At 60.8% G+C, this 41,036-nt stretch carries 43 protein-coding genes and 3 pseudogenes (1 of these 46 running past the window's edge); 28 read left to right on the top strand and 18 right to left on the bottom strand.

Going from position 1 to position 41,036, the window contains the following annotated elements; genetic code table 11:
- Positions 1-389 precede the first annotated feature (389 nt).
- Both YUA_RS51230 and YUA_RS0128415 read left to right on the top strand, forming a co-directional pair.
- Positions 390-650 (top strand): hypothetical protein, encoded by a 261-nt coding sequence (locus YUA_RS51230; RefSeq protein ID WP_198029522.1) that lies wholly within the window; start codon positions 390-392, stop codon positions 648-650.
- A gap of 360 nt (positions 651-1,010) precedes the next feature.
- Positions 1,011-1,289: a hypothetical protein gene (locus tag YUA_RS0128415; RefSeq protein WP_027533749.1), complete on the top strand. Its 279-nt coding sequence runs from the start codon at positions 1,011-1,013 to the stop codon at positions 1,287-1,289.
- Positions 1,290-1,317: 28 nt separating this feature from the next.
- On the opposite strand, the pseudogene YUA_RS48815 reads toward YUA_RS0128415, so the two are convergent.
- Positions 1,318-1,500 (bottom strand): annotated as a pseudogene (locus YUA_RS48815) (DUF3606 domain-containing protein); the annotation flags it as partial.
- Positions 1,501-1,743: 243 nt separating this feature from the next.
- Between YUA_RS48815 and ligD the strand changes: the two are divergent.
- On the top strand, positions 1,744-2,691 hold the full coding sequence (ligD, locus tag YUA_RS0128410) for a non-homologous end-joining DNA ligase (RefSeq protein ID WP_027533748.1): 948 nt from the start codon (positions 1,744-1,746) through the stop codon (positions 2,689-2,691).
- An 82-nt stretch (positions 2,692-2,773) separates the two neighbouring features.
- Here ligD and YUA_RS0128405 read toward each other — a convergent pair whose 3' ends face one another.
- The 3 genes from YUA_RS0128405 to YUA_RS0128390 form a co-directional block, all read right to left on the bottom strand.
- Entirely contained in the window at positions 2,774-3,238 is a 465-nt protein-coding gene (locus tag YUA_RS0128405) for a metallophosphoesterase family protein (protein ID WP_027533747.1), read from the bottom strand.
- Entirely contained in the window at positions 3,235-3,738 is a 504-nt protein-coding gene (locus tag YUA_RS0128400; protein ID WP_027533746.1) for an NUDIX domain-containing protein, read from the bottom strand. The genes YUA_RS0128405 and YUA_RS0128400 overlap by 4 nt, the downstream gene beginning before the upstream one ends.
- 286 nt (positions 3,739-4,024) lie before the next feature.
- A complete protein-coding gene (locus YUA_RS0128390; RefSeq protein WP_027533745.1) occupies positions 4,025-4,954 on the bottom strand; it encodes a Ku protein in 930 nt (309 codons plus the stop codon).
- A 146-nt stretch (positions 4,955-5,100) separates the two neighbouring features.
- Here YUA_RS0128390 and YUA_RS0128385 point away from each other — a divergent pair, with 146 nt between their 5' ends.
- The 3 genes and pseudogenes from YUA_RS0128385 to YUA_RS45275 form a co-directional block, all read left to right on the top strand.
- Positions 5,101-5,496: a hypothetical protein gene (locus tag YUA_RS0128385; RefSeq protein WP_027533744.1), complete on the top strand. Its 396-nt coding sequence runs from the start codon at positions 5,101-5,103 to the stop codon at positions 5,494-5,496.
- A 47-nt stretch (positions 5,497-5,543) separates the two neighbouring features.
- A pseudogene (locus YUA_RS51920) lies at positions 5,544-5,802 on the top strand (hypothetical protein); the annotation flags it as partial.
- Position 5,803: 1 nt separating this feature from the next.
- A pseudogene (locus YUA_RS45275) lies at positions 5,804-7,684 on the top strand (hypothetical protein); the annotation flags it as partial.
- Positions 7,685-7,835: 151 nt separating this feature from the next.
- Here the strand turns inward: YUA_RS45275 and YUA_RS0128375 are convergent.
- Positions 7,836-8,975 carry a hypothetical protein gene (locus YUA_RS0128375; RefSeq protein WP_198029521.1) on the bottom strand — a complete coding sequence of 380 codons (1,140 nt, stop codon included), beginning with the start codon at positions 8,973-8,975 and terminating at the stop codon, positions 7,836-7,838.
- Positions 8,976-9,487: 512 nt separating this feature from the next.
- Here YUA_RS0128375 and YUA_RS0128370 point away from each other — a divergent pair.
- From YUA_RS0128370 to YUA_RS45265, 3 genes are all read left to right on the top strand, one after another.
- Positions 9,488-9,763, top strand: a complete 276-nt coding sequence (locus YUA_RS0128370) for a hypothetical protein (protein WP_027533742.1) — start codon at positions 9,488-9,490, stop codon at positions 9,761-9,763.
- Between the two features lie 22 nt (positions 9,764-9,785).
- The gene (locus YUA_RS0128365; RefSeq protein WP_198029520.1) at positions 9,786-10,448 is read left to right on the top strand and encodes a TauD/TfdA family dioxygenase; all 663 of its coding nucleotides are present in this window, start codon (positions 9,786-9,788) and stop codon (positions 10,446-10,448) included.
- A gap of 113 nt (positions 10,449-10,561) precedes the next feature.
- The gene (locus tag YUA_RS45265; RefSeq protein WP_051383421.1) at positions 10,562-11,404 is read left to right on the top strand and encodes a hypothetical protein; all 843 of its coding nucleotides are present in this window, start codon (positions 10,562-10,564) and stop codon (positions 11,402-11,404) included.
- Positions 11,405-11,489: 85 nt separating this feature from the next.
- Here YUA_RS45265 and YUA_RS0128355 read toward each other — a convergent pair whose 3' ends face one another.
- From YUA_RS0128355 to YUA_RS0128340, 4 genes are all read right to left on the bottom strand, one after another.
- A complete protein-coding gene (locus YUA_RS0128355; RefSeq protein WP_027533740.1) occupies positions 11,490-11,816 on the bottom strand; it encodes a hypothetical protein in 327 nt (108 codons plus the stop codon).
- 94 nt (positions 11,817-11,910) lie between these two features.
- Positions 11,911-12,360, bottom strand: a complete 450-nt coding sequence (locus YUA_RS0128350) for a hypothetical protein (protein ID WP_027533739.1) — start codon at positions 12,358-12,360, stop codon at positions 11,911-11,913.
- 48 nt (positions 12,361-12,408) lie between these two features.
- Positions 12,409-13,311, bottom strand: coding sequence for an ImmA/IrrE family metallo-endopeptidase (locus YUA_RS0128345; protein WP_027533738.1), 903 nt, complete (start codon positions 13,309-13,311; stop codon positions 12,409-12,411).
- On the bottom strand, positions 13,308-13,634 hold the full coding sequence (locus YUA_RS0128340; RefSeq protein ID WP_035972073.1) for a helix-turn-helix domain-containing protein: 327 nt from the start codon (positions 13,632-13,634) through the stop codon (positions 13,308-13,310). Before YUA_RS0128340 ends, YUA_RS0128345 begins: the two co-directional genes overlap by 4 nt.
- Positions 13,635-13,766: 132 nt before the next feature.
- Here YUA_RS0128340 and YUA_RS0128335 point away from each other — a divergent pair, with 132 nt between their 5' ends.
- The 8 genes from YUA_RS0128335 (at position 13,767) to YUA_RS50295 (ending at position 19,677) form a co-directional block, all read left to right on the top strand.
- Positions 13,767-14,006 carry a DUF2188 domain-containing protein gene (locus YUA_RS0128335; protein ID WP_027533736.1) on the top strand — a complete coding sequence of 80 codons (240 nt, stop codon included), beginning with the start codon at positions 13,767-13,769 and terminating at the stop codon, positions 14,004-14,006.
- Between the two features lie 80 nt (positions 14,007-14,086).
- A complete protein-coding gene (locus tag YUA_RS0128330; RefSeq protein ID WP_027533735.1) occupies positions 14,087-15,001 on the top strand; it encodes an AAA family ATPase in 915 nt (304 codons plus the stop codon).
- Positions 14,998-15,468 (top strand): hypothetical protein, encoded by a 471-nt coding sequence (locus YUA_RS0128325; RefSeq protein ID WP_027533734.1) that lies wholly within the window; start codon positions 14,998-15,000, stop codon positions 15,466-15,468. Before YUA_RS0128330 ends, YUA_RS0128325 begins: the two co-directional genes overlap by 4 nt.
- Positions 15,465-15,965, top strand: a complete 501-nt coding sequence (locus YUA_RS0128320) for a hypothetical protein (RefSeq protein ID WP_027533733.1) — start codon at positions 15,465-15,467, stop codon at positions 15,963-15,965. Before YUA_RS0128325 ends, YUA_RS0128320 begins: the two co-directional genes overlap by 4 nt.
- Entirely contained in the window at positions 15,962-16,861 is a 900-nt protein-coding gene (locus YUA_RS0128315) for a CBASS oligonucleotide cyclase (RefSeq protein ID WP_027533732.1), read from the top strand. Before YUA_RS0128320 ends, YUA_RS0128315 begins: the two co-directional genes overlap by 4 nt.
- 33 nt (positions 16,862-16,894) lie before the next feature.
- Positions 16,895-17,620, top strand: coding sequence for a DUF6602 domain-containing protein (locus tag YUA_RS0128310; protein ID WP_027533731.1), 726 nt, complete (start codon positions 16,895-16,897; stop codon positions 17,618-17,620).
- Positions 17,621-17,971: 351 nt separating this feature from the next.
- A complete protein-coding gene (locus YUA_RS0128305; RefSeq protein ID WP_027533730.1) occupies positions 17,972-19,330 on the top strand; it encodes a hypothetical protein in 1,359 nt (452 codons plus the stop codon).
- A gap of 119 nt (positions 19,331-19,449) precedes the next feature.
- Positions 19,450-19,677 carry a hypothetical protein gene (locus tag YUA_RS50295; RefSeq protein WP_156947286.1) on the top strand — a complete coding sequence of 76 codons (228 nt, stop codon included), beginning with the start codon at positions 19,450-19,452 and terminating at the stop codon, positions 19,675-19,677.
- Positions 19,678-19,916: 239 nt separating this feature from the next.
- Here the strand turns inward: YUA_RS50295 and YUA_RS0128295 are convergent, their stop codons facing one another.
- Both YUA_RS0128295 and YUA_RS0128290 read right to left on the bottom strand, forming a co-directional pair.
- Positions 19,917-20,114 (bottom strand): hypothetical protein, encoded by a 198-nt coding sequence (locus tag YUA_RS0128295; protein ID WP_027533728.1) that lies wholly within the window; start codon positions 20,112-20,114, stop codon positions 19,917-19,919.
- Positions 20,115-20,878: 764 nt separating this feature from the next.
- Positions 20,879-22,210, bottom strand: a complete 1,332-nt coding sequence (locus YUA_RS0128290) for an integrase arm-type DNA-binding domain-containing protein (protein ID WP_027533727.1) — start codon at positions 22,208-22,210, stop codon at positions 20,879-20,881.
- Between the two features lie 578 nt (positions 22,211-22,788).
- On the opposite strand from YUA_RS0128290, the gene YUA_RS0128285 reads away from it, so the two are divergent.
- Together YUA_RS0128285 and YUA_RS0128280 are read left to right on the top strand one after the other, a co-directional pair.
- Positions 22,789-23,805, top strand: coding sequence for a DUF3592 domain-containing protein (locus YUA_RS0128285; protein ID WP_156947284.1), 1,017 nt, complete (start codon positions 22,789-22,791; stop codon positions 23,803-23,805).
- Positions 23,806-23,931: 126 nt separating this feature from the next.
- Entirely contained in the window at positions 23,932-24,321 is a 390-nt protein-coding gene (locus YUA_RS0128280) for a GNAT family N-acetyltransferase (protein WP_051383425.1), read from the top strand.
- 696 nt (positions 24,322-25,017) lie between these two features.
- On the opposite strand, the gene YUA_RS0128270 is transcribed toward YUA_RS0128280, so the two are convergent.
- The 4 genes from YUA_RS0128270 to YUA_RS0128255 form a co-directional block, all read right to left on the bottom strand.
- Entirely contained in the window at positions 25,018-25,782 is a 765-nt protein-coding gene (locus tag YUA_RS0128270; protein WP_027533723.1) for a class I SAM-dependent methyltransferase, read from the bottom strand.
- A 230-nt stretch (positions 25,783-26,012) separates the two neighbouring features.
- On the bottom strand, positions 26,013-26,495 hold the full coding sequence (greA, locus tag YUA_RS0128265) for a transcription elongation factor GreA (protein WP_027533722.1): 483 nt from the start codon (positions 26,493-26,495) through the stop codon (positions 26,013-26,015).
- A 155-nt stretch (positions 26,496-26,650) separates the two neighbouring features.
- Complete coding sequence (locus tag YUA_RS0128260; RefSeq protein ID WP_027533721.1) at positions 26,651-27,130, bottom strand: hypothetical protein; 480 nt, start codon at positions 27,128-27,130, stop codon at positions 26,651-26,653.
- 162 nt (positions 27,131-27,292) lie between these two features.
- Positions 27,293-27,649 carry a hypothetical protein gene (locus tag YUA_RS0128255; RefSeq protein ID WP_027533720.1) on the bottom strand — a complete coding sequence of 119 codons (357 nt, stop codon included), beginning with the start codon at positions 27,647-27,649 and terminating at the stop codon, positions 27,293-27,295.
- Between the two features lie 458 nt (positions 27,650-28,107).
- Between YUA_RS0128255 and YUA_RS0128245 the strand changes: the two genes are divergently transcribed.
- Positions 28,108-29,652, top strand: a complete 1,545-nt coding sequence (locus YUA_RS0128245) for a heme peroxidase family protein (protein ID WP_027533719.1) — start codon at positions 28,108-28,110, stop codon at positions 29,650-29,652.
- A 492-nt stretch (positions 29,653-30,144) separates the two neighbouring features.
- On the opposite strand, the gene YUA_RS0128240 is transcribed toward YUA_RS0128245, so the two are convergent.
- Positions 30,145-30,675, bottom strand: coding sequence for a hypothetical protein (locus YUA_RS0128240; RefSeq protein WP_027533718.1), 531 nt, complete (start codon positions 30,673-30,675; stop codon positions 30,145-30,147).
- Positions 30,676-30,913: 238 nt separating this feature from the next.
- Positions 30,914-32,461 carry an acetolactate synthase large subunit gene (locus tag YUA_RS0128235; RefSeq protein WP_027533717.1) on the bottom strand — a complete coding sequence of 516 codons (1,548 nt, stop codon included), beginning with the start codon at positions 32,459-32,461 and terminating at the stop codon, positions 30,914-30,916.
- 270 nt (positions 32,462-32,731) lie between these two features.
- On the opposite strand from YUA_RS0128235, the gene YUA_RS0128230 reads away from it, so the two are divergent.
- From YUA_RS0128230 to YUA_RS0128220, 3 genes are all read left to right on the top strand, one after another.
- A complete protein-coding gene (locus YUA_RS0128230) occupies positions 32,732-33,307 on the top strand; it encodes a L,D-transpeptidase (protein WP_027533716.1) in 576 nt (191 codons plus the stop codon).
- A gap of 198 nt (positions 33,308-33,505) precedes the next feature.
- Entirely contained in the window at positions 33,506-34,321 is an 816-nt protein-coding gene (locus tag YUA_RS0128225) for a DUF2927 domain-containing protein (protein ID WP_027533715.1), read from the top strand.
- A gap of 163 nt (positions 34,322-34,484) precedes the next feature.
- The gene (locus YUA_RS0128220) at positions 34,485-35,144 is read left to right on the top strand and encodes a peroxiredoxin (protein ID WP_027533714.1); all 660 of its coding nucleotides are present in this window, start codon (positions 34,485-34,487) and stop codon (positions 35,142-35,144) included.
- A gap of 46 nt (positions 35,145-35,190) precedes the next feature.
- Here the strand turns inward: YUA_RS0128220 and YUA_RS0128215 are convergent, their stop codons facing one another.
- Positions 35,191-36,318: a threonine synthase gene (locus YUA_RS0128215; protein ID WP_027533713.1), complete on the bottom strand. Its 1,128-nt coding sequence runs from the start codon at positions 36,316-36,318 to the stop codon at positions 35,191-35,193.
- 233 nt (positions 36,319-36,551) lie between these two features.
- Here YUA_RS0128215 and YUA_RS45260 point away from each other — a divergent pair, with 233 nt between their 5' ends.
- From YUA_RS45260 to YUA_RS0128190, 5 genes are all read left to right on the top strand, one after another.
- On the top strand, positions 36,552-36,998 hold the full coding sequence (locus YUA_RS45260; RefSeq protein WP_051383420.1) for a hypothetical protein: 447 nt from the start codon (positions 36,552-36,554) through the stop codon (positions 36,996-36,998).
- 260 nt (positions 36,999-37,258) lie between these two features.
- Positions 37,259-38,515, top strand: coding sequence for a GTP cyclohydrolase II (locus tag YUA_RS0128205; protein WP_027533712.1), 1,257 nt, complete (start codon positions 37,259-37,261; stop codon positions 38,513-38,515).
- A 7-nt stretch (positions 38,516-38,522) separates the two neighbouring features.
- Positions 38,523-39,761, top strand: coding sequence for a URC4/urg3 family protein (locus YUA_RS0128200; protein WP_027533711.1), 1,239 nt, complete (start codon positions 38,523-38,525; stop codon positions 39,759-39,761).
- 57 nt (positions 39,762-39,818) lie between these two features.
- Positions 39,819-40,448 carry a uracil phosphoribosyltransferase gene (upp, locus tag YUA_RS0128195; protein ID WP_027533710.1) on the top strand — a complete coding sequence of 210 codons (630 nt, stop codon included), beginning with the start codon at positions 39,819-39,821 and terminating at the stop codon, positions 40,446-40,448.
- 242 nt (positions 40,449-40,690) lie between these two features.
- Positions 40,691-41,036 carry the 5' end (the start) of an adenylate/guanylate cyclase domain-containing protein gene (locus YUA_RS0128190; protein WP_027533709.1) on the top strand. The gene runs 1,424 nt beyond the window's last position, so 346 of the gene's 1,770 nt are visible here — the first part of the coding sequence; it begins with the start codon at positions 40,691-40,693; its stop codon lies off the right edge, out of view.

The following is a 41,036-nucleotide window of genomic DNA, read 5'->3' as shown; positions in this document are numbered from 1 at the left end:
GCTCGGTTCACGAGAGCCCGGTGCGGCCCTGGCCGCACGCGCCAAGACCTGAGCGAACGTGATGCAGGCAATGAGACGAGAACCGCCCGGCATTTTCACAGGAGCCTCACAACTATGGAAGAGAGGCCTGTGGGCGGAGGGAAAGAAGACCACTCGCGGACGCGGCGAAAGAGGCACCCGCAGGAGGGTCAGCATAGCGCCGACGCGTAGCGGCGGGACTTGGCACCGAGTGCAGTCGCGAGACCGGTGAAGAAGGCGCACCCGACCCGAAGGGCAGTGATAGCGACGCCGGCATGCAATGACGGCGGGCCCGAGGGCTCCGGCGAGCGACTCAATGCGGATTTACGCCTCCTTGGTATCAATTTTGCTTTTGTGATATCGTCTCACTGATGCGCATGTCGATGCACGGCGTGGGCATTTTCAGTGAGTCAATTCTTTACAGAGGACGACATGGCCAAGAAAGCCAAGAAGGCAAAGAAGACCGCGAAGGCAGCCACCAAGAAGGTGGCAAAGAAGACTTCAAAGAAAAAGAAGTAGTCGTAGCGGCTACTGATCTATTGCCGCCTCCGGGTCGCAATCCGGATGAAAAGCGAGACCTTCCAAAGGATATGAAGCGTCCTTTGCAGCCGTTCGGTATCGCGGCACGCTAAGATAAGGCCGGACCTTTGTGCAGGTGGCTGCTGCATAAAGGCCCGGTTTTTCGTTTCTGCCCCGCGAGGGGCATGGTCTGCTCGTGCGCGAGGGATCGAAGCCGCATGGCCGAGACGCTCCGCGGCTCGGTTCACGAGAGCCCGGTGCGGCGACAGCCGCACGCGCAAAACGGATAAGGCGTCTGAAGTATCGGAAAACGGTTTCTTCGGTTCGTTCCTGCCCGCCTGGCACCTGGCCGGGCGAAAAATTTTGCCTTCGAAAAACCACGAGATCCCACGATCCGGAATCCCAGTCGTGTGTTAGCAACGGGGAACGTCTGCGGGACTAAACGATTCGTCTCAGCGTGGGAGAGCCTTTCAATGCTGATGACCAAGCAGAGACGACCGGCGATCCGCACCCTGCGCGGTTGGGCGATCAACGTGCTGAACGAAGCCGGCGCCATCCGCGAGTGCGAGGAGCACGGCTGGATGCAAGACCGCGCCGATCCACATGCCCGAGAGCGGGCCTTCGATATCGCCCGTCGAGACCTGCCGGAAGGCGTATCCCGTCAAACAGCGGATGCCGCGGTTCGCGACGTGCTGGACTCGATTGGTGATGCCTGCCCAGAATGTCCCCCTGACGAGGAGGACCGGCGCTAGGCCCGACGCCGACCAGTCTCCGAGTCAGGCCTAGCCGTTTCTCCACGCGCTTGCGCGCGTTGCCGACCTTCTTGACGGCCTTTTTCACCGCTGGCGCCGACTTTCCAATCTTCTTCGCCTCGTACTGCACTTCGTAGTCCTGCCCGCCAGCCACCCGCGCCCGGTCCTGTTTTCGTCCGCGCGCCGTCTTGCTCTTCTTCGCTACCGCCATCGGTGCCTCCTGTTGGACATCGAAGCAACGCGACAGGGATTCGCAGGTTCCGGAACGATTCGAACTGTGCCAATTTGAATCGGCTGTAGCGTGGAGTTCTTCAGTGGTACTTCAGCGTAAAAGGCCGGCGGCTATCGGTGTCAAGTCGCGTTTCCCCGGCTTCATCGAGCCGGCCCTAGCCGCCTCGAGCGATAAGGTGCCGTCCCTGCATTAGGCAACACGCACTGAAGGATTGGCCCTTGAATGAGCCGGACGTCGACCCTGCCCAAGCGCCTACAGCCGATGCTCGCTACGCTCACCGACGCGCCGTTCGACGACCGCGGCTGGGTTTTCGAGGATAAGTACGATGGCTTCCGGATGATCGCGGAAATCCGGCGGGGCAAAGTTTCGCTCTACAGCCGCAACGGCAAGATCATCAGCCGCAGCTATATCGAGGTCGCCAAAGCGCTGGAGGGCGTGAAGGGCGACGCCGTGATCGACGGCGAGCTCGTCGCGATCGGAAAGGACGGCGTCTCGCATTTCCAGCTGCTGCAAAACGCGCTGCGCCATGAAGCAAAGCTCCTGTATTGCGCCTTCGATCTCATTTTTCAGAACGCAGTTGACTTGCGCAAACAGCCTCTGCTCGAGCGCAAGGAGCGGCTGAAAGCGATCCTGCCGAGCCACCGCCTGATCGCCTTCAGCCGTCACCGCAAAGCGAACGGCACGAAATTTTTCGCCGAGGCCGAGCTGAACAGTCTGGAAGGCATCATGGCGAAGCGCGCCGACAGCACGTATGCCTCCGGAAGCCGGACGGCGGATTGGCTGAAGATCAAGACAGCAAAGCGGCAGGAAGTGGTGATCGCGGGCTTCACAGCGCCCAAGCGCACCAGGACATTCTTCGGCGCCCTGGTCCTCGCCGTACCGGAAGACGACACATGGCGCTACATCGGACATGTCGGCACTGGCTTCAGCCACAAGGTCCTGGAAGACCTCCATGCCAAGCTCGTGAAGTTGACGACCCCTAAATCACCCTTTCCTGCCAAAGTGAAAGACGAGGCCGCCACGACCTGGGTCAGGCCCTCGTTGGTTGCCGAGGTCAAATTTGCGGAGTGGACGAGCAAGGGCGAACTGCGCCAGCCCGTCTACCTTGGGCTCAGGTCCGACAAGCGGGCGAAGGAGGTCGTGCGCGAGCGAGAACGTCCGCGCAAATAGCGCTTTCCTCCGGGCGTAGCCCGGCAAACGGAAGGATTGACGCACTCGCCTCCTCCGGTGTGAATTCCCTGCGCGGTGGCACTCAGTCGCCTCCAAGGTCGTGGATTTCCGGCCGCATGCCGTCAGGCGTGAGTTCGAGCGTCGCAAACGTGATCGGCAGCTTGAAACGCCGGGGTCCCGCGCTGCCGGGATTCAGATAGAGAACGCCACCGACCCTGTCGATCTTCGGCACGTGGGAATGCCCGGAGACGATGACGTCGATGCCGGCGCCGCGGTCGGCCTTCAGCGTCTTCAAGTCGTGCAGAACGTAGATCGACCTTCCCGCCAGGCGCACAAGGTTCGTGTCGGGGTAGTCGCGAGCCCACTCGCCACTGTCAACGTTTCCACGAATGGCCGTGACGGGCGCGATCCGCCGAAGCGCGTTGACGATCTCGGGGCGCCCGATGTCGCCGGCATGGATGATGTGATCGACGCCCGTCAGGCCTCGTTCCGCCTCGGGCCTCAACAGTCCGTGCGTGTCCGAAATGATTCCGATCCTGAACATCATTTCCCGGCGCCCTCAACCGCGATTGCCAAAAGACGATCGAGAAACTCTACCTGAGCGGACAGCATCTTGGTCCGCGCGAGCTCGATATCAAACCATTCCGCGCGGTCGACTTCGGGAAAGCTCTGCCGTTGGCCGCTTCGAGGCGGCCATTCGATATCGAAGGTATTGCTGGTCAGCGTTGCCGGATCAAAGTGGCCCTCACCAGCGAATGCGATGACGCGCTTCCCTCCTCGCTGTCGGACTTCGCCGAGCGCCTGGAGTGGACCAATCGAAGCGCTAGGGCCGAGTTCTTCGGCAAACTCGCGTCGGGCGACGTTCTCCGGAGCATCATTGGCATCGATTTCGCCCTTAGGAATGGACCAGGCGCCATCATCCTTGTTGCGCCAGAATGGACCGCCGGGATGAACGAGCAGAACCTCGAGCCCACGAACGCCCTTGCGGTATGCGAGAATCCCCGCGCTCAAGGTCGATCTCCTGGAAATCTTTTTCACCGCAGCCATATCGCTCCTACTTTGCAGAGCAATCGAGAGCCGGCGAGCCGTCGTCCCGCCATACCAGACCGCGCTCGCTGAGCGCCTGCTTAGCTTCGTCCACGGTCCTATGCACAGTTACTTCAGCCTCGCGGTCGGTCGCCTTCCTGACGCGCGCACCGACCCGCAGGGCCGCCATTATACCGCTGACGAGATGATCTCGCGTGACCTCGTCGAGATGGGATTTGCCATTCGCCAGAGCCTGCAGCGGACGACGAATAGTGGCCGTCCGGCGTCACCGGATGCTTCACGACACCTAAGCCGACTTCCGCTGCGGCTTGGTCGGCTTCTTCGCCGCGGTCTCCTTCGCCGGCTTCTTGCCTGCGATCGGCATCAGCATTTCCTTCTGCGCGGCCGCCACCTTGCGCGGCTTTTTGCCTGATTTCTTGGGTGCCTCTGTCGCGGTCGTCCCCTCTCTTCCGATGCTCTTGCGCAGCGCGTCCATCAGGTCCACGACGTTCTCACCTCGAGGACGGGCTTGCGCGGTGATTGGTTTGCCGGCACGCTTCTGATTGATCAGATCAATGAGCGCAGTCTCGTACTGGTCTTCGAACTTGTCCGGCTCGAAATGGCCCGCCTTCTGATTGACGATGTGTTTGGCGAGATCGAGCATGTCCTTGGTAACTTTGACATCCTGGATGTCGTCGAAATATTCATCCGCGGGACGCACTTCGTAGGGATAGCGCAGCAGCGTTCCCATCAAGCCCTTGTCCAGCGGCTCCAGCGCGATGATGTGCTCGCGATTGGTCAGCACAACACGACCGATTGCGACCTTGTTCATGTCGCGGATGGTTTCCCGGATGACGGCGAACGCATCGTGCCCGACTTTGCCGTCGGGACGCAGGTAGTAGGGGCGAATGAGATATCGCGGATCGATCTCGGTGCGATCGACGAACTCGTCGATCTCGATGGTCCGCGTCGATTCCAGCGCGACGTTCTCGAGCTCCTCCTTTGTCACCTCGATGAAGGTATCGGTATCAACCTTGTAGCCCTTGACGATGTCCTCGTTGTCGACCTCCTCGCCAGTGTCGGCATCGACCTTGGCGTACTTGATCCGATGGCCAGTCTTCCGGTTCAGCTGGTTGAACGAGACTTTTTCGGATTCCGAGGTGGCCGGATAGAGCGCGACCGGACAGGTGACGAGGGAAAGACGCAGGAAGCCTTTCCAGTTAGCGCGGGGGGCCATGCCAGGGGGAACTCCGATACTGATACCGGATTCAAGACGAACGGCCCGGCTTGGTTCCGACATCGCGCCGCGCCCCACAGGAGGATTTTTCTCAGCGGCTGCCTGGTCGGACTCGACATTTGTTCTTGTTATGTTCTAACTCGGGCATGACCGACCGACCCGCGAGCTGGCGCATGCCGACCCCGAAACAGATGGAAAAACTGGCCGCTGAAACCAACCGAAGACGAACGCCTTCTGCTGAGGGTCCAGATGCCCCCCTCCCGGCCGAATATTGGGAATCGGTCCTCAAAGACCCTCGCGCCGGCGCGACCGTGGCCGAGGCCCGACAGCGACGCCTTTCGGAAATTAAGGGCCACGTGTTGCGCGTCTCCTGCCGCCGCTGCGAGCGGACCGTGGAAATCCAGACCGCCGATGCCGTCCGCTTGTATGGCGCCAACGCAATCTGGAGGGACGTGGCGCAGCGGTTGCTCGACAACACCTGCAGGCAGCGCACCGGCAGGCATGAAGAAGACGGGTGCTGGCCGGCGTTCGAGACGCCGTAATCGCTCAGGATTTGCCGATCCGATCTTCTTTGCGCCTGGATGTCCGGATGGCCCCGAAGTATCACCCTACGCCCCTGTCGGGCGGCGATCGCAAGGCTCTGGCAAAAGAGCTCGGCAAGGCACGCGCGATGGCGAACATCCTGGCGACCCAGTCGGCAGAGATGCGGGCCAAAGGCGAGGCGATGATCCAGCAAGCCGACAGGCTGCTTTGCGAAAGCTGGAACGAGCGGATGTGGAGTGACGGCGAGCCGATGGATCCGTCGCCCACTATCGACCAAACCGTGAATGGAGGTTTCCCCTGCCTACAATGGACAACGAGACGAACAACGGCGCACAACCACAGCGCAGCGAGCCAGCGGAAGCCCTTCCGCCGGTTTGGCTGCGCGCCACGCTTGCCGATCTTGCGGATTCTAAATTCGAGAGCCCGATTGCGGACTCGAAAAGCGCAGACAGCCAGGAGCTTGGCGATCTGCTTCGGAAAGCCGCGGGTGAAACGGACGACACCCCCGCTGCACGCGTATTTCGCATGCTGTCGGCTGTTGCCGGGATGCTGTTCCGGCCCAAGGACCGAAGCGAACCCTTCGGCGCCATGGTGGTGTGGGCCGATGGTCGCCGGTCGCCCGTAGCCGCCGATTTTCGGGGGGCGCCCGTCGAAGTGCTGTCGGCTATGGCTCAGCGCGCGACGCACCCGGCTTTGCGCGCGCGCCTTTCTGATCTCTGCTGGTTTCTCGAACGAAAACGCGTCGACCTAGGTACGGCGGCAGTTGCCGCCTATGTCGAAATCTTGACGAAGGTTGATAGCGGGGCGCTTTCGTTCCGCTTCGACGAAGGCAAGGGAGCACTCAAGCACGACGCCCGGGATCTCCTGCGGCGGGCCCTACAAATTGGTCGGGCCGTTGGATGGGACAAGCCCGAAGCGATGGCCGCTCGCACGATGACGAGTGAACTGCGCGCTAGGGCTTTTCAAGCCTCGCTTGCCATTCCTGCATTTTGGGTTTGCGAACTTGACCTGGATTTTGGCATATCAGACCCGGCTGTCATCGGGAAAGACATCGAGGATTTGATTGGCACCCTGCCCGCTGAAACCGATGCGCACAGCATCGTTGAACTCTGGCGGCTTGGCGCCCGTGCGTACCATCTTGCCAAGAAACCAGACGACCAGCACCGCTGTCAGTCAGCCGCAGCCGACCAGTTTGTCTCGATGGCCGACCGCCAACCGGTGGCAATGATGAGCTCGTCGATGCTGGCGAATGCCATTGCAGAACTTCACGGCGTTCCCGGGAAAAAGGACAGGCGAAAGGAACTACGGCACCGGCTTATCGATGCTCAGGCGGGCATCGGCGAGGAAATGTCTGGATTTTCCATTCCATTCAATCTGGAGGATATGGCTCGGCAGATTGAACAAGGCGTAAAGCGTCAGCCGACCCTACGCGACAAGCTCTTTGTCTTTGCCGCTCTCGAAAATTCACCTGAACCTACAGAGCTGGCCGAAACAGCTTCCCAGTCCATCCGCGAACATCCGTTGGCCTCGATCTTTGGCACCTCTCATCATGACAGCGAAGGTAAAGTCGTCCATCGGACTAAGGGCGCCGGCCTTGGCGATGAGGGCGATGCGAGTGCCATTCAACATCAAATTGCCCAAGACGAACGCATTCGCCGCCGGGTCGCGGCGTACGGAAAGGTTGAGACTGCCCGTCAGGCAATCGGAGCCGATCATTTTTTTTCGGAGGATGTCTTTGCGCGAATTCTCATCCATAGCGCATTCGTTCCAAACGATCTGGTCAGAACATTCAGCCGAGGCTTCCTACGTTTCTTTCAGGGCGATTTCGTCAGCGCGCTATACATCCTGACGCCCTTGCTGGAGAATTCGCTGCGCCAAGTCTTGAAAATGCATGGGCATGACGTGACTATCTTCGACGATGCGACACAAACGCAGCAGGATCGCACGATTTCCTCCCTATTTGAGCAGATGAGGAACGAACTCGACACGATCTTCGGCACAGCCATCACGGCCGACATCGAACGTCTCTTCCTCAAGAAACCCGGCCCACATCTTCGGCATGCGCTATCGCATGGCTTACTGCATGACGGCGACCCATACGGCCCTGATGCCGTCTACGCCTGCTGGCTAATTTTCCGCCTCTGCCTGATCCCACTGTTTCCATACCGGGAACAGCTACAGCTTCCATTCGATGAACCAGCGCCAAACCGGCCGAGCGAACCGCAAGCATCAGCGCCCGAACCCGAGACCGGACAGAGCGAAAGGCCTGGCTCTTAATCGGTTGGCTGCTTCTATCGCTGACGGCAGCAAGCTCCCCACTAGGTCAACAGGCCATTGCCTATTGTCCACCGCGCCTTGCAGACGGAAAAACCCTCTCCAATACTTCGTTCAAGACGTTGAGCCTGACATTTAGCTCGGAAACCGCCTCATGGGTCATCCTGACCCATTCATCCCAAACGCGGGATTGGCCAACGGGATCACTCAGGATCGACGACCGGGAGGCGATTTGATCTTGTGTCGCCTTAATCATCCCTAGTGTGTCGGCCAGGTTCACGTCGGGGTCTGCCTTAAACGATTCCTCCAATGAGTACTGCATGCTGCTGTCGTCGATCGCTTGGGCGGCCGTCATCATCGCCTGCCACTTGCCCTCCGATAGCAGCTCGAACGCGAGGTCATCGATGAGCTTGACCTGCGCCCGCGCCTTGTTGGCCTCGGCATGATCCGGCAGCCGATTGGCCGCAATACAGGCAGAATTTATGAACGGCAGGCATTCAAAAAAGCCGGTCGGCCTCTTAAGGGTGAGCGTCGGATAGTGGGCGAAGAACTCATCAATGGGAATGGATAGCTTGGCATAGTAGGAACTCAACAGCTTGGATTGACCTGCCATCGGGGATATCGCCCGGTCTCCATCCAGAGCGCTCATTTCTTCGATGTTGCTTGGCGAAAGTATGCTTACGAAAACGTCGGACGTGACGTCCGCAAAGTGGCCCGATTTCTCCAGGGTTGCTGGCGTCGTCTTCAGCGGATGGATCGATGCGAACTCTGGGGCGCCAGCGGCCCGGTAAACCGCCGCCACCAGTGCCGAGCAAAACGTCTTACCGTCGCCCGACTCCGACATCGGCACACCGGGCAACACGGATCGCAGGGCGGCCTGCACGGAGTATTCCCTTCCGAAGAACTTAAACGCTTCACTTGCGGCCGCGCGTGCGATGGCCTGATCGGGGTATCGAAGGACGCGCACATGGTTGAGGTCATGCACGAAACAATTCTGGGCGCTCATGTTTGAGACGCCACCACTTAGCGCCTCAATGAGTGTCGGCAGCGCCGTGCAGATAAGCGCATGACTGAAATTGCCACCCGTTGCCGTCGCAATCACATCCGACGTTCTTTTTCCCTTGAACGAGCTTGCTTCCGCATTGCGCGTAAGAATGACATCGCCAGGACGGAGCTCCGTCAGGTCGGGCTTGAATACGTACAAGCCGTTATATCTCGGATTTTGCTGTTTCATCGTTGGCCTAATAAGACAATGCGGACACGGAACGAACACTAACACCGTAGCTATCGATGCGTATGCAGCCTCTGCCGAATCGCTTGCCTAAAGTAACAGGCAATTCGATGCTGCTCTCCCGTCGCTATGCTTCGTGTGCCTTCAACTGAGTGATCGATGAACCATTTGCTTTTGGCCATCCTTCCAGTTATTGCGCTGCCCGCGTTCGGGCAACCTGATTTTTACGTGAATTCGTCGAACGGCAGGGTGGGGTGTGGCTCCCTGATGCAGTCCAGATGCTGGATCACGCGCTGGTTGGGCTGGCCCCGGGCCTGTTCACCATGGGCGTTCTGTGGTGTTGCGCAAGGCAAATTAGCGTGCCGCCCGTCATGCCGGTGTGATTGCACAGGCTATCGGAAGTGCGACGATGTTCGACTATTTTTTCACCCGGAGTTACCTTCCTTACCGCTGCATAACCGCCGATCTCAAACGCGTGTCGGGCCTTGAACCGCGCTTTTCCGCTACAGGTCGGGCGCGGCGACGAAGCCAAGGGCGGCGGCAGCGGCCCTGACAGCCGTGCCCCCAAGCCGTCTATCGTCAAGCCGCGCGACATGTACACGCCGGACCATCATATCGATACGCTAAAGATCCAGGCGAGGAATTTCGGTGAGTTTGATCCCGGCGAGCCGGAAGCTAGCGAGGGACCGCTTTCCGAAGTGCAGGGATCAGCCCTCGACGTTACGACGGTAGGTTGTATAAACTGGAAGCATGCAGACTAATTCGGCTCCCACCGACCCAATCGTGAACATCAACAATCTTGGGGACCGCGTACTGCGGGACGGCTGGTTCAAATCGACCGTGACCGCGATGGGCCATGATATGCACTCGGCGCCCGAAAATATTGCGCAACTGCTCGGTAATCCGATTGCGGGCCGCTCTGGCCAAAAGATCGAGCCTTTGATACCGACAGAGCAAGCCAAGGCAAATGCGAAATCCCTGAGCGTCGTGCACGGGCTTGGGGCATTTCCGATGCACACGGACGGCGCGCACCGGCTTCAGCCGCCCCGGTTCGTGGTGCTGGTGTGTGCTTCACCAGGCACATCACCAATCCCCACGACCTTGATCCGGTTTCGCGACCTGCAGATGAGTGCATCCGAGCGATCGCGGCTAGAAGCGGCTCCCTTCCTCGTGCGCAACGGCAGGAGCTCGTTCTATTCGACAATCTGTAGCCGGTCTCGGCCCTTCATCCGGCATGACGCGGGCTGCATGATGCCGCAGGGCACAGAAAGCGAAGCCAGCGGCAAGTTGATTGCGCAGCGCGCTGGCGAGGTTGGCTTTACCCTTGTGCATTGGCGGACGGGGGATGTTCTGGTGATCGATAACTGGACCGTGCTCCACGGACGCGGTCTCCGGGTGTCCAAAGCATCCTCCGACAGAAAGCTTTTACGGGTGAGCGTTCAATGAAAAAACCGGCTGCAAAAGTGCCCGCCATCACTACAGCTCTCTCGGCGGATGCGCTGATGGGAAAATCATAGGCCTATATCGGTCGTGCACTGGTCGCCAAAGCGGCCGGGTCGATGGGCGAATACCAACTCTGGGCATCGCTGGCGCTGGAACTGGTCGGCAAGGCGGCTCTGGCGAAAATCCACCCGTGCCTTGTGGCCGATCCGAACAGCAAGGTTTCGCTTTTTGCCGCAGCCGGCATGAGTATCAGTCCCGACATCAAGACTATCGCTGCCACCACCTTGTTCGACCGGCTGACGCATGTATCGAAGCGGTTTGATGAGAACACGAAGAAATTCTGCACCAACATGAGCGAGAAGCGGAATGCCGAGCTGCACTCCGGCGATGCTCCGTTTGAGGGTGTGGTGGCGGCCTCGTGGGAAGGTCGCTACTGGCACACGGCAGAAATCATTCTTGAAGTCGGTGACGGTTCAATCGAGGCCTGGATCGGTGCCGATAAGGCAAAAGCACCGAAGGCACTACTCGCCGAGTATACGCACGCGATCGAGCAGGCCGCAAAAATTCGGGTCGAGACAGCGGCCAGTGCCTTTGCGGCACGCCCTAAGAAGGAGCGCCAAGAAGCCCTTGCCAAGGCTGCCACGATAGACCTATGGGCCATGCGCCACAGCTTCAGGCTACAGGCCCATAACATCTGGGAGACGGAATGCCCGGCATGCAAGTCCCGGTCGTTCCTTGCGGGGGTCAAATATGACGAGGAGGTCTCCGAGGAAGATAACGGAGACGATCCCTACGAGGAATTGGTCGATGTTTCCTACGTCGCGGAAGAATTCCTGTGCCCTTCCTGCAATCTGCACCTCGATAGCCGGGAAGCCGTTGAGGCAGTGGGGCTGGATGTCGACCATATCGAGACGGAAACGCGCCAACGCGAATATGAACCGGACTACGGCAACGACTGAGCTAAATTGAAGCGGCTCAAGCGCCGCTCAACAACTTTTCGCTCCTTACCTCTCAAAGACGGTGATCGATGGCCCTTCCACCCCTCTATAAGTACCTCAGCGTCGAGGGCGCCAGGCTGACGCTCGGCAACAATACGTTCTGGCACGCCAAGCCATCGACATTTAACGATAGCGAGGATTTGACGGTCGCCAATTCCATGAAGGACGATTTCTTGTCCGGCAGCTTGGCTTGGGAATAGCGCCAAAGAATCCAGCTTATGACGGACAAGTATCGGAGCTTCGGCGTGATCGTCGTTACACCGTTGAATAGCTCATCGCTGATCTGCTGTACCGGCGCACGTAAGCCGAGCAGATCAAGGCCGGTCTTCTTCACGGCATCAAAAGAAACCCATTCGGGCACCGGCTGATTCATATCGCTCGATTTCGCTCCCCCGGGCATCAACGTACTGCAAGGCCCGGCCAAGACACAACTTATGGGCGACTGCCAAAATCCAAACCGATCGCGGTCAGCGCAGTTGTTGACCGCTGCCAGCTTCGAGGTCGAATTCCCACAATTCGACACCTTCGGGGACAAGGTGACCGTGCGTTTTGAGATAATACGACGCGAGACTCTGCTCTCGGCGGCTATGCTTCAAAACAAAGAATATCTTCCGGTAGAACGCCGGTGCGACGTGGAAATAGTACATCGCTTCATTCCACACCGTCATCTTGGCGCTTGGCATGTTGCCGCCCTGAGTCCACGTGTGCGACTTGCATTCTACCAGGACGGGCGGGTTTTCGCTGCCGAGGTCAAAGCGGTGCAGTTTCTTAGCTTTACCCACACCGACAGGCACCGAGAAGTTTTTGACTAGGGAAATGCCTTGCTGCGAAAAGAAGGTTCGGGCGGCTGCCTCAAAGTCGTTGCCGGCTTGAGTGTTGCTTACCGAGCCGATCCGCTGAAAATTGTTGTTGTCCACGTGTGGCTCACTCGGGTCTAAGAGCTATTAAAAAAAAGTGATCAAAAATCACCATTCGCGCCGTTGTTCAGGAGGCGCCATACGGTCGAATACGTCCGGCTCTTCATCGGCTTGAGCAAAATATCGTTGCGGCGCATTGCCGAGCAGAAGCAGAGATAGCGCAAAATCATATTGCTCGGACAGCACGGTCATTTCTTGAGCCGGTTCGGGAAACCAGACACCGGGACCGTGTTCGATGCTTCCTCGTCCTTCGGAAAGGCCCTTGGTCTGGACCGGAAGCGATTGCACTGGAATTTCGATGGGCGGGCCGGAGGTGCGAAAAAATGCACCGGTCCGCAACGCTGGAGTGCTGGAACGCGCCCACAGGATATAACCGTCGCGCGACACCACGAGAACCGCACGCTTGTCGGTGTAGCTGAGCCAGCGCAAGGTCGCTGCAATCAAGGAAACGCGATAACGATCCGTGCAATGGGACAATGCGTCCAGCTCGATCGCAGCAGCCGGCGCGATCTGGCGGCGGAAATCGTCGAGCGGCATCAGTAGGTTTGCAGCGAAAACATTGGCTTGATGTTCAAGCTGACCGTACTCGGAATCCCAGCGAACCACATCTTGTTCGCCGCACTGAAACCCGTCCGGATAGGCGAGCCGGTGAATTAAAAAATGTCCAAACTCATGCGCGAGCGTGAAGTTGATGCGGCCGGTTGATCGAATGCGATTGTTGTAAAAAATACCCCATCCCTTCTTTCCTTGCGGCGCCCGGTAGAGGGCACCATCAAAGCCAGGAAGATCGTCCCCAACGACGCGGGTTATGGGATCGTCCGGAAACTTCTTTGCGCTGTATTCCCTGGCAACCGCGGGAACGTCGATCGGGAAATGTTCCGGCCCGAGCACGGCATTCAGCACATGGGTGATTTCATAAGCCCAGCGTTCAGGCGAGAACGGACGGGTCATTCATCCTCGCCCCAAAGCTCCACCATGCGGCGGATGCGCTCCTTCGTCGTCGGCTTCATCGTCTGGTATTTGCGGTAGAAGGCCGTGTCGGTCGCTTCCTCAACGGGAACGGATGCCTTGGTGTCGAGCAAATAGTCGGCCGTGACGCCAAGCGCCGCGGCAATCTTCGCAATTTTGTCTGCAGAGGGCCTGGGCGGGTTCTTGTTTTCCAGTTCCCAGATGTAGCTTTTGCTGGAATCCGCCAATTCCGCGAGTTTATCGAGGGTGAAGCCTTTCGCCTTACGCAGGGTGCGGATTTTCTCGGCTAACGGCGTCGTCGACACAGCTTTTCCTCCAACGATTCACAGAAGTTCAGAGTAGGCGCATTTCCCGTCGTTGACAACGCGCATCTGCTCCTGTAGTAAAAGTTCGGAGTAGACATACTTTCTGTTTTATAACACCCAAGGAGCCACAACATGGCGAAGAAGCATGGTCCAGATACACATCATATAGTGCACAATCCCGCCGGCGGCTGGGATGTCAAGCGCGGCGGGTCGGAACGGGCCAGCAGCCACCACGAGACCAAGCGTGAAGCGATCGACGAGGGCCGCATCGTCAGCCGCAATCAGGGAACCGAGTTCCGGATCCACAACCTCGACGGCCGTATCGGACAGAGCGACAGCCACGGCCATGACCCAAACCCGCCGAAGGGCTGATCATTGAGGAGCCGGTGCTCCGATTCACCTCCCAGCAGAAACGCCGGTTTCTGCCCCCAACCAAGAATGGAATGCCCTTCATGCTCGCCCACCAGCCTCAAGATACGAACCTGCCAAAGGGCATTCACCGCATCCGCCGCCTGCCCGATCCCGCGCTCGGCACGTTGTGGGATTCGATCATTCTGGACGAAGCGGTAAAGACGCAGCTTCTGTCGCAGGCGATGTTGAACTTCACGTTGCGCGGCAAGGTCGACCGCAGCGTGGTGCCGCTGCACGGCGTGATCCTGCTGGTTGGGCCGCCCGGCACGGGAAAGACTTCCCTCGCGCGCGGTCTTGCACACCGCACCGCACTTTCCTTCAAGGGCGCGCAATTCCAGTTGCTCGAGATCGAGCCGCACACCCTCACCAGCGCCGCCATGGGAAAGACGCAGCGGGCGGTGTCGGACTTATTTTCGCAATCGATCACGGAAGCCGCGGTGCGGGGACCGACCATCGTGCTGCTCGATGAAGTCGAAACCCTCGCGGCTGACCGCGCGAAGATGAGCATGGAAGCCAACCCGGTCGATGTGCACCGGGCGACCGATGCCGTGCTGGTTCAACTTGACCTGCTGGCCGAGCAAAATCCTCAGCTTCTGTTCGTGGCGACGAGCAATTTTCCGCAGGCCGTGGATAGCGCGTTCACGTCGCGCTGCGACCTCGTCATGCATGTTCCGCTGCCCGACGCCAAGGCCTGCGCGGCAATCCTGCACGATTGCCTGGTTGGCCTCGGCCGAACCTACCCCTCGATCGCCAAGCTGGCCAATTCGCCGCAGATGTCGCGATGCGCTTCGGCCAGCGTCGGACTGGATGGGCGCACGATCCGCAAAATGGTTGTCAATGCCCTCGCAAGCGACACGCGCACGGCGATGGACCCGAATGCTATGACGATCGAACAACTTCTGGCAGCGGCACAAGCTGCAACGGCTATCCGCAGGCAGGAGACGAAACAATCATGAGCACCGTCATAAGCCGTACTTTCGCCAGCACGCCGAAGCGCGATGCGGCACAAACTTGGGCTGCCATCGTCGATCTGCTTACGCAGGGCAAGAATGAAACCGCGCGGAAAGAGCTTCTATCTGTGGCCGGCGTTGCGGCCAGCACGCTTGCCGACCACGCCGCAAAGGACGCGCCGATCGTGGTGACCTGCGATGGCCCCCGCATCCGGATTTACTGCCTTTATGATGATGACGCGATCGAAGGCTCCGACGCGAATGAAGATACGTTGGGCTTCGACCCCCTTGCCGGTGACTGGCGGGTCTCATTGTCCTGCCCGGCTGACGACCTGACCTGGGTGCAAGCCGCTCTTAAGAAATATAGCACTCGCATCACAGCGCGCGACCTTGCCGAAGAGGTCGCAAAGGCTGCGGACAAGCAATCCGCAAACGCGCTCGTCTTTGACCAGAAGGGATTCCTCGGCTCATGACCAGCGTTGCCGTCTATTCCTATACACACTCGGTCACCTACGTGGCCGACAACATCCTCAAGAGCTTCAAGGACATCATTCGGCTAAGCGGCCTCGACCCGGCGAATCTCGTGGAAAGCTGGGAGAGCAACATGCTGGCGCTCAAAACCTGGCTCAATTCCGGTCACCTCACCTGCGTCGTCCTTGAGGTGTTTGATCCAAGCACGGACAAGCTTGTCGGGCGCTGGGATGTCGATGTGGTCTATGGCGGTTCAGGCGATGGCAATTTTTGGACCGACACCGACCAGATCAAATATCACATCTTGAAGGCCGGGCTTTGGCCGAGCCAAGCAAGCTACCGTCTTCTGATGGATAATAAGCCCGGCCGCCCCGATGTCGCGGGGTGGAGTTCCGGCACATACCGATCAACCGACGGCTTTGCGCGTCATAGCCTGGGCTCGACGATCGAACACAACGGCCTCGGCGGCAGCGCGGCTTATTGGAGGAAGACTGGATGATTACGCTCGATGATGCCTTCCGCAAATTCAAGAGCCGCCTTGAACTGAACGACCGCGAGCAGAAGAACGCATCGCAGCGGCAAAATGAGGTTCGCGACTATCTGGACACGAAGTTCGCCATCGAGCGCAGCTTTTTGACGGGCTCCTATGCGCGCCACACCAAGACAAAACCTCTGAAGGATATCGATATCTTTTTTGTCCTTAAGGAAAGCGAGCGCCACTACCGCTCGAAGGCGCCATCGGTGATTTTGACCGCCTTCTACGACGCGCTGGTGGAGAAGTATGGCGCTAAGGCTGTGCGCAAACAAAGCCGGTCGGTGAATGTAGACTTTGGCGTTACGGTCGACGCGGAAGACAACACCGACTACCGCATCGTGAGTGTCGATGTCGTGCCGGCCTTCACTTCGGGTGACGACTACGAAATTCCCGATGACGACAAGGGCGAATGGATCAAGACCAATCCGGAGACGCACGCGGCAAAGGCGGTGGCCGCTCATCAGGCCTTTTCAAATGAATGGAAAGGCCTCGTGCGTATGGTCAAATACTGGAATGACAACGCGCGCCATGGAGAGAAGCCCGTCAAGCCGTCGTTCCTGATCGAAGTCATGGCGCTGGAGTGCCTATACGGAGGCTGGCAGGGCCGCTTCGATTACGAACTGCAGGGATTCTTCTCAACGCTGGCTGACCGCATTTCTGAAACCTGGCCAGACCCGGCCGGTCTCGGACCGCCCATCAGTGATGGAATGGATGCCGCTCGCAAGTCGAGGGCTCGTGACCTGTTGGTGGCGGCAAGCCGCGAAGCCCCGCTTGCCATCAATCATGCACGTCAGGGCCGCAATGGTGAAGCCTTGAAGGTATGGCGCGCACTCTTCGGGCCTAAATTTCCCCTTTCGTAAGTTGTTCGCGTATCGAGTTTAAAGGAGCCGCCGATGTCAGATTGGTCACTTGCCGTACTTCTCGCCTCGTTGCATGAGGACATTCAGCAGCGCCTATCGACCGTGCGGAAGAGCTTCAATCATCCAGGTACGAAGGGCGACGCCAGCGAGGCGGTATGGATCGACCTGCTCGAAAAGTACCTACCCAAGCGTTATCAGGCCGCTACCGCCCACATCGTCGACAGCCTTGGCAACTTCAGCCAGCAGATTGATCTCGTCGTGTTCGACCGCCAATACTCGCCCTTCATTTTCAACTACGAAGGCCAAACAATCATTCCGGCGGAAAGCGTGTACGCCGTGTTTGAAGCCAAGCAGACCGCAAATGCGCAGTTGGTCGCGTACGCGCAAGAGAAGGTCGCGAGCGTTCGACGTCTTCACCGCACGAGCTTGCCCATCCCCTACGCCAAGGGCGTCTATCCGCCCAAACCGCTGATTCCGATCCTGGGCGGCCTGCTGACCTTTGAAAGCGATTGGACTCCGGGTCTCGGCGCTTCGTTCCTGCAGGCATTGGCCAAAGACACCGGTGAAGGCCGTCTCGATATCGGGTGCGTCGCTGCCCACGGGCATTTCTTTTTCGATCCCGCCGACAACGCGCATCAAATGGTCGTTGAGGGTAAACCTGCAACGGCGTTCCTCTTCAAGCTGATTGCTCAGCTTCAATTTAGTGGAACGGTGCCGATGATCGACGTTGATGCGTATGCGAAGTGGCTGGTGAAGTGAATCGGCAAGTCGACCGAGGCCTGAATGAGGCTTTGCCGCGCTATCGCCACCCGCTACACCAGCCGCAGTAGCGGACTGATGCCGGAGCGCAGCGGAGGCCACTGAAAGAGGCACCCGGGCCGCGTGAGTGATAACGACCGCCGAAGGCGGCACGCGGGACGAGTGCAGTCCCGAGACCGGTTAAAAGGGCACCCGACGAGAGGCAGTGATAGCGACGCCGGCATGAAATGACGGCGGGCCCCGACGGCGAGTGCCCCCGGCGAGAGACACATTAGATTTGAAGTCAGGGAAGCGATTACAGACATCGATCAGACCTTGACCGATAGCGCTGTTCGGCAATTACATCGATAAATGACAACACCCTCCCCCACAAAAAAAGCCGCTCTTGCAGAGCCGAAGTTGTTTTCCGGCATATTCTCGTTGGGAACTGACGCGGTTGAAGCCTCGGCCATCATACATATCGATTCTTCGGGCGAGTTGGTGTTCAAATTCTCGTCCATCCCCTATAAGGCGCAGTCGGATTTCATTTCAGCCGCGTGGCACGATCCGAGCAGCGACGTCGTGCATTTTTCGTTCAAGGCGGTGGCGGAAGACGGCGCACGGTTCGAAACCGATCATCTGTTCTTTTCCGGCCTGGGCATGACTTCCCCCGAAGACGCAGGCACGCTCCTCACCCCAGAGGCGAGGTGTGCAAAAGGGACTCTCCGTTACGCGCTGAAGGAGCCGTTCCCGCTACCCGCACTACGCATGCGGCTCAAGGGCTTCAGGAACTTTGGCTCGCTCCACGCTGAATGTGCCCTGGGCCGCTTGGAAATGAACGGCCCCCATGAAATCGATGACGAAGACGACGCCGCAGATGGCTGGCTCGTCGTGCAGGCGGCCGAACCCCCGCCTGATGATGCACTCTGGCATGACGAAAGCGAAAAACTTCTGGAACATGTCCGTCGTATCATGTCTTTTGCGACCGCGTCGCTCTTGCGCGTGCCGATCATTGAGTACATTGCCGGCAGCGAAAGCGAAGTTACGGTCTGGTTTCAAACACGGCAGCGGAGCGGGGTCATGCCTGTCTTCCACTTCCTCGCGCATGACGCCATTTTCGCAGCCGCTGTAGGGTCGTACTTCTCTCCACCCATCGTGGTGAAGCATCTGTTCTTCGCGATCGAATGGTTTGCGATGGAAGGCACCTATAACGAGATTCGGCTCGTGAATGCGATGACGGCCCTCGAAAACCTTATCGATTCAAACGTTGAGCCGAGCGAAGCCTTGATCCTGCCACGAGCGCAATTCGAGAAGATCCGGCGTGTGCTCTTATCCGTGATACGGACATGTCTGGGTAAATGGACAGCAGCATTGGCAAATGATGCCTCCCTTGAGCTTAAGGAAAAGCTTGCCGATCTGAACCGCCGCTCGTTGTTGCGTAAACTTGAGCTTCTCGCCGCCCGATGGAAAGTCCCTCTCGACGGCATTGACCCGGCCAGCCTGAAAGCCGCGAAGCAGGCCCGCGACAAGGTCGTGCACCGGGGCCAGTATTATGAGGACGCGAGGGAAACCGATGCCGATCTCTGGACGCATGTCACGATCATCCGGGAAGTGGCCGTCCGTTTCCTGTTCACGGCGATTGGCTATGAGGGTCGTTACATTTCGCATGTCGGAGGCTATCATGACGCGGTATTTCCGCCCGCCGTGAAATCTGCCGGCGAAACGCACTAACGGTTCAAAGCCTGTCCTCAAAAAACGCAGTGATCTGCACTTGCAGGGTCTCGGCAACGAGCGCCAGACGGCAATTCGCGCTCGTGGGCTTAACTGTGACTGCATTTGCGGAGCCATCGATGGTAAAGACCATCAACACCTCAGTGAACAGTGCACGAGCAGGCGTGACCGCACCAGTTTCGCACCAGAAACGACCCAACCGAAGCGCAACGAACGCGATCGAATTGGGACGAAAAGACAGCAACACCAACGAAGCCGATCGTTATCCCGCCGCTCATAACCGCTTGATCGATGGTTTGAGGCCTGCCAAGCATATCGGGAAATCGCCCCGCTTGATTCTTGACTAGCCTCCTGATCTTGCGGCTTTGAAGGCGCCTCGCAGGCCTGAACGCCGCGTGATAGCTCGCCACTCGATGGGCTTGTTTTCTGCTCAGCCTTCCAGGTGCTCTTCTAGTCAACCGCTAACGGCGGTTGCCCAGCTGAAGTCATAGTGAGCGCTCAACAACTTCATTGCGACAACAACGACGAGAACGCAGATGATTTGCAACAACGTTCTGGTCGAGTGAAGAGCCTCATGACACCGCCTCTAGCGCAGGTGACCGAGCCGGATTCCGAGCTTGAGCGCCTTTTGGCGGAGTGAACCTTCGGAGCGCTTTGTCAGCTTCGCGATTTTTGCAACCGGCGTCTTCGCTTTCGAATGAGCGCGCAGCTCTTTCACGTCGGCCTGTGTGTATTCGCGACGCACTGTTTTCTTCGTAGCCGTCTTGTTTGCTTTCTTCGCCACTTTTAGCTCCTCGATTCGAGAGTGGGCGTACTAGCACAGCCGCATTGAGGCGCAACTCTCCATCAGTTGACTCTATGTGCTAGTACGATCCGTGAACTCTCTCGTGGCAGCAGTATTGCGGGGATTTGCCCAACTATCGATTTGTTTTAGCAATTCCTGGTGGGCCAATTCCAACTTGAAGTAATCTGACCGATGTAGGGTCAGACTGGGCGAGCTGCCAAGGACACCGCGGGGGCAAGATGCGCTATGGCGCGCTCTCGGCTGTCTAATGTGCAAGGCTTGATGCCGCCCGCCCTTCATCTGCCCGGGTCGGTGAGCGACGAGACTACGCGTCGTTCGTCCGATTCGTACGCTACGGCACCCAGCAGCCGCACCTGCGCTCTAGATTTCTTTTTTGCTGGAGAGACTTGCGATCCTATTACCCAGACCGGTCGAGGTTCGGTGGGGAGACATGGACGGCAAGGACGAGAGAACTCGGGTCGAGGCGGTAGGGTCGCCAGATCGCACGGAAACGCCGCGGCCCACGAAGCGCCGTCGCAAGAACCGTGGCATGCCGCCGCCCGCCCCGTTCGATATCGATACGCTGCCCGGCAGCTCTAATTTGACGGCATTGGAGGCAGCTGCCGTTGTCCGGCGCACGCCCGGCGCGCTGGAGCTGTGGCGGCGGCACCCGAACCACCCGCTGAAATGGCGTTACGTCGATGGCCGGCCGCTCTATCGTGTCGACGCAGTACGCGACTATCTGGCCCAGCGCAATAGAACCACTAAGACGCCTCAGCCGCATAATGCTCACGGAGACGGCCGAGGAGCTCGGCCTTGATCGGGTCAAGCGGGTTCGTCCGCTGCAGGCGCACGATTTTGCCGACCCGTTTGGCGCCAACCAACTCCGCAATGTAGTCGTGAGCCGCTTCGAACGCCATCTTGCGGATGATCCACTGTTCGTCGTGATTGTATACCTGATCGATTCCGCTTGGCTTTTGCCCAACACACAACCGCTGGATCTCGTTGTCGTAGCCACAGCGTGACATGATGGTGCGCAGGCTGCGCCTTAGATCATGCATGGTGAACTTAGCGACGCTCGCTTCCTTGACCAGGCGGTTGACCATCTTGGTGAAGCCGGACATCTGGCCGCCGGTCTTCGGTGACGGGAAGACATAGTCGGAGGTTGCCCGCTGGAAATGTTTCGCGGCCGCGAGCACCTCGTCAACTAGGTGAGTGCGCGGAACATCGTGGTGCAACCCCATCTTGGTCCATGCCGCATCGAAGGTGATACGGTCGTCCATGATGTGCTTTCGCCACTCGACCATGGTAGGCTCGCTGCGGCGCGGGCCACCAAGCAGGCACATGCGTGCCAGGAGACCGAAAGCCCCGAGCTTGCCGCATGCATCCCAGACCTTGATGATTTCCTCATCGGTCAGCGCGCGACCCTTCGTTCGGCGTCCGACTCTTTGCGCGCGGGTTTCCTTGGGCGCGCGATAACCGGCGAGCACGTTGTGCTCGAGGTAACCTTCGCCGACACACCATTCGAGGAAGGTATGCACGTGCTTGCGCAAGTCCCTAGCTGCACCGCGCTTGCCGGTCTTGGCAATCTTGTCGACCGCAGCCATGATCTGCCGTCGCGTCAGGTCCCCTACACCGCTTTCGGCGTGATCCTTGAGCCCGCGCCGCAGCGCCGACATTGCTGGCTTCCAGTTGACGACTTGACGTTCGGTCAGGGACGTCTGGTAGGGACCATCTTCAACAATGAGGGCCTCCAGCGTGGCGCGCTGCTTCTCGGCTGCCTGTAGCCGCCTCGCCTCGCGCTTCGCGTCGTTCGGGTCCAAGCCCTTGACGACCTCGCCTGCGGCGATGGTGGCGGCCTTGCGCGCGGCCTTCTCATTATATTTTGGCCACGCGCCGAGGGTCTTGCGCTGGGTCCCCTTCATCCCCGGCTTGGTGAAGAGGTAGACCCAGGTCCGGCCGCCGGTGGCGCGCATGCGCAAGGCGAGGCCGGGCAGCTTGTCGTCGTGGAGATAATGCTGCGCCTTTCCCGGCGGCAGCGTTGCATTGCGGATCACCGCATCGGTGAGTGTCAGGTGGTTTGCCGGCTCCGTCATGATCCTTCCCTCTCTCTGTGCCCAGGTGTGCCCCGCAAGGAGCGGTCAGCCCTCAAACAGCACCGGGTCTCAGATCTCCCTCGTTTTTTGTGCCCCAAGGGAAAATCCATGGCGGGCACAACGGGGGCATACAAAATGTAGCAAGGTCACCTATGGGCTCTTATGGCCATAAGGGACCATAACCTCTTCAATGAAAGGAACTTTTAAATTTCAACTATGGCCGGATTTGGTTAGCTCAGGTCTACGGATTGTGGTTCACACGGGAGAGGTCCAAGGTTCGATCCCTTGTGCGCCCACCATTCATCATCCTGAAGCCGACCGGTTGCGGACGATCTCTGGCGCGCGGTGGCTTTCGCCACCCGTCCGATCGCAAACGTCGAAAACAACCCCATGCACAGTAGCCCGACCTCAATCGGAACAATGGGTTACGACTTTTCCGAAATATGATTGACACGTCGGGCAAAACAGCGGCTGGATGGCGTCATCCGGGACGCGGCCTCGCGTCGAGGGCCGATCCTGCTCCGTGAACCGATGGCGTGGCCGCCGCGACCAAGGGCGGCCACCTATCGGAGCCCAAGATGCTTTCCTCGACCGCCTTGATCTGGACCATCGTTATTGCCGCCGTCTGCTGGTTGATCGCCATCGGTCAGCTACGCGCCCTTTACAGGTCGGTCGGAGACAGTTCCGCGCAACGCCGTTGGTCGGTCGCGCAGGGCAAGATCACGGCTTCCAGGCTTGGCGCATCGCCGACCCATCCGTCGGGTCTTGATCCTGCGGAAGCGGGCGCCGTCATGCGCTATAGCTATCGTGTCGGTGGCAAGGACTACGAAGGCGACGGGTTTCAGATCGGCGGCAAGATGCGCGCCGGTGGCCTGATTGCCAAGGCACTCGTCAAGAAATATCCGGAAGGCCGCGACGTCGACGTCTACTACGATCCGACCGATCCGGCGCGCTCTGCGCTGGACAAGAAGGACAGTGCCACGCGGCCGACGATCGTCGTCTTCGTCATTTTGTTCACCGCGATCGCGGGCATCCTCACCGCGCACGCCATTGCCGGCAAGATGATCATGATGCCGAACGGACTTCCGATGTTCGTGCTTGGTCTGCCTTCGGCCGCGCTGCTGGTCGCCGCCGGCGCCTTCGTGGCCTATTTCAACCAGCGTCGCGATTTCAAGGCGAGCGCATCATGGCCGGCCATTCCGGGCAAGATCGTCAGCTCGGACATCATCGAAGATATTGAACGAACCCGTGACGACGATGGCCGCGAAACCGAAAGCACGACCTACCGCCCCGACATCCGCTTCGCCTACCATGTCGGCGACGCTTACTACACCGCGGATACGTGGAAGGTCGGCGGGATCGTTGGCTCCGGCTCGCCGAAATACGCCCAGGGTGTTGTCGCTCGCTATCCCGCCGGACGGGGTGTGAAGGTCTACTATAATCCAGCATCGCCCGATGTCGCCGTACTCGATCCCGCAAACCGGGACGGCGCGGCACTGCCGCTGATCTTCGGTCTGGCGTTCGGTTTGGCCGGCGTCTTGTTCATGTGGCTGTTCACGCACGGCCACTGGGTCAATGCGGCGACACGCACCTGATCCGCGCCAGCAAAAGAAACAGCGTCCATAAGAATTGCGGGGGTCGGCGGTGGATTGCTAAAGTGGGCGGGCACGAGGAGACGGAATTTGACTACAATAGTCGAGATCCGGGCTACGGATCCGCTTATGTCGGCGGTATATGCCTTGCGACGCGAAGTGTTCGTCATTGAACAAGGTGTCCCGGAAGAACTTGAAGTCGATGAGGACGACAAGATCGCCGCTCATCTTGCCGCATTTTCTGACGGCCGCGTCATCGGGACGCTGCGCATCCTGCGCAATGAGCGTACGGCGAAGATCGGCAGGATGGCGGTATCGGCGCCTTCACGGAAAGAAGGGATCGGACGAGAGTTGATGGAATTCGCCGCGGCCGCTGCCTCCCGCGACGGCGCCGAGGAAATCGTTCTGGCAGCGCAATTCACGGCACGCGAGTTTTACAGAAAGTTTGGGTACATAGAAGAAGGAGCGGCGTTCGACGATGCAGGCATATTGCATGTGATGATGCGTAAGGAATTTTAGCCTTGAGTTCCGAGTGTAATTATCCGAGCGCAACCGGCGCAAGATGGCAACACTGCGACCTGACTGCTCGTGGCCTTCTGCAACTTCGGGGAACATCCTAAGCCACTGTTGGGAGTGACCGGACACCAGTCGACCAGCCCCTTAATGAGTGTATGCCCTAGGTTAGAGAACGATTTCAGCCTCGCCGATGAGGCGCCCTTCCCACAAAAAGAAGCGCTCACATGATCTGAGCGAAGCAACTGCTTCCGCGCCAGACAAGAACACGAAGCCCAGCCGTCGCCGCTCGCCCGGCATCATTTCGCTTTGGAGCAGCGGGTAGCCGTCCCAACCTTCCTTAAGACTATCGTCCTTGCTGCACGGACAACCCCAACCAAGCCCTATTGGGCCTCTCCGTCCTCCCGCTTCGGTCGGATACAGGTACAGGTCGACTGTGAGGTCAGGCGATCGGCGAGCGAGGCGTTCTCGCAAAATATTCTCTCGTGTCATGGCGCTCAATAGCACACGGCGACCGGCGAGCGCCATCTCCGCTAACAGCGCAATGCGCGATCGACAGATCTCCTGCGTGCCTGCACCGGCAACGTTGCCGACGGCTTTGTCGGTCGACGACTTCGCGAGCTCAGCGACAAACGAGAGCGGCCCCGTCTTTCGGGGCCGCTTCGTCCTCTCTAGTGACAACACGGATCCACTACGCCCGCCTCACGCAGATGGAAACGGATTTGCGGTCTTGGTGTATTTCAGCGCGCCGATGCCAAAACCTTCCTGGCTGCGGTTCTGGATGAATTCCTTGTGCTCATAGTGCGGCGACAATTCGCGCCATAGCTGCGGGACGCCGCCGGCCCAGGCGCTGGTGTTGCCGCTGGACTCGCAGATGTCGTGGAACAGGATGATCCCGCCTTCGCGAACAAAATGCCGGTAGCAGAGAAAGTCCTGCTTGACGCCTTCGTAGCGATGATCGCCGTCGATGAACAAGGTGTCGATCAACCTGCCATTCAGAAACTTCTCGATCCGCTTGACGGTGTCATCCGCGTAGGAGGGCATGTCGAAAAAGGTCCATTGCTGCTTCGGCGTCGCGAGCAGCTTCAGCATTTCCTTGTTCTTCACGTGCAGATCGATGCAGACCATCGTCTCCATCGTCGGCAGAAATCGTCCGAACAGGAGCGAGGTTCCGCCGTTCAGCGTTCCGATTTCAACCACGAGCTTCGGAGCGGAGGCTGCGATGTGGTCAAGCGCCGACGAAATCTCCGTCTCGATCTGGCAGGAGCCTGTGCCCATATGCTGCTTGGTGAAGTCGATGACGTCCTGCACGCTCGATGCGCGCTCGTACTCGCCGATGATCTCGTCGCGCTTCTGGGTATTGAATTTGAGGCGCAGTGCAGGTCCACTGTCGGCCAGACGCTTCTTGACCTGTCTGACCGCGAGGACGGCTGGATGAAATTTCAGTTCCGTGAGTCGCTCGTTCAAGGCTTTGCTTAACGGCATTATCGAACCTCAATTCACTGAGAGCCTGCCCCGCAAATATAAGCGCCACGATCGTTTCAAATTTGGGGCAGCTTAAGGTTTTTGTTCGACGGCCGGGTGAACCGAGAAGCCGCCACGCTCAAGCGCAATGAGATCGGGCCTGAACGTTATCGCGCTCCAGGCTGTTGTTTGCGCATGATCTTTTCGGAACGCGCATTGTTCCGCATCCTGCTTCAGGCGATCGCGAGAATCTCGAGTTCCTGAGAGCCGGAGCCCACGACATCGCCAACCGCCTTCGCCATCAGCGACTTCGCAACCGGGGATACGAACGAAATCGACCCCGCCTTCGGATCGGCTTCATCCTCGCCGACGATGCGATAGGTCTGCACGCGGCCGTCGGCGCGGCTGAAGGTCACCGTGCTTCCGAAGGCGACAACATCGGTCGACGCCGGCTTGGGCACCAATTGCGCGGTGCGCAGCCGTTCGGTCAGATAGCGCACGTCGCGCAAGGGCACCGCCGACTGCCGGCGCTTTTCGTTGACCTCATCGATGGCTTGCGCGGCTTCATAGGCCTCGTGTGCGTCCTGCAGCTGCTTCTGCAAGGCCTGCAGGCCCGCCTCCGTCACGAGGTTCGGATGCGGCGAGATCGGGCGATCCGGCAACAGCGTCTCGGAGGCCGTCTCGGCGCTGTCTTCTTTGGTAAAGGCGACGCTCATTCGTAAATCCTGGCGAACAGTTTTGCGGGATTGTACCAGACTTGCAGCATCATGGAGTTAGGTTCGATCGATTGCCCCGGGAGACACCTCTCCCCGGCGGGGAGAGGTGTTCGGAGATCTCGGCTCGCATCGATTCAACCCAATCTCATTGAGCTTTATATCTCAAGTTCGACGAAACGGCGCAGCTTGAAGACGAGGTCGGGCAGGGCCTGGCGGAACCGGGTCGCATTCTGGAACGTGGTCGAGAACGGCGCGAAGGTGATCATCGCGTTCCAGTGCCGATAGCCGTAGACCGTCACCGAGACGCCGGAGGCCGGAAAACCCTCGATCCTGCGCAACTCGCCGAGCACCAGATCGGCAATCGCGTCCGCCGGCAGAAGCCGCTTGCCGTCCGGCGTCAGGGGTTGACTGGACGCAACCGGCTTCGGAGCCGCGACCGCTGCATCGGATGCATCCTGGAGCTTCGGGGACTCCGCTTCCGGGATTTGCGCTACGTCCGCTATCGGTGCGGCCGCCAGCGCGGCCGGCATGAAGTCAGCAAGCGGCGGCGGGCTGGCGGCCTCTGCGCGCTTGTTGCCTCCGAGGATGCTGCTGATCATGGCCACAAGGCCGGCATCCTTCGCGTCGTCACTCATCTCGGCTTCCCCTCGGCTTGGCCAAGTGTAACACCGGCACCGTAGACCGCCACAGGATCAGTCGATCAGATCACGCCATCGCTGCTGCATGGCTTCCGTTGCATGGCTTTCGTTGCACCACGGCGCAAGACGGGGAAGCACCTCGCGCCGCGGTGCGATCGCTCACTGCTTCTCGAACGGAATATATTGCTGGTACTGCTTCGGCACGGAGCTGCGATAGCGCGCCGGAACGGTGCCGCTGTCGACCGAATGGTCGATCTCCTGCTGCCGCGTCATCTTCTTCTTCGCCGGCTTCTTCTCGGCACTCTTCTTCGAGCCGGCCGGCGCCGTCGAATTGTCGGTGGTCGCAGCCGGCGAGGAGGTTGCGGCCGGCGCAGTGGTCGCAGCAGGCGCCGTCGTGGTGGCCGCAGCGGCCGGCGGCGTGCCACCCGCGGCGGGCGCGCTCTGCGCCAGCGCGAGCGGTGTCTGCAGGATGAGCGCCAGCGCCGCAGTCGCAGCCAGCAAATATGATTTTTGCATCAGAACCTCCAAAATGCCTGATCCCCAATGACGGAAGCGTAGTCCCGCGGGATCGACGCGTGCAACTCCGCCGAAGATAGGGGGGACCCGGGCCGCAAACTGTGGCCGAGATCACATTACCCGTGTCGGCGCCGCTGCAATTTTTACGCGAACACGATGTTGGCTAGGACAAATCGCTTCGCCGATTAGGTCGGCGAAGCTGACATTGCTTCGCGTCGCGATGTCCGATGACGAGAAAGTTATTCGGCATCGATCCGGGAAAATTTGCAAAGCGCATCCGCAGCTTGATGGCAACGCTCGCTCATGGAACCGCATCGACGTCGCGCGATGTGTGAAGCAGCGCATTGCGACGCAGAATTCAACGATCTAGCTTCACATGCAAATTTTATCACGAACAACTTTAGCTTTAGTTGCTTGCCGTCGTAACTTTTCATCGTAACTTTTCTTGGAGGTACTTTATGAGCAGTCGTCATGCCATTACACCCCGCGGTCTGAACGCCACCCGTTCGCCGCTGTCACAGGGCCGCTTCGGCCGCATGTTCCGCACTCTGACGCCGGCGAAATTCGGCCCGAACGAGGCCGACAACGTCGCCAATCTCGCAGCGCTCGCCGACAACATGGTCGGCGATTTTGATCCGCCCAAGGACGGCCCCGATGCCGAGGAGAGCGGCATTCCGGCGCTCTACACTTATTTCAGCCAGTTCATCGATCACGACATCACCTTCGACCCCGTGAGCTCGCTGACCAAGCAGCAGGATCCGGACGGGCTCGTCGATTTCCGCACGCCGGCGCTCGATCTGGACAATCTCTACGGACGCGGTCCGAACGACCAGCCCTACATGTACGACAACAACGGCAAGTTTCTGCTCGGCGATCCGCTGACCGGCACCGGCGTATCCAACGCATTCGACCTGCCGCGCTTCAAGGGCCGCGCGCTCATCGGCGATCCCCGCAACGACGAGAACAGCATCGTCTCGCAGTTCCAGGGACTGATGCTGCGCTTCCACAATCGCATGGTCGACGACAATGACACGCTCTCCATGCAGGACGTGCAACAGCGTGTCCGCTTCCACTATCAATACGTCGTGCTGAACGACTTCCTGCCGCGCATCGTCAATGCCGGCGTGCTGAACGATCTCAGGACCGGCGGCCATTACGATCGCAGCAGGCTCGCTTACTATCACTGGAAGACTTATCCGTTCATGCCGGTCGAGTTTTCAGTTGCGGCCTACCGGCTCGGGCATTCCATGATCCGGCCCGGCTATCGGCTGAACGACGCCGACAACATGCTGCTCCAAATCTTCCCCGATCCCAACAATCCCGACGCCAACGCGCTGACCGGCTTCCGCGCGATGGGCCCGGGACGCGCGATCGACTGGGGGCGATTCATCGACATCGACACGCGCGCCTATGGCGTCGAGGACGACAGCACCAATCCAGACAACAAACGGCGGCTCCAGCTCGCCTATCGCATCGACACCTCGCTGGTCGATCCGCTGCGCAGGCTGCCGCCGGAGGTCGCCTCCAATCCGGCATCGCTGGCGCTTCGCAATCTCGAACGCGGCTGGCGGCTTGGCCTGCCTTCGGGCCAGGCGGTCGCCAGGGCGATGCACCTGACGCCGCTGACCGACGAGCAGATCGTCATCGGCCGGGCTGTCGACAACCCCGACCCGACGGGCGATCCGCAAGTGCCGATCGCCTCGATTGCCAACGGCGTGTTCAAGGGCAATTGCCCGCTCTGGACCTACATCCTCGCCGAAGCGCGTCAGTTCCAGACCGCGGTCACGATCCCGGCCACAGGCGCGCCTGCGGCTGGAATCAAAACGCCGCAGCTCGGGCCCGTCGGCGGCCGCATCGTCGCCGAAGTCTTCCTCGGCATGATGTTCGGCGACGCCTCCTCCATGCTGTCACTCGACCCGAACTGGGCGCCGGTGACGGGCCCCGATTTCCGGCTGAGGGATCTCGTGACCTACGCGCTGGGCCAGGGCGCTCCGCTGCATTGAGCTGGCGGCGGTCGATAACGCGAAGGCCGCTCGCACCACGTGGGCGGCTTTTGTTATCGCGCGCTAGCATGATGCCCCGACGGAGGTGCGTTCCCTCCCCCCTTGTGGGGGAGGGCTAGGGAGAGGGGTGGCCCAGCAACAGGTTTCGGTTGTTGATGATGCATCGAGGCGGATGCGCGACGGAGAGAATCCCCGTGTGGTGCCCCCCTCCCCGCCCTCCCCCGCACGCGGCAGGGCAATCGCATATGAAAAATTGTCCCTGCGGCCATCCTTCGAGACGCCCGCTTTGGGCGGGCTCCTCAGGATGAGGGCGGAGTATGCGGCAGCAGTTTCAAAGGGGCACTGACGCTGGTTAGCCTCATCCTGAGGANGCGCGTAAGCGCCGTCTCGAAGGACGAGGCGTGCGCGCAGGTCGCCGCAACGAGTCATATGCGATTGCCCTGCCCACAAGGGGGTAGGGAACGGAGAGAGCCTTGATTCGACTTCAACCCATCACGACGCCGTTTTCTGCGCGGCCCCGAAACCGCTTTCCTTTAGCCGCTCCGCGAACCAGAGCGACAGCGGCTGATCGACGGCGCCGCTGACATAGACTTCCGACATCGTCACGTTGTGCCTGTCCAGCACCAGCAGCACGCCGATCCAATAGGCGAACCAGACATGCGGATCGGTCAGCGCCATCAGCTTGTGCTGGTCGTGATCGAGCGAGGTGTGATTGCTCGCCTTGCGGATCTCGACGGTGAGCAGATTGTTCGGGATCTCGCGCTGGTGCACGACGATGTCGGGATAGATCGACTTGCCCAGATGATCGTCGGTCGAGATGATGGTGCCGTGAGGCAGATGCAGTGTGCGCTCACCGAGCCGGTCGTAATTGCAATCGACCGACCAGCCCGAAAACTGCCGCTCGAGATAGACGGCGAAACGGTGCGTGATCGCACGCTCGCCGATATCCTTCTCGAACAGGAATGCCTCGTGGGCGTAGAAGTCCCGGAGCGCCGCGATCACCTTGTTCAGCTCGGTCTGCATCATGCCTCCCGACCTATCCGGCGCTCCTGGTTGCGCCGCCAACGCCTTTCGTGGCGAGTAGCGCGCGTACGCGCTACGCCTTAGGTGTCGTCCCGGCGAAGGCCGGGACCCATACCGCGAGGTCTGTCGAGTGCGTGCGATGCGCGACCGGCCCCTGAGTCTTCGCCAAACTTCTCCCTGGGGTTATGGGTCCCGGCCTTCGCCGGGACGACGTGGAGAGAGCTCAGCCAACCAGACCCTACATCTGCACTTCGATCAGCCGCGGCCCCGGCTCGGCGACGGCTTCCGCCAGCGCCTTGTTGAACTCGTCGGCGTTGGTGACGGCGCGGCCGGGTACGCCCATGCCCTTCGCCAGCGCGACGAAATCCAGCGTCGGGCGGTCGAGCCGGAGCATGTCGTTGGCGCGCTGGCCGGGCTCGCCGGCGCCGACATTGTCGAACTCGCCGCGCAGGATCTGGTAGATGCGGTTGGCGAACACGATGGTGACGACGTCAAGGTTTTCGCGGGCCTGCGTCCACAGCGACTGGATCGTGTACATCGCGCTGCCGTCGCCGACCATGGTGATGACCTTGCGATCGGGGCAGGCGATCGCGGCGCCGATCGACAGCGGCGTCGAGAAGCCGATCGAGCCGCCCATGTTCTGCAGCCAGTCGTGCGGCGCGGCGGCGGCCGTCGGCGGGAAGAAGCCGCGGCCGGTGGTGAGGGATTCATCGACCATGATCGCGTTCTCGGGGATCGCACATGCGATCGCCTGCGCGATCGAGGCGAAGGTGAGCGCGCCGGTCGGCTTGACCAGCTCCTGCAACGCCTGCGGCTTGACGTCCCTGGCGCTGGCCTTCACGGCACCGGCGAGCGCTTCGAGTGCTGCGACCGAATTCTCACCCCAGGACGTCATGCGATGGACGTCGCAGCCCTCGGGCTTGAGCATGCTCGGCTTGTTCGGATAGGCGAAGAACGCCACTGGATCGTCGGACTCGACCAGCACGATGTGACGGAATTTCGCCAGCATCGGCAGCGCGTTCTCGATGACGTAGTGGATGCGGTCGATCGAATAGCGGCCGCGGCCACGCGCCATCTTCGGACGGAAGGTCGGGCCCATGACCGTGCAACCAGTCTTCGCGGCAATGCGCTCGGCCAGCGCCAGGCCCTTCTCGCTCAGCGCACTGCCGGTCATCAGCAGCAGCGTACCCTCGCCGTCGCCGTGCAGGATCTTTGCGGCCTGCTCGACCGCCTGCGGCGAATAGCTGGCGCGCTGCTGCTCGGCCGGCACTTCGGCGATGCCGTCGGCCTCGTTCCAGGCGGTGTCGGCGGGCAGGATCAGTGTCGCGATCTGCGGCGGCGCGCTCTTGGCGGCGGCGATCGCGGCGGCGCCGTCAGCGGCGACCGATTTGGAATCTGGAGAGGTGCGGACCCAGGACGACATCGGCCGGGCCAGACCCTCGATGTCGGAGGTCAGCGGCGCGTTGTAGCCGATGTGGTAAACGGCGTGCTGGCCGACGATGTTGACGATGCCCGAATTGGCCTTCTTGGCGTTGTGCAGATTGGCAAGGCCATTGGCGAGGCCGGGGCCAAGATGCAGCAAGGTCGAGGCCGGCGTGCCCTTCATGCGGAAATAGCCGTCGGCAGCTCCCGTCACCACGCCTTCGAACAGGCCGAGCACGCAGCGCATGCCCGGCACACGGTCGAGCGCTGCGACAAAATGCATCTCGGAGGTGCCCGGATTGGTGAAGCAGACGTCCACCCCGCCCTTGACCATCGTCCGCACCAGGCTTTCCGCACCGTTCATTCTGTCTGCTCCCGCAACCGGCCATTTCCAGTGATCCGTCCGGTCAATCATTGTTCGCGGGCCCCGTCAAAGCAATAGCCGGCATTGCGGCCCTGCCCCGCAGGGTAACCTGCCGGCTTGGCTAATGCTTTTTCGGTAAATTAGCGCGGTTGCCGATTTGGTAACGCCAACCGCAGGAGAGGACGCCGCCTCACGGCCCCGTGGCTTGCGGAACGTGCGCGAATATGGATTCTGGCTTTCGTTGAATCGATTTTTTTGCTGGGGGAAACGATGACACGGTTTTTTGCCGCACAGGTGACCGCAATCGCGCTCTTGCTGGCTGGTGCGGCCGACGCATCGGCGGCGGGGTTGATAGACTTCACAGGCACCAGTTCCACCGGCTATCTCGGCGGCGGCGCGAGCCCGATCTCCCGCTCTACCGTCATGTATCCGACAAAATACGCGCCGGGCACCGTCGTGGTGAACACCGCCGAGCGGCGGCTCTATCTGGTGCTCCAGGATGGCCAGGCCCTGCGCTACGGCATCGGCGTCGGCCGCGACGGCTTCCGCTGGGGTGGGGTGCACAGGATCACGGCCAAGAAGGAGTGGCCGGATTGGACGCCGCCATCGCAGATGGTCGCCCGCCGGCCCGACCTGCCGCGCCACATGAAGGGCGGCATCGAGAATCCACTCGGCGCGCGCGCGATGTATCTGGGATCGACGCTCTACCGCATCCACGGCTCCAACGAGCCGGAGACGATCGGCCAGGCGGTGTCCTCCGGTTGCTTCCGCATGACCAATGACGACGTCACCGACCTCTACGGCCGCGTCGGGGTCGGCACCACTGTGGTGGTGCTCAACAACTAAACGCACGCAAGCTTCCGTAGGGTGGGCAAAGGCGCACTTGCGCCGTGCCCACCACGTATCCGCAGATTCGATCAAAATGGTGGGCACGCTTCGCTTTGCCCACCCTACGGCGCTGCGCTTGAAAGCGGCGGGAACCCGCAGGGCGCGTGAATTTGCGGACTTGTGCGCGGCCTGCGAATACGGCAGCGTTGAGCAACGATGAGCGCATTGGTCCCGCCCTCGGCTGCCCTTCGCTTCGCCCTGCTGGCGTTTGCAGCGCTCACCTGTGTGCCTGACGCCGCACCCAAGGCGACCGCCGGCGAGCTGCCCGCGATCGCCTCGCGCCAGCGCGCCGAGAAGAAGAGCTTTACCGACGCCGAGATCGTCGACGGCTTTCTGAAGACCGCGTTCGGCGCCGAATACCACCTCGCCGGCCGCGTCGACCGCATCCGCAAGTTCGACGGACCGGTGCGCGTGTTCGCCGAGAGCGATCGCGCCGACCGCAAGGCGCAGCTCGCAAAGGTCGTGGCCGATATCGGCACACGCGTGCAGCATCTCGACATCGCCATGACCGACACCAGCGAGGCGGCGAATGTGCGGGTGAAGCTCGTGCGCGACCGCGATCTCTTCCGCACCATCTCGAGCTTCTACGGCGCGGAGAAAGCGCGCGAGATCCGCACCTCGCTCGATCCGCAATGCCTGTCCGGCTTCCGCAAGAACGACAATTTCGAGATCGAGCATTCCGACGTCATCCTCACCGTCGACAATGGCGACTTCACCTTCCTCGACTGCGCCTATGAGGAGCTGCTGCAATCGCTCGGCCCCATCAACGACACCGCGAGCGTGCCGTGGACGATGTTCAACGACAATGTGTCGATGGGCTATTTCGACGTCTACGACCAGTACATCCTCAACCTGCTCTACGACCCCCGCATCAAGCCCGGCATGACCGTGCTGGAGGTGCGGTCGGTGCTGCCCGAAGTGCTCACCGACGTGCGCGCCTGGGTCAAACGCGTAAACGATCTGAAGGAGTGAGGTTTCTCACCTCCCCTCGCGTTTAAGAATTTTTTCAGAAGCCCGCCATGACTTCCGGCCTGCACAAGCGCAAGCTTGCGGCCATTCGGCCGCGAGGATGCGCCCGCAATCCGCGGTCCGCACGGACGAGACATCAGAAACAATCAGCACAAGGACACGTGTGATGACGCTCGCACTCAATGACATCGCGCCGGATTTCGAGGCGCAGACGACCGAGGGCACGATCCGTTTCCACGACTGGATCGGCGATTCCTGGGCGGTGCTGTTCTCGCATCCAAAGGATTTCACACCGGTCTGCACCACCGAGCTCGGCTACATGGCCCGGATCAAGCCCGAGTTCGACAAGCGGAACGTGAAGATCATCGGCCTCTCGGTCGATCCGATCGACCGTCATGCCGGCTGGGCCGCCGACATCGCGGAGACGCAGGGCACGGCGCCGAACTTCCCGATGATCGGCGACACCGATTTCAATGTCTCGAAACTGTACGGCATGCTGCCCGCCGCCATCTCGGGCGATCCCTTGAAGCGCACCGCCGCCGACAACCAGACCGTCCGCAACGTGTTCGTGATCGGGCCGGACAAGAAGGTGAAGCTGATCCTGATCTATCCGATGACCACGGGCCGCAACTTCGACGAGGTGCTGCGCGTGATCGACTCGCTGCAGATGACCGCGAAGCACAAGGTGGCGACGCCGGTGAACTGGAAGAACGGCGAGGACGTCATCATCGCGGGCTCGGTGTCCGACGACGACGCGAAGAAACAGTATCCGGACGGGTGGAAGTCGCCGAAGCCCTACATTCGCATCGTGCCGCAGCCGCGCTAAGGCCGGCTTCGCGATCCGGGCCGGCTCCCCCCGGGGCCGGCCCGGATTATTGCACGAGATCGGCGACGGTGGTCGCGGCCTTCAGCCCGGTGCCGGTGAGAACCGCGACCGTGGTCTCGTTGGCCTTGATGGCGCCAGTGGCGGAGAGTTTCTCCAGCGCCGCGGCCGCGCTGGCGCTGGTGGGCTCGGCGAACAGGCCCTGCCGCGCAAGACGGCGAAGCGCGGCGACGATCTCGTCCTCGGCGAGCGCAACGGTGCCGCCGCCGCTCTCGCGGAGTGCTGCGATGATCTCGCGCAGCCGCAGCGGATGCTTGATCGCGGTGCCCTCGGCGATGGTCTTGTTGACCTCGCACGCCACAGGCGTGTCGACACCGGCCTTGAAGCTGGCATCGATCGGCGAGCAATTGAGCGGCTGGGCCGCGAACAGGCGCGGCAACTTTGCGATCTGCCCCGCCTTGAACAACTCGCGGAAGCCGAAGGCGCAGCCGAGCAGGCTGCTGCCGGCACCGACGGGCACGATGACATTGTCAGGCGCGCGAAAGCCGAGATCTTCCCAGATTTCATAGGCGAGCGACTTGGTGCCTTCGAGAAAGAACGGCTGCCAGTTGTGGCTGGCGTAAAAAGTCTGCTGCGATTGGCGGATCGCCTCGGCCTCCGACTCCTCGCGCGGGCCTTCGACGAGCTGCACCTCGGCGCCGTAGGCGCGCACCTGCGCGATCTTGGCCGGCGAGGTCGAGGCCGGCGCCAGAATCTTCACGCGCATGCCGCCAGCCGCGCCAAGCCCTGCCATCGACGAGCCGCCATTGCCGGACGAATCCTCCAGAATGGCGTCGACGCCGATCTGCCGCAGGAACGACAGCATCACCGCCGAACCGCGGTCCTTGAAGCTGCCGGTCGGATTGAACCATTCGAGCTTGAAGAACGGACGCAGATCGCCCCACCCCTGCTGCACGAGCGGCGTGCAACCCGCACCGAGCGAAATCGGATCCTTGATCTCCACCGGCAGCGCCGCCCGGTAGCGCCAGAGCGACCGCGCGCCGCTGTCGATATCCGCGCGCGAAATCCCCGCCCCCGGCGTCACCAGCAGCGGCGTGCGCTCGTCCGAGCACCAGCGCGGCTCGTGAAGCGGATAGAGCTTTCCATTGCGGGGATCGATGTAGCTGGCGGCAGACATGGCGGTCTCCGGGGCAGAGGCGATCCGGTCGATATGTCTGAATATGCAGGTTTTATCCAGTCACCTGTTTGGAGGGTGTGGACGCAGCCAATTTGTGCAATATGGCTATCTCCTCGCGGGAAGCGTGCGGACGGGCGATGACGGTTCGATGGACCAAAGGCTACAGTCAGGATGAGATCGATCGTGCACAAGATTGATTTGGCCTGACTTTTCCGCCGGACCTGGTTGGCCTCTTGAGAGAGAAGCAACCGGTCGAAGGACACGACTGGAATGACGACGCTGCAATCAGGCGGGCGCTCGACTTTCCTCTCGCCAGGCTGCTCTCCTCCATCGAGCGCAATCCGTTCTGGTGGCCGGAGTGGGGAGAACGACCTTCCGATATGCAGGCCCGCAAGGAGGTCGTGCGAGACGTCGTCTCCCACGCCCCCAAACTGATTCCCTTGATCGGCCATCGCTACCTGCCCGAGGAGCCGCATGAGTCGGGCAACCCGGTATTTTCCGTCTTCGGCTTCGACACAATCTATTACGGGACGGATTTGGATGACTATTTCAAGCGAGAGAACACCACACACGATCTCCGGCTACCGCTAAGTCAGTTCAAACAAATCCGCTTCTGGTCCGACCTCGTCGCGCGAAACGGCTATAGCCTGGAGGAGCTTGAGAAGAAATTGGATCGATAGCTAGGGGCTCGCTTGGGCCATTCACGGAACGCCGTCTCTTTAAAAATTCGAACAATTACATAGATATAGGGGGCATTCTGGCGTTGTTCGTCCATCGGGACGAGGGTGGGAACGGCCTCTAGCAGCACCCCACGATTAACTTGTCTGTCGTGGCTGGCCGCTACAATATGTTGGATTGCGTCGCCGGGACCCTGTTCCGGCAGCGTGAGTGAGCCAGGCCCGTCCGAGCGGCGGGCCGTTGGCTTTTTGGGAGTTTGGCCATGAGCCGCGCGAACCGTACCGACCACATCCGCCTCACTTCGCACCCGGAGCCGGGCCGCAAGGCCGCCTTTCCGATTCACTGGGGCGCAGCCGATGCGCGCGCCCGCGGACCGATCATCGGCACAGTGTCGCGCGCGCAGGACCGCAACGTGATCGGCAGCCATGGCGGCTCCTACGCGATGTACCGCGCGCTCGCCGTCTCCGCCGGCGCGCTCGATCCGATCCGCCGTCCCGACCTCACCAACACGTTTCCCGCCGCGACCATCGGACCGTTTGAGCAGTGGCGCGATCCCGCGAAAATCGTCGCGCTCGATCCCTGGGGCCATCTGGTCGCTGAGAATTTCGGCAAGGACATCGCCGAGGGCATCGATATCCGCCCGAGCATCGCGGTGACGCGGGCGCGGCTCGACCTGCCCGAGATCCGCGAGGCGCTCGCCGCAAAACGGCTGCGCGCCGACGGCGAGGTCGTGCATGCCAATGGCAGCGTCTCCGTGGTGAAGATCGCGATCGATCCGGTCTGGTATCTGCCCGGCCTTGCCGAGCGCTTTGCGACCGGCGAGACCGAGCTGCGCCGCACGCTGTTCGAGCAGACCGCCGGCATGTTCCCCGAGCTGGTGACCCGGCCGGACTTGAAGGTGTTCCTGCCACCGATCGGCGGCACCACAATCTACATGTTCGGCGACGTCACCAAGCTGCCGGACCATCGTACAAAAATCACCTGCCGCGTGCACGACGAGTGCAACGGCTCCGACGTGTTCGGCTCTGACATCTGCACCTGCCGGCCCTACCTGATCCACGGCATCGAGGAATCCGCGCGTGGCGCGCAGGAGGGCGGGCTCGGGCTCGTCATCTATAACCGCAAGGAAGGCCGCGCGCTCGGCGAGGTCACCAAATTCCTGGTCTACAATGCGCGCAAGCGCCAGGAGGATGGCGACGCCGCCGCCGCCTATTTCGAGCGCACCGAATGCGTCGCCGGCGTCCAGGACGCGCGCTTCCAGCAATTGATGCCCGACACCATCCACTGGCTCGGCCTGAAGCGCATCGACCGCTTCCTGTCGATGAGCGACATGAAGTACGACGCACTGACCTCGCAGGGCATCGACATCGTCGAACGCGTGCCGATCCCGCCGGAGCTGATCCCGGCCGACGCCTATGTCGAGATCGCTGCGAAGAAGGCCGCCGGCTATTACTCGACCGACATTGCGCCCGAGAAGGACGTCGACGGCGTGGTCGGACGTTCGCTGGAAAAATACTGATCGATTGATGGCGGACGTTTTGGAACAAGAGGCACGCGCGCTGCTCACCGCCAAGGCGGTCCGCGCGCGCGCCGGGCAAATGCTCGACATTGGCCTGCACGACGGGCTCACGCATTTCACCATCGATCTCGATCGCATGGATGGCGTTGCGGACGCGGTGCTGGCCGTTACGCGAAAAGCCTATCCGACGCTCGACATTCCTTTCCATGCGCGGTGGCGGCATTTTGTGTTCGGCGGCGTCGACCGCTGGGCGCAATTGGCTGACGCAGCACCGTGGCCTAATCGGGCGGCGCGGGCGCGCGCGGAGTTCGACCTCGCCATCGTCAGCGTGCTGCTCGATGCCGGCGCGGGCGCGACGTGGCGCTATCGCGACGCTGTAAGCGGACAAGGCATCGGCCGCTCCGAGGGGCTTGCGCTCGCGAGCCTCGATATGTTCGTCGGCGGCCTCTTTTCCGCCGATGCGCACGCACTGTTCAGGGTGGATGCCGGCGTGATCGCCAAGCTGCCGCTCGCCGCGCTCAACTCAGCCTTCCAGGCAAGCGACGCCAATCCGCTGCTCGGCCTCGACGGACGCACCGATCTGCTGCGGCGCTTGGGCAAGCAGGTCGCGGCGCGCCCCGATGTGTTCGGCATGCACGACATGCCGCGACCGGGTGGCCTGTTCGATCACATCGCCGCGCAGGCAACGAACGGCGCCATCCCCGCGCCCGCAATTCTCTCCGCGGTGCTGAACCAGCTCGGACCGATCTGGCCGTCCCGACTCGAGCTAGCGGGCGTCCCACTCGGCGATTGCTGGCGTCATCCGGCGATCAAGGCCGATGATGCGACCGCCGGCCTCGTGCCGCTGCACAAGCTGTCGCAATGGCTGAGCTATTCGCTGATTGGACCGCTCCAGCGCGCCGGCTTTGACGTCACCGACATCGACGGCCTGACCGGGCTTGCCGAATACCGCAATGGCGGCCTGTTTGTCGATCACGAGGTGTTGCGCCTGCGCGATGCCGCGGACGTCGATCTCGCGCATGCGGTCGACTCTCTGCTGGTGGTGGAGTGGCGTGCGCTGACTGTCGCGCTGCTGGATCGTGTTGCCGAACTTGTTCGCGCCAGGCTCGGTCGCACGCCGCAGTCGCTGCCGCTCGCCAGTATCCTGGAAGGCGGCACCTGGGCCGCGGGCCGGGCCATTGCGTTTGCGCGCCGTCCCGACGGTTCACCGCCGCTCAAGGTGATCAGCGACGGCACGGTTTTCTAATCCATTCATCCGCAGCGTAGTTCATTGCGTATCGATGAATTTCAGGAGCATCCGATCATGGAAGGCGTCACGATCGTCGATCATCCGCTGGTGCAGCACAAGCTGACGCTGGTGCGGGACAAATCGATCTCGACAAAGTCGTTCCGCGAGCTGATCAAGGAGATCGGCATGCTGCTGTGCTACGAGGTGACGCGCGACCTGCCGCTCACTGACACCGTGATCGACACGCCGCTGGCGACGATGCACTCGGCCAAGATCGCCGGCAAGAAGCTGGTGTTCGTGCCTATGCTGCGCGCGGGCACGACCTTCGTCGACGGCATGATGGATCTGGTGCCGACCGCGCGCGTCGCCCATATCGGCCTCTACCGCGAGCCGCAAAGCTTTGCCGCGGTCGAGTATTTCTTCAAATCCCCATCCGATCTCAGCGAGCGCCTCGCGATCGTGGTGACGCCTGTCGTCGCGACCGCCAACACGGCCGTGGCCGCCGTCGACCGCCTGAAAGAACGCGGCGCCAAAGACATTCGCCTCGCCTGCCTGATCGCCGCGCCGGAGGGCCTCGAGCGCCTGCGCGGTTTGCATCCGGACGTGCATATCTGGACCGCCGCGGTGGATGAAGGCCTCGACGAGAACGGCTTTATCCTGCCGGGCCTCGGCGACGCCGGCGACCGCGCTTACGGTACGCGATAACCGACGCGGCAAACCGCCACACCGATCCGCTCTGTCTTTAGCGGCGGACAACTTGCAGCTGTGTCCTGCCTGATCGTGCAGACGAAGCGAACTTTCGATCGCCACAATCCGCCCAGATTGTGGCGCCCTTCCTTTGCGACTGCGATGAAGGTATCCTTCTTGAGGCCGGCAGCCATTGTTCCATATTTTGCGGACGCGTTCATAGAGTTACATTCGTAGAGTTACATAGAAGTATCAGTCATATGACCCCATCAGTGCCGGGAGTTCATCGACGCCTAGCGGCAGTCCTCGCAGCCGACGTGGTTGGGTATACCCGATTGATGGAAGCGTACGAGATCGACACTCACACGCGGCTCATGCAGTTGCGTTCGGAGATCCTCGACCCCGGCGTTGCTGCGCTACACGGGACAATTGTCAAGAATACCGGCGATGGTTTCCTGGCAACCTTCGATACCGCGCGAGATGCGACGCGCTGTGCTCTTTCACTGCAGGAATCGGTAGCCGCGAATACTGCGGCGATGCCCGCGGACCAGCGCATCAGCTTTCGCATGGGGTTGAATGCCGCCGACATCATCGTTGAGAAAGATG

Source organism: Bradyrhizobium sp. WSM3983, from assembly GCF_000473045.1.
GTDB lineage: Bacteria > Pseudomonadota > Alphaproteobacteria > Rhizobiales > Xanthobacteraceae > Bradyrhizobium.
Note: the sequence above shows the minus strand (reverse complement) of the source record. Positions and strands in the feature narration are given on the sequence as shown.

What these genes read in the sequence shown, in the direction of transcription:
- YUA_RS51230 (WP_198029522.1), top strand. Translation starts at nt 390, where the DNA reads ATGCGCATGTCGATGCACGGCGTGGGCATTTTCAGTGAGTCAATTCTT.
- YUA_RS0128415 (WP_027533749.1), top strand. Translation starts at nt 1,011, where the DNA reads ATGCTGATGACCAAGCAGAGACGACCGGCGATCCGCACCCTGCGCGGT.
- ligD (WP_027533748.1), top strand. Translation starts at nt 1,744, where the DNA reads ATGAGCCGGACGTCGACCCTGCCCAAGCGCCTACAGCCGATGCTCGCT.
- YUA_RS0128405 (WP_027533747.1), bottom strand. Translation starts at nt 3,238, where the DNA reads ATGATGTTCAGGATCGGAATCATTTCGGACACGCACGGACTGTTGAGG.
- YUA_RS0128400 (WP_027533746.1), bottom strand. Translation starts at nt 3,738, where the DNA reads ATGGCTGCGGTGAAAAAGATTTCCAGGAGATCGACCTTGAGCGCGGGG.
- YUA_RS0128390 (WP_027533745.1), bottom strand. Translation starts at nt 4,954, where the DNA reads ATGGCCCCCCGCGCTAACTGGAAAGGCTTCCTGCGTCTTTCCCTCGTC.
- YUA_RS0128385 (WP_027533744.1), top strand. Translation starts at nt 5,101, where the DNA reads ATGACCGACCGACCCGCGAGCTGGCGCATGCCGACCCCGAAACAGATG.
- YUA_RS45265 (WP_051383421.1), top strand. Translation starts at nt 10,562, where the DNA reads ATGGGCGAATACCAACTCTGGGCATCGCTGGCGCTGGAACTGGTCGGC.
- YUA_RS0128355 (WP_027533740.1), bottom strand. Translation starts at nt 11,816, where the DNA reads ATGAATCAGCCGGTGCCCGAATGGGTTTCTTTTGATGCCGTGAAGAAG.
- YUA_RS0128345 (WP_027533738.1), bottom strand. Translation starts at nt 13,311, where the DNA reads ATGACCCGTCCGTTCTCGCCTGAACGCTGGGCTTATGAAATCACCCAT.
- YUA_RS0128335 (WP_027533736.1), top strand. Translation starts at nt 13,767, where the DNA reads ATGGCGAAGAAGCATGGTCCAGATACACATCATATAGTGCACAATCCC.
- YUA_RS0128330 (WP_027533735.1), top strand. Translation starts at nt 14,087, where the DNA reads ATGCTCGCCCACCAGCCTCAAGATACGAACCTGCCAAAGGGCATTCAC.
- YUA_RS0128325 (WP_027533734.1), top strand. Translation starts at nt 14,998, where the DNA reads ATGAGCACCGTCATAAGCCGTACTTTCGCCAGCACGCCGAAGCGCGAT.
- YUA_RS0128320 (WP_027533733.1), top strand. Translation starts at nt 15,465, where the DNA reads ATGACCAGCGTTGCCGTCTATTCCTATACACACTCGGTCACCTACGTG.
- YUA_RS0128315 (WP_027533732.1), top strand. Translation starts at nt 15,962, where the DNA reads ATGATTACGCTCGATGATGCCTTCCGCAAATTCAAGAGCCGCCTTGAA.
- YUA_RS0128310 (WP_027533731.1), top strand. Translation starts at nt 16,895, where the DNA reads ATGTCAGATTGGTCACTTGCCGTACTTCTCGCCTCGTTGCATGAGGAC.
- YUA_RS0128305 (WP_027533730.1), top strand. Translation starts at nt 17,972, where the DNA reads ATGACAACACCCTCCCCCACAAAAAAAGCCGCTCTTGCAGAGCCGAAG.
- YUA_RS50295 (WP_156947286.1), top strand. Translation starts at nt 19,450, where the DNA reads ATGGTAAAGACCATCAACACCTCAGTGAACAGTGCACGAGCAGGCGTG.
- YUA_RS0128290 (WP_027533727.1), bottom strand. Translation starts at nt 22,210, where the DNA reads ATGACGGAGCCGGCAAACCACCTGACACTCACCGATGCGGTGATCCGC.
- YUA_RS0128285 (WP_156947284.1), top strand. Translation starts at nt 22,789, where the DNA reads ATGCTTTCCTCGACCGCCTTGATCTGGACCATCGTTATTGCCGCCGTC.
- YUA_RS0128280 (WP_051383425.1), top strand. Translation starts at nt 23,932, where the DNA reads ATGTCGGCGGTATATGCCTTGCGACGCGAAGTGTTCGTCATTGAACAA.
- greA (WP_027533722.1), bottom strand. Translation starts at nt 26,495, where the DNA reads ATGAGCGTCGCCTTTACCAAAGAAGACAGCGCCGAGACGGCCTCCGAG.
- YUA_RS0128260 (WP_027533721.1), bottom strand. Translation starts at nt 27,130, where the DNA reads ATGAGTGACGACGCGAAGGATGCCGGCCTTGTGGCCATGATCAGCAGC.
- YUA_RS0128255 (WP_027533720.1), bottom strand. Translation starts at nt 27,649, where the DNA reads ATGCAAAAATCATATTTGCTGGCTGCGACTGCGGCGCTGGCGCTCATC.
- YUA_RS0128245 (WP_027533719.1), top strand. Translation starts at nt 28,108, where the DNA reads ATGAGCAGTCGTCATGCCATTACACCCCGCGGTCTGAACGCCACCCGT.
- YUA_RS0128240 (WP_027533718.1), bottom strand. Translation starts at nt 30,675, where the DNA reads ATGCAGACCGAGCTGAACAAGGTGATCGCGGCGCTCCGGGACTTCTAC.
- YUA_RS0128235 (WP_027533717.1), bottom strand. Translation starts at nt 32,461, where the DNA reads ATGAACGGTGCGGAAAGCCTGGTGCGGACGATGGTCAAGGGCGGGGTG.
- YUA_RS0128230 (WP_027533716.1), top strand. Translation starts at nt 32,732, where the DNA reads ATGACACGGTTTTTTGCCGCACAGGTGACCGCAATCGCGCTCTTGCTG.
- YUA_RS0128225 (WP_027533715.1), top strand. Translation starts at nt 33,506, where the DNA reads ATGAGCGCATTGGTCCCGCCCTCGGCTGCCCTTCGCTTCGCCCTGCTG.
- YUA_RS0128220 (WP_027533714.1), top strand. Translation starts at nt 34,485, where the DNA reads ATGACGCTCGCACTCAATGACATCGCGCCGGATTTCGAGGCGCAGACG.
- YUA_RS0128215 (WP_027533713.1), bottom strand. Translation starts at nt 36,318, where the DNA reads ATGTCTGCCGCCAGCTACATCGATCCCCGCAATGGAAAGCTCTATCCG.
- YUA_RS0128205 (WP_027533712.1), top strand. Translation starts at nt 37,259, where the DNA reads ATGAGCCGCGCGAACCGTACCGACCACATCCGCCTCACTTCGCACCCG.
- YUA_RS0128200 (WP_027533711.1), top strand. Translation starts at nt 38,523, where the DNA reads ATGGCGGACGTTTTGGAACAAGAGGCACGCGCGCTGCTCACCGCCAAG.
- upp (WP_027533710.1), top strand. Translation starts at nt 39,819, where the DNA reads ATGGAAGGCGTCACGATCGTCGATCATCCGCTGGTGCAGCACAAGCTG.